Origin of the sequence: Pseudobutyrivibrio sp. OR37, assembly GCF_900113655.1 — a bacterium.
Taxonomy (GTDB): Bacteria; Bacillota; Clostridia; order Lachnospirales; family Lachnospiraceae; genus Pseudobutyrivibrio.
The window spans coordinates 1-57,671 of record NZ_FOQF01000017.1 but is presented as its reverse complement, the minus strand read 5'-3'; the positions used below and the strand labels follow the sequence as shown (position 1 = coordinate 57,671).

Genomic DNA, 57,671 nt, shown 5'->3' with positions numbered 1-57,671 from the left:
TTCCTATTGCAAATGAAAATATTAAAAATATGGGTTTAGAGAATCAAATCACCTTGCTCGAGGGCGATGCGATGGAGATTCTTCCTACCTTAGAAGGGCCTTACGATTTTGTATTCATGGATGCAGCGAAAGGCCAATATATTAATTTTTGGCCAGAGATTAAGCGTCTTACAGCTGATGGCGGAGTTATCGTTACAGATAATGTATTACAGGATGGCGATATCATCGAATCCAGATATGCAATTACAAGACGTAATCGAACCATCCATAAGAGGATGCGTGATTATCTCTACCAGCTAACCCATGATGAAGGCTATACTACTACGATTTTACCATTGGGGGATGGAGTTAGTATTAGTGTGAAAGGAAAGAAATGAGAGAAACAGAATTACTAGTTCCAGCCAGCAGCCTGGAAGTTTTAAAGGTTGCAGTTATTTATGGAGCAGATGCAGTTTATATTGGTGGAGAGGTTTATGGCCTTAGAGCTAAGGCAAAGAATTTCTCTAAGGAAGACATGATCGAGGGTATTAGATTTGCCCATGAGCATGGCGTCAAGGTATATGTTACAGCAAATATCCTTGCTCATAATGGAGATTTAGAGGGCGTTAGGGAGTATTTCGAAGAGCTTAAGGAAATTAAGCCAGATGCTCTTATCATTGCAGACCCTGCAATCTTCATGCTTGCAAAAGAAATATGCCCTGATATTGAAAGACATATCAGTACTCAGGCAAATAACACTAACTTTGGTACATACAAGTTCTGGTATGACCTTGGTGCAAAGCGTGTTGTTTCTGCCAGAGAGCTTTCTCTTGCAGAGATTAAGGAAATCAGAGCAAACATTCCAGATGACCTTGAAATCGAAACATTCATTCATGGTGCTATGTGCATTTCTTATTCTGGTAGATGCCTGTTATCAAACTATTTTACAGGAAGAGATGCTAATCAGGGTGCATGTACTCATCCTTGCAGATGGAAGTATGCTGTTGTTGAGGAGCAGCGTCCTGGAGAATATCTTCCAGTTTATGAAAATGAGCGCGGTACATACATCTTTAACTCAAAGGACCTTTGCATGATAGAGCATATCCCTGATTTACTTTCATCAGGAATCGACAGCTTTAAGATTGAGGGACGTATGAAGACAGCACTTTACGTTGCCACTGTTGCCCGCACCTATCGCAAGGCTATTGATGATTGTATGGAATCCGAGGACAAATATCTTGCTAACTTAGACTGGTATAAGGAGCAGATTGCTGCTTGCACATATCGTCAGTTTACAACAGGATTTTTCTATGGTAAGCCATCTGAGGAATCTCAGATTTATGATAATAATACTTATAATATTGGTTATACCTATTTAGGAATAGCTGGAGCAAAAGATGCCGATGATTTCTTCGAAATTGAGCAGCGTAATAAATTTTCAGTAGGTGAAACTATTGAAATTATGAAGCCAAACGGAGATAATATAGAGGTAGAAGTTCTTGGAATTAAAAATGAAGAGGGAGAGGATATGGATTCTTGTCCACATCCAAAGCAAAAGCTATTTATTAAATTAAGTGTTACACCTGATGAATTTGATATTCTAAGAAGAAAAGAAGCTTAAGATTTAGTTACGAGGAGAATACAAATGGCAGATAGTAAATATGTAGCTTATGTAGGCACTTACACACACGAGACTAGCGTTGGTATTTATGTTTACGACGTTGACCCTAACACAGGAGTAATGACAGAACAGAGCGTAGCGCCTATTAATAACCCATCAGACATTATTAATTCACATGATAACAAATTCCTTTATTCAATCGCCGATGAAGGTGTAGCAGCCTTCAAGATTCTTGAAAATGGTGATTTGGAAAAGATGAATCAGGAATGGGTCGGCGGCATGAGAGGTTGTAACCTTTGCGTTGATTCACAGAATAGATACTTATTCGTTGCAGGCTATCACGATGGTCGTGTAACTATGATGAAGTTAAATGAAGATGGTTCCATCGGAGGAATAGCAGATGGTATTTTCCATCAGGGTATCGGTAAATCAGTTGCTGATAGACCACTTTACCCACACTGTACTTGCGTAGAGCTTACAAAGGATGAAAGATTCCTTTGCGTAGTAGAGAATGGTTTACATCAGATTAAAATCTACGAGGTAGACTATGAATTAGGTAAGCTTAGACTTGTTGATATCGTTAGATGTACAATGGGCTCAGCTCCACTTAAGATGAAGTTCTCTCAGGATGGTAAGTATGCTTACGTTATCACTGAAATGTCTAATGAGATTTTAGTTTACGATTATCATATTATCGAGGATCATCCAGATTTCGAATGTATCCAGACTGTATCTTTACTTGTTGGTGTTGACGAGGAAATCAGTACAGGAACAAATATCAAATTTGGTGATGATGATAAATTCCTCTATGCTAGCGTTGATGGACTTAATGCTATTTGTATGTACGAAAGAGACCCTAGATCAGGAAAGATTAAATATTTCTCACACAGCTTTATTAGCGGTGATTATCCAAAGAGCTTTGCTGTATTGCCAGGTGATAAATACTACCTTTCATTGAATCATGATACTAATGAAATTCGTAGCTTTACTATCGACAAAAAGGCAGGTCATTCATTAATGCAGAATGCACCAATCAGAATTGCTAAGCCTAATAGCATTGTTGTTGTGAAGATTAAATAGCTTGTTGTAAGGGCTGACGACAGGTCAGCCCTTTTTTTATAGGACGTAGGGAGGTAATGATGGCAGGTTCAACTTTCGGAAGTAGAATTACGGTTACTACATGGGGCGAGTCTCACGGTAAGGCTATTGGTGCTGTGATTGATGGAATACCAGCAGGCATGAAATTAGATGAACATGATATTCAGATATATCTTGATCGAAGAAAGCCTGGTCAGTCAAAATTCACCACAGCTCGTGCTGAAGCAGACAAGGTTTCCATTTTATCTGGTGTTTTTGAGGGTGTCACTACAGGAACACCTATATCAGTTATGGTAGAAAATACAGATCAACATTCAAAGGATTATGGAAATATTGCCACTACCTTTAGACCTGGCCATGCTGATTATGGTTTTATCGAAAAATATGGCATTCGCGACTACAGAGGTGGCGGCCGTTCCTCTGGAAGAGAAACCATAGGTCGAGTTGCTGCAGGTGCTATTTGTGCCAAGCTTTTATCTGAGCTTGGAATTACTGTTTGCGCTTATACAAAGTCTATTGGAGATGTTAAGATTTATGATTTTGACCTTTCTGAAAGAGACAACAATCCATTATGTATGCCAGACCCTACAGCTGCCAAAAAGGCTGAGGAATATCTTGAAGCCTGCATGCTAAACAATGATAGCGCTGGCGGAGTAATAGAATGTTTAATCACAGGTGTTCCAGCGGGAGTTGGTGATCCTGTTTTCGATAAATTAGATGCATGTCTTGCAAAGGCGCTAGTATCAATTGGCGCTGTTAAGGGTGTTGAGATTGGAGATGGCTTTGCAGTATCAAAGACTGTAGGCAGTATTAACAATGATAAATTTATCATGGATGGCAACAAGGTAGCTAAGCTCACCAATCATAGCGGTGGTATACTTGGTGGCATATCAGATGGGGATGATATCATTGTTAGATGTGCTATCAAGCCTACTCCATCTATTTCTCAGAAACAAGCTACAGTTAATGAAAAGCATGAAAATACAAAAATAGAAATACATGGAAGACATGATCCTGTAATCGTGCCTAGAGCGGTAGTTGTTGTGGAGGCGATGTGCGCACTTACTATTTGTGACGCATTGTTCTCTCACATGACAGATAGATTAGATTATATTAAGGAGTTTTATAAGAATTGAAGTACGAATTATTAAAGACAGAGGGAAAGGCCAAACGAGGTCGCTTCCATACTGTTCACGGTGTAATCGAAACGCCTGTATTCATGAATGTTGGTACAGTAGCTGCTATCAAGGGCGCTGTATCCACAGATGATTTAAGACAAATCAAGACACAGGTTGAGCTTTCAAACACTTATCATCTTCATGTTAGAACTGGTGATAAGCTTATAAAGGAGCTTGGTGGCTTGCATAAATTTATGGCATGGGACAAGCCAATCCTTACAGATTCAGGCGGATTCCAGGTATTTTCTCTTGCTGGCATTAGAAAAATCAAGGAAGAGGGAGTTACATTTAATTCTCACATAGATGGTCGTAAGATTTTCATGGGTCCAGAGGAATCTATGCAGATTCAGTCAAATCTTGGTTCTACTATCGCCATGGCATTTGATGAATGTCCACCAGCTCTTGCAGAACGCAAATACGTAGAGGATTCCGTGGCTCGTACTACAAGATGGCTTAATAGATGTAAGGCAGAAATGGCTCGCCTTAATTCTTTGGATGATACCATCAACAAGGAACAGCTTTTATTCGGTATTAATCAGGGCGCTGTTTATAATGATATCCGAATCGAACATGCCAAGATTATTTCAGAGCTTGATTTGCCAGGCTATGCAGTAGGTGGTCTTGCAGTTGGTGAGAGTCATGAGCAGATGTATGATGTTCTTGATCATGTAGTGCCATATCTTCCACAGAACAAGCCTACATATCTTATGGGTGTAGGTACTCCAGCAAATATTTTGGAGTCTGTTGAGCGAGGAATCGATTTCTTTGATTGCGTTTACCCAAGCCGAAACGGCCGTCACGGTCATGTATATACAAACCATGGTAAGCTCAATCTTTTTAATCAGAAGTTCGAAAAGGATATGCGCCCAATCGAGGAGGGATGTGGATGCCCTGCATGTCGCACATATTCTAGAGCATATATCCGTCATCTCCTTAAAGCTAAAGAAATGCTTGGAATGAGACTTTGTGTTCTTCACAATCTATATTTCTACAATACAATGATGGAAGAGATTAGAGACGCACTTGATGCTGGCATGTTTGCTACCTACAAGAAAAACAAGCTTGCCTCAATGGAAGCAGGAGAAGAATAATATTAAAATATTATTAAATATCGCTTTTTGGTTGCGTATATCAACTAATTTTTGTAAAATGTTTTATAGTGATTTGGCGTGAGCCGTACGAGTAGGAGGATAATTTAATGTTAAACAATGGAATGTTATTAGCTGCAACTGGTATGAATAGTTCAATCAGCTTAATTATTTGGGTAGTAGTACTTTTCGTATTCATGTATTTCTTCATGATTCGTCCACAGCAGAAGGAGCAGAAGGAAAAGACAGCTATGATGTCTGCACTTGCAATTGGTGATACAGTACTTACTACAAGTGGTTTCTATGGCGTAGTTATCGCTATTCCTGATGACACAACTGTTATCGTAGAATTTGGTAGCAACAAGAACTGCCGTATTCCAATGCAGAAGGCTGCAATTTCTCAGATCGAAAAGCCTGAGGATGCTGTTAAGGCTACAGAAGAAAAAGCTAAATAAATAATGAACTATCGGGACTGGCTAATGCCAGTCCTTTTTTTTTCATTTATCGCAAGAAAACAGAGTTATGCGGGGTGCGGGATTTTTTGTGATAGAAATTTGGGTACTTTGAAGGTGATTCTATCGCAAGTTGACGAAAGATTAAGGATTGGAAGATGTGTTGTGATAAAAATCAAAGACATTTCACAAGAAATGAGGTTTTATGTTGCTTTAATTATCACAAGACCTGCGGTAAAGCCTATAACTTTGTTGGTTTGCGATAATGGAAATGATTGTTGATTAGTGAATTTAATATGAATAGTTATAATTATATTGACAATTTGCGAGCGGTGGGAATACAATAACGATATTAAATGATAGTTAGACATCTCTGGCGAGGAATGAAAGGTAGGTAACAATTTTATGAAAAAGTTTTTATCAAAAGTATTAACACTTACTCTTGTATGTGCAATTGTTGTGACAGGTACATCAATCACATCTGAAGCAAAGGGTAAGAAGTCTTCAAAGAAGGCTGTAGCTACAACTTATAGTAGCAACACTGTAGTAAATGATTTTGTAGCAACAGGTATTAAGTCTAACGGCTTAGTTATTGGTGGAAAGTCTTATAATTCACAGGAATTAATAACTTTAGGTTTTGCTGCAAATCCAGCTGTAACAGTATCACCTATGTATTGGCAGACTGATGGAACATTCACTCATTCAGATGGTTATGTTGAAACCATAGGCACTGGTCGTTGTTGTGGTTTTTATTTACTATCTAACGGCGTGGGTGGTTTTAATCAATATGCTGACCATTCAGGTGCAGAACTGATTTATGATTCAGATATTACTGAATTTGAATTGAACGAAATGAAAGCTTATGGTTATACTAATTATGGCGAGAATGCAATACTTAACACCAATGGCGCGTGGTATACAAACGCATTTATAGCAAATGGCATTAATGCTCAGTATATTTGTTCTTGGATGCAGTCACGAGGACTTAATACAGCATCTGACGTTTATAATTATCTTGTTGCTAACGGCGCTACATTTACAGCCGACACAAGTCTTGTTGGCGATGATGTTACTGAACAGAGCTTTGTTTGCGTTCAGTGTCCACGTTTAGGTTATCGAATCGATACTGTAAGTGGTGATACACACATCTTCTATGCTCCTGATTTATCAGGCTCAGGTGTCGGGTTTGATATTTTATCTGGAACAGATGACGGCTGTGTTGTAACTAAATGGGCTAGTGGACTTCAGCACTAATAACAAAACTAGACAGACCAGTTACCAAGTTGATATGTACCCAGAATCCTGGACACATATTTATGAACTAGGCTGAACACATGGATGCTATCCTGTATTGTTGTACAGGTGGCATCCATTTTGTTTTTGCCTGAATTCTTTTGTTATTGTAGTAATCTATATGCCAGCCTTGATCGGAATGAAAAATAAGTCCTTTAACCGAAGAAAATTTTATTTTGTTAGCTACTTTTTTTATTTCGCAAGAACTCTGATCCCTTATCAAGCAGAGCTTTTGTAGAAGCCACAGGGTGGGTGAACTTTGCAATGTGTCTAAACTGGCCACGCTGAGTCTCGGTTGCATTGAGTATCCATTGCTTAACTGCTTCGGTAGAAATCTGTTCTTTTATTTCTGCAATCTTTTCAGCTGTCAGCTCTCGTTTTACAAAGGCAGCTTCCTTTCGGCCGGTGGCTTTCTCAATTTTGGCGAGTTTGGCTTCAACGCGGTTTGCCTGCCAGGTCTCTATTCGCTCGGCCATCTGGTTGTTGATTTGTTCATTAATTCTCTCAAATTCCTTGGCGAAGGTAGTAAGAGCAGAAACTGTAAGAGCCATATCCATTCCAAATAGAAACATAAATATTAACGCTAAAAGCTCTATGAAGGTTTGTGGGATATGTCCTAGCATGTTAATAATAGGTGGTATAATAAGCTGTGTAACAATGATACCTGCAACTCCAAAACACAGGGTAAATGGAAGACAGACACGACCGTTAATATTTAAAGGTAAATCCGAGTAATCCCACCATCTTGCGTTGAACTTTTTCTCTAAAACATAGGAGGTAAAATACTCCAAAAATATGGAACCTATAGAACACACCAAAAAGATGGTTACATATGATGCATTTTGTAGAATGCGAAAGGGGGAATCAATAAATATAATCTGAGCAAGTGTGGCTCCAACCCCATATAAAGGAATACAGGGACCATACAAAAAACCACGATTTTCCCATTCTTTTTCATGAATAGTGCAGTAGCAGGTCTCATAAATCCACCCAAGAAAACTATATATTATAAAGTACACAAAATATCTACTTAGCATAATATTCTCCTCTTTGTATTTAATCTATAGTATAGAAGAATTTGTGGTAGAAATAAAGCAAATGTTTCCAAATTCACTTGAAAAGATAGTATTGCTATGATATACTTCAACTGTTGCGGAATACGTGACGGTTATACAAAATTTAGCCTATAATGGGAGGCAATTATGCAGGCATTAAAGATAGTTCTTATTTTTTTATTAATCGCTATATGTGTGGCACTCACAGTAATTATTCTTTTCCAGGAAGGAAAGCAGAACGGACTTGGTTCTTTATCAGGTCAGCAGTTTGATTCATACTGGGGCCGTAACAAGGGTCGCTCTCGCGAGGGCTTACTTGTAAAGCTTACAACAGTATGTGTTATTCTTTTCTTTGTACTTTCAGCAGTACTTAATATTGGAAGTTTTTAAGAATGAATTGATTTAGGCCACCCTTAGGGGTGGCAATTTTTTTATAGGAGGCATATGAAAGAATTCGATAAACAGAAACATTTTTTGATGGATGTTTTTAAAAGTCCAGCGTATATTCCAATGAAGAAGAAGGAACTTGAGATTCTTCTTGATGTGGAAAAAGATAAGCGCAGGGAATTTGCAGAGGTTTTACAGGAATTGGTGGATGATGGTATGGTTGAAATCACCAAGCGTGGTAAGTATCAAATTCCTGAAAACAGACCAAAGTTCGTCAAGCTTAAGGACCATAAAACAAAAAAGCCATCAAAGGCAGAAGTAGCCAGAGGGAAGCAATCCCTTAATCAGGTTGCTAAAAATGCAAACAGACCAAAAAATGAAAATATTGAACCTGATATTATTGGTAGGTTCATTTCACATAAGGATGGCTACGGCTTTATAGAAGTAGAGGGTAGCGAGGAAGATTATTTTGTTAGCAGAGACAATACAGGCTTTGCTATGCAGGATGATACTGTTGCGGCAGTTCTTACCTTTGGTGCCCCTGGTAAGCGTCAGGAGGCAAGGGTTATAAGGATAATTGCCCATGGCTTTTCAGATGTGGTTGGAACCTACGAGAAAAGTGCAGGCTTTGGCTTTGTGGTGGCTGATAGCAATAAGCTTGACAGGGATATATTTATTCCTGCAGGTAAGGATATGGGAGCTGTCACAGGACATAAGGTAGTATGCCATATTGAAGATTACGGTGATGATAATCATAAGCCAGAGGGCGTTATTACAGAGATACTTGGTCATAAGAACGATCCTGGTGTAGATATCTTATCTATAGTTAGAGGCTTTGGGATTGAACCGGAATTTCCATCAAAGGTACTTAAGCAGGCTACAACCGTGGCAAAGCCGGTATCAGAGGCTGATATGGCAGGAAGGTCTGATTTAAGAGAACTTACTGTTATTACTATTGATGGAGAGGATACAAAGGATATTGATGATGGCGTTTCCCTTCAGATGGATGGGGACAACTTCATTCTTGGTGTACATATTGCAGACGTAACTAATTATGTGCAGGAATCCTCAGCTCTTGATGTGGAGGCTTTAAAGCGTGGCACATCGGTATATCTTGCAGATAGAGTAATTCCAATGCTTCCTCACACATTATCTAATGGAATGTGTTCACTTAATGAGGGAGAGGACAGGCTCGCGCTATCTTGCATTATGACTTTTAATCCTAAGGGTGAGCTTGTAGACCATGAGATATGTGAATCTGTTATTCACAGCAAACATCGCATGACATATACTGCAGTGTACGCAATGATGACAGGTGATGAAGCTGTTAGAAATCAGTATGCTGATATAGCTGATATGGTAGATAATATGTACAAGCTATCTCAGATTCTTAGAGCTAAGCGAAAGAAGAGAGGCTCTATTGATTTTGATTTTCCAGAGACACATATTATTATCGATGAAAATGGTAAGGTAGTAGGCCTGGCACCATACGAAAGAAATGATGCCCATAAGCTTATAGAGGATTTTATGCTTGCAGCTAATGAAACAGTTGCTGAGCATTTTTCACTGATGGAATCACCATTTGTATACCGTGTGCATGGAGCACCAGACCCAGAAAAGATGCAGACACTTGCAAGATTCCTTGGAGCCTGTGGCTACAGCCTTAAGGGCAATAAGGACAGCATTCATCCTAAGGAAATTCAAAAGATGCTTGAGTCATTAGCTGGACATGAGGATGAAGCAGTCATTACTAAAATGACACTTCGCAGCATGCAACAGGCTAGATATGATACAGAATGCAAAGGACACTTTGGGCTTGCAGCGCAGTACTACTGTCACTTTACATCACCAATCAGAAGATATCCTGATTTACAGATTCACCGTATTATAAAGGATCATCTTCGTGGTAGAATGAATGAACGTAAGATTTCTCACTACGAATCAATTCTTCCTCAGGTGGCTCTTGAAACCAGCAAGCTTGAGCGCCGTGCAGAGGAATGTGAGCGAGAGGTAGACAAGCTGAAGATGGTACAATACATGAAGGAATTCATCGGACAGCAGTTTGAGGGCAATATTTCCTCTGTTACAGGATGGGGAATGTATGTAGAGCTTGAAAACACTGTAGAAGGCCTTGTACATGTGTCCACTCTTTACGATGATCACTACGATTTCATCGAAGAGAATCTCACACTTGTAGGAGAACGCACAGGACGTACCTTCAAGCTAGGCCAGCCTGTAACCGTAATCCTGGATTCCGTAGACGAAAACGCCCGAACCATAGATTTCATATTAGAGGAGTTCCAACGTTTTTAGAAAAGATTGAGCCAAAACCTAGGAGAATAGAAACATGAATAAAGAAGGTAGAAAGTTAATTGCCAATAATAAGAAGGCTTACCACGAATATTTCATGGAAGAAGAATACGAAGCAGGTATTGAGCTGCATGGTACAGAAGTGAAGTCCATGAGAATGGGCCAGTGCTCCATCAAGGAGGCCTTTGTGCGTATAGATAATGGAGAAATGTTTATCTATCAGATGCACGTAAATCCTTATGAGAAGGGAAATATCTTCAACCGTGATCCACTTCGCCCAAGAAAGCTTCTTTTACATAAGTCAGAGATTAATCGTCTGCTTAGCAAGATTAAGGAAAGCGGTTATACCATAGTTCCATTGGAGGTTTATCTGAACAATGGTCTTGTAAAGGTAAAGATTGCTCTTGCAAAAGGTAAAAAGCTTTATGATAAGCGTGCTGATATTCAAAAGAAGGATATGAAGCGCGAGGCAGAAAGAGACTTTAAGGTAAGGAATTTAAGATAATGAAGATTATACTTGCATCTAATTCACCACGTAGAAAAGAATTACTTACACAGGCAGATGTAGATTTCGAGGTTAAATCTGCAGATGTTGAAGAGGTAACTGATAAGACAAAGCCAGAGGAGGTTGTAATGGATTTAAGCCAGCTTAAGGCTAATGCCATTGCAAAGGAAAATCCAGGTAGAAAGATAATTGCAGCTGACACAGTTGTAGCCTATAACGGCCAGATTCTTGGAAAGCCAAAGGATGAGGCTGATGCCTTCAGAATGCTTAAAGAGCTTTCAGGTCAGACTCATCATGTGTACACAGGTGTTACTATTATTAGTGAGGATGGAAAGGTTAATACCTTCTTTGAGTGTACTGCAGTTACTATGTATGAAAATTCAGATGAGCTAATCAAAAGATACATTGCAACAGGCGAGCCTATGGATAAAGCTGGTGCTTATGGCATTCAGGGAAAGGGCGCTGTACTTGTAAAGGAAATCAGTGGAGATTACAACAATGTAGTTGGACTTCCACTTGCAAAGGTTTATCGCAATTTATAATAGAAGTTTATTGATTTTTGCGCTAAAACCTATATAATAAAATATGCTGTAAAGACGCATAAGGGCTAGTAATGGTTTCGACAGGGGTCATGCAGCGGAAGAAGCGAGTCCCACGGTAATGGGTTAAATGGCCAAACTTAAAATTAAACGCTGAAGATAATTTAGCATACGCAGCCTAGTTGCTGCAGTCTGACTTAGAGCACCTACACTTTAAGACCCAGACTTCGACTCTGTAGGAAACGACGTTGCCAAAGCTTTGAGGTAACGGGCGTATCATGAAGCTACTAAAGCATGTATCTTGTTTGTAAGAGCCATGTGGCGGGAATGTCAAATTACAAACTACACTCGTAGAAGGGCCGGGAATTGGCTTTTGGACACGGGTTCGACTCCCGTCTAGTCCATTATAAAACTCTCAAGTTTATAAACTTGGGAGTTTTTTTTCACTGTTTTTTCATTAAATAGTTGTATAGTTATCTTATTCATAGAGTAAGGTGGTGAAGATTGGAGGGCTTACAATGGGCGAGGATAAGAAAAAGAAACCAAAAGCAATTAGTAAAAAGCTAACCTTGTTTTTTGCATTACTCTTGGTGGTGAGTACACTTTTGGCAGAGGGAATTGCTACTGGTTTTGGCTACAGCATGATTATCGATTTGATTAATTCTTCATTAAAGAATGAAGTTACTGCTGATGCAGGTGCAGTAAATAAACAATTAAATTCGACCTTCTATTATTTGAACGGTATTGCTGATTCGGTAGAAAACTTAAATTTCAATGATGATGCTGAAATTATGCAATATCTAACTCAGACAGTAGGTAGATACGATATGATTCCAACAGGTGCATATCTTGCATTGAATGATGGTTCATTTTTTTATCCTTCTGATCCAACACTGAAATTTGATGGAATTACGGAAAAACCATGGTATATACAAGCAATGGGATACGATAATACCTGGTTCTATTATTACGACGTTCCATACTTTGATACAGTAACAGGAGAGCTTTGCGCTACAGTAATCCGTCATGTACATCTAAAGGATGGTAGAGAAGGATGCTTCGCAGCAGATTTATTTATGGGAGACATTCAAAACACTCTTGGCGATGTAAAGCTATACAAATCTGGTGGTGCTATGATGATAACATCACAGGGGCTCATTCTTACATATAAGAACGGAGAACTTTGTGGTACATCTATCGCTGATAATCCTGATGATAAATTCTTGGCAGGAACAGTAGATTTTCTTAAGGAAGAAGATGGAGTTGTAAAGACAGTTCATACAGCAGGAACCCGTTATTATATGGTATCATCAACAGTAAATGGTACTGACTGGCAGGTTATTACTTACGCAAAGGTTACAGAAGTACTGGCAACATTATATAAAATCTTACTTGCTTTGGGTGTATTTACAGTAGCAGCAGTTTTAGTAGTTGTTATTGTGATGATTCGTATTTTATCAACAATGATAAAGAAGCCAGTTACTCTGTTGACGGAAAATATTGAAAAGATTGCTAATGGTGACTTTACTATTGATATTTCTTCCAACGGTAATGATGAAATTGCCTTTATGAACAATGCTATGGGCGATTTCGTAAGTGGAATGCGAGATAGCCTGATAGAAATTAAAACAGTTTCGCAGAATCTATTAGGAGATGCCCAGACATCTAAGGATACAGCTGAGGATTTGGAGGCTGCTGCAAATAATCAATCTGCTTCCATGAATCAGATTCGAGAGAACATTGACAATATGGCTGATGCAGTAACAGAGGTTGCAGAAAATGCAACTACACTTGCTCAGACTATAGCTGATGTTACCACTGAAGAAGAAGAGATAGAAAACACAATGAAGGATTTGGTAAAGAAAGCAGATGTTGGTCAGCAGGATATGAAGTCTGTTGCTGAAGGAATGGATAATATTGTTGCTTCAATGAGCGATATGGCAGATGCTGTTGCAAGTGTAGATGATGCTGCTCAGAAGATTACTCAGATTGTTGATTTGATTAACTCAATTTCTTCTCAAACAAATCTTCTTTCATTAAATGCCAGTATTGAAGCTGCAAGAGCTGGTGAAGCAGGAAAAGGCTTTGCAGTTGTTGCTACAGAGATTGGAGCACTTGCAAATAATTCGGCAGATGCTACAAACCAAATTGCTGATATTATTAAAGAGATGTCTGATAGAGTAAAAGACCTTTCTAATAAATCTGAGGCGAATACAGAATTGATAAATAGTAGTGCAGCCTCAATTAATTCCGCTGCAGATACTTTCCTTGAGATTACAACGGAGCTTGGTTCTGCATCCACTACATTAAATGATATGGCTGAACAGATGAGACAGGTTAATGATGTTGCTACAAATATGGCATCAGTTTCAGAAGAGCAGTCAGCGTCAACCCAGGAAATTGCATCTAACGTTGAAAAGGTTACAGAGGCTTCCAGAGATGTTGCAAATTCAAGTGAAAAGGTTGCGCAGGCGGCCACTTCAGTATCAAATGCTGTTGATACAATTAACGACAACCTTCTTCGATTTACAATCGATGCAGCCAGCAGAATTAAAGGCGGCATAGAGGATGAAGATATTTAAATAAGCGAAGGGCGATAGATAATTCTATCGCCCTTTCGTTATATTTAACAGAAATTCTGTTCCTAATTGTATGGACAGATATGAAATGCTAAAATAATTCTAAGTTTTTTATAGGGGAGTGGAGAGAATAATATTATGGCAAGAAATGTTAGAAATATGTCTGATGAGGAGCGCAAAGCTTATAGAAGGCGCAAAAGACTCATTCGTAAAATACAGGTTTATAGTGAAATAGCAATCATATCTTTAGCGATTATCGTATCGACTGGTTTAATAATCACACATTTTAAGAGCGACAAGGAATCACTATCTGTTGCCGCTGAAGAAACTAAAGAAAATAAGGCTCAAAGGCAACAGCAAGAGCAAGAAACTGGACTTAAGGTGGCAGCAAAGGCAGATAATCCACCCAAGGAGGCTGTAGAGGTAGAAGAAGTTGCTGCTCCAAAGGCTACTGCTTATTCTGCCAAAGAGCTGGATTCTACTGTAGCTATTGAAGGTGATGTGGTTAGTTCAAATGCAGTACTCATTAACAATAAGACTAAAGAGATTGTAGCAACCAGAAATGCCCACGATAAAATCGTTCCAGCATCCATGACAAAGGTTTTAACTGTGCTTACAGCTGCTAATCATTTGAAGGAAGAGCAGTTAAATGAAGTAGTTACAATGTCTCATGAAGCTATTGATTATTCCTATGCAGGCGGAGGCTCTACCTCTGGATTTGTTGAGGACGAGGAGGTTACTGTTAAGGATTTATTCTACGGAACAATTCTTCCTTCTGGTGGTGACGCTGCGGCTCAGCTTGCTATGTATGTGGCAGGTGATATAGATAGCTTTGTTGGTATGATGAATGAAGAAGCAGCTTCACTTGGGCTTACAGATTCGCATTTTACCAATCCTGTTGGTTTTCATAACGAGAATCATTACAGTTCACCTTATGATATTGCGATTATTATGATGGCTGCTTTGGATAATGATTTGTGCAAAGAGGTTTTAAGCACAAAGGTTTATAATTCTACTGCAACCAATGTGAATCCAGAAGGAATTACTATTTCAAACTGGTTTTTACGTAGAATAGAAGATAAGGATATTGGCGGTGAAATCGAGGGCGCCAAAACTGGATTTGTTAATGAATCTGGAAACTGTGCTGTAAGCTCTATGATTTCTGCTTCTGGAACAGAATACATTTGCTGCACCACTAATTCCACATCTTCATGGCGTTGCATTAATGATCACGTATCAATATATAAGACCTATGCAAAATAAAAATATCTAGTCACCCTAACAAGCATAATAAATTCTTTTCTTAAGAATTATTATAGCTTGTTAGGTGCTAGATATATTTTAATATACAATATTTAATAATTTGCGAATGTCATCAATGTAGGCTACAGGATTGAATTTTGAAAGCACATCCATATCGCGGAAGCCGTAAGTGCAAAGCACATAATCCAGACCAGAGTTTTCGCCTACAGCAGCATCTACTTCAGAATCACCTACATAAAGGACCTTGGATTTATCTGTAACACCTAGAGCAGATAGTGCCATCTCGATAGGAGCAGGATCAGGCTTTCTAGGATGCTTACCGTCATCTCCAATTACAATATTAATATTAGGCTTAAAGAAATCCTCTAGTAAGGACTCGCTGGCTGTTTGCCCTTTATTAGTTACGATGGCCATTTTTACACCTATTCGCGCAAGCTCGTTTGTGGTTTCCATTATGCCATCATAAGGCTTTGTTTTGATAAGATTGTGGGTGTTGTAGTATTCAACGAACTCCTGAAAGAATTCTTCAAAGTGTTCGTAGTTTTCACCCATAGGAAGGGCACGAACTACAAGCATTCTTAAACCATTTCCAACAAACCTTCTTACGTCATCTATTGAATGAGTCTCAAACCCATATTTTTCTAACATATAGTTGATAGAATCTGTTAAGTCTTCTAGTGTGTAAAGCAGGGTACCGTCTAAATCAAATAGAATTGTGTCGTATTTCATCTTTTACATCCTTTATTTTTTAATTTATGTTATAAAGGTATTATAGTTTTTTGTAAAGGAAATTATTGAATAATAAACACTGCTTTGTTATCATCTTTTTATGTAGATTTTACGCTAGGAGGATAAAATGATTTACAAGATTAGAGAGGCTGTGACCTCCGATGCTAAGGCTATACACGATATTTATGGTTACTATGTTGCCAACACTTACGTTACTTTTTCGGAGATTAATCCTACTGTGCAGGGTTATGCCGATAGTATCGTAAATACGAAGCAGGATTATCCATATATCGTTGCAGTAGACGAAGAAGATAAGGTTGTAGGAATGGCTTATGGTGGCAGATTACGTCATCATGATGCATACAAATATGCCGTTGAAACTACTATTTATTTAGCCCCAGAGGTTCCTAAGAAATCTGGTATAGGAAAGCTTTTGTATACAGAGCTTGAAGCAAGGCTTAAGACTATGGGCTATAAATTCATGTACGGCGTTATTACAGATGACAATGAGGCAAGTATCGCTTTTCACAAGGCCCTTGGCTTTGAAGAGGTTGGTCATTTTACGGATATTGGTTACAAATTTGGTAATTGGAAAGGAATAGTGTGGTATAGAAAGCAGATAGGTTCTCTATCTGATATGCCTGAATAATATTATGAAAAGAGCATTTAGATATTTTTTAATTTCCATACTTTCAATCATTTTCACATTGATTGCAGTTGGAATTATTTATATAGTTGCTGATACACACAGCAGAATCAAGCTTCAGGATAATAAGGAAACCTACTCTACCGAGGAGGTTAAGGAGCTTATGAGTGAGGCAAAGGCAGAGGGCCGCAAAGGCGTTTTGGATTCTATAAAGGAATCTTTAGAAAACGGAAATACGGTTATTTCTGTGCTGAAATCTTTATATCCTGAATACATAATTGTTGCAGCTAATTCTAAATATAATTTCGTGGAAATTAATGAGGATTTGACTAAAAATAATTTTAATATAGACAATCTTTCAGAGGATGAAAATGGACGCTATGTATACACAAAGGATGGAGAGCAGGCATCGCGTTTTGGAATAGATGTAAGCTCACATCAGGGAGATATTGACTGGCAGGCAGTTAAGGCAGAAGGTGTAGAATTTGCATTCGTAAGAGCTGTTTACAGAGGCTACGGTACAGGAAAGCTTGTAATCGATGAAAAATGCATTCAAAACATTGAAGGTGCCCAAGCTGCTGGAATTGATGTTGGAGTATATGTTTTCTCCCAGGCTATCAATCAGGCCGAGGTACTTGAAGAAGCCTCTACAGTTATAGGCTTACTTAACGGATATTCACTTCAGCTTCCTATCGTATTTGATGTTGAAAAGGTGGCAGACCAAAGCGCTAGAACCAATGCTCTTTCTGTGCAGGAGCGTACTGATCTTACCAAGACATTCTTAGAAGCTGTTAAAAATGCTGGATATCAGCCAATGTTTTATCACAATACAGAAATGGGAGCAATGCTTCTTGATTTAACACAGCTCACCGAATATCCAAAATGGTTTGCTGGCTATAACAAAGAATTCTACTGGCCATACGAATACGAAATTTGGCAGTACTCTGAAACAGGTCGTGTTGAAGGAATTAACGGAAACGTTGATTTAGATATTTGGCTACAATAAAAAACACCCCATAGGTAACAATCTATAATAATTCTTAAGCAAAGCTTTCTATGCTGAGCGTAGAATTATTATGATTGTTACCGTAATGGGGCGTTTTTTATTGCAATAATGTCTCAACAAGTTTGTCGTTATCGGATGGATTCATGAAGCAGAATCGGATGTAGTTTTCGCCAAGATAAGGGAAGGTAGAACAATCGCGAATCATGAGTCCTTTTTTGATGCATCGGTCAAATAGTTCGCCACTGGTTAAGCCATCCTCTAATATCTTCAGCAGCATAAAGTTGCCTTCTGGCTTATATGGTTTAAAGCGAGAGCTTTCTTCAAATATTTTATACAGGCGGTCACGCTCTGATGAAATAAGCTTTCTGGTTTTATTAATGTATTCCTCATCTGTAAACATTAATGTGCCGGCAACTACAGCAATGGAGTTGATAGTCCATGGGTCCTTACGCTTGTTGATTTCTGAAATCAAATCCTCGTTGGAACAGATGGCATAGCCTAAGCGAAGGCCAGGGGCAGCAAAGAATTTTGAGGTGCCACGTAAAATGGCAATATTGTTGTAGGTTCTTGTAAGACCTACAGCAGAAATCTTTGAAACATCCTCGGCAAATTCTACATAGGTTTCATCTACCATAACGAATATATGGAAGGCCATGCAGGCATCAAGAATCTTACGCATATCTGATGTATTGATGGCTGTTCCTGTAGGATTGTTTGGATTGCAAATGATAACCATATCAATGTCTTCTGATAATTTGCTAACAAAATCATTGGTATCAAGTAAAAATGAGTTTTCTTCCTTGAGTGGGTAGTAGATTGTTTTGCCACCAACCAATGAAATTTCTCTTTCGTATTCTGAATAAGTAGGTCCAAGGATAAGGGCCTTTTTAGGATTTTCGATTTTTACGAATAGAGAAATGAGCTCTGTTGAACCGTTTCCAACGATTACGTTTTCGGATTCGCAACCACAGTAAATAGCGATGCATTGACGAAGCGCAGAGTATTCTCTATCTGGGTATGTGGTGATGCAATCAATATGATCCTTGATGCCATCCCTCAGCTTTGAAGAAATCCCAAGTGGATTAACATTAGCAGAGAAGCTAATAATGTCCTCTTTTTTTATTCCATAAATCTTTTCGATTTTCTCTAAATCACTTCCGTGAAAATGGTCTTTATGTTTAATCATTGTAATCACCTCGCTTATATCATAGTAGCATCACTGGGAATAAATATCCATCTTTTTTGATGCTTATTCGTTTGAAAACACTACATGTTGTGCTATAATTTGATATGAATATGCTAGGAGTAGTGGGCAATGCCCGCAATCCTGGAGTAAACGAGGGAAATGTTTTGAGAAAAAGGATCTATCGTATATCCGAAGATAAATTCGATGATGTTAAACCAAATATAGAATTCGAACATGAGCAGATTGATGTAACCTGCTTTGTTTCTGATACCTTCAAGGGTGATATATATTTCAAGAGCTCTAATGATGTAAAGATTCGCGGTGTTATTTACTGTGATAATCCATACATTCAGATTGATGAGCCACTGTTTGACAGGGCTAATGTGCACATTACCTATAAAGTTGATGATTACAACTTTAAGGTGGGGGAGAAGCTAACAGGTAATTTCATTATTGTCGCAGTAGGAATCGAAAAGCGTATCCCATTTACCATTACTTATATTCAAAAGCCACTTACATCTTCATTAGGCCCTATTAACAGCCTTAATGATTATTTGGAGCTTGCACAGAATCACTTTACAGAAGCTGTTTCTATCTTTTATTCAGATAGATTTTCAGATTTTATTCGTACTCTAGACAAGAGAACCAGGCTTTTGTACCGCGGCTTCAAGGCTGCACCTATTGCTGCCTGCAATGTAGATGAGTTTTTGGTATCATGTGGCTTAAAGCCTAAAATGACCTTCGAGGTTGAAGAAAGAGTTGATAAATATTTCGAGGTTAAAGAAAACATTCGTGGTGAAATCGAAATAGTTCGCTCCACCTGGGGCTTTATAGATGTTGAGGTTAGCTGTGATGCTGATTTTGTTTCTATCGAAAAGGAACATATAACAGCTGATTTCTTCCTTGGTTCTATATTCAACATGAACTATTACATCCACAAGGATAAAATGCATGCCGGATTAAACCTTGCCAAAATCACTTTTGATTACAGAGATGTTCACAAGGAGATTACTATTATCGCCTCATCTCTTAAAGAGGGGGTAACCCTTGATTCCAAGGAGCACGATAAAAATATCGAAATCCTAAAGGCATGCCGATTTTACGAGGAGTTCAGACTTAGACGTATAACCACTCAAGTTTGGTGTCAGGAGACACGCGCTATTGTAGAAAAGCTTATAGATGAGTCTGAAGGAAATGATAATTTCTTGCTTCTTACAAAAGCATTTTTATATGTGACTAATAATCAAAAGCAGGAAGCTCTTTGGATTATCCAGGATTTAAAGCGTGAGATAGAAGATAAATCCAGCGCTGAATGGGCATTCTTGCTATATATCTGCACTCTTATTGAAAGAGAGGAAGAATACGTAGATAGATTGACCGATAATATCGAATCAATCTTTAGAGAGCATCCGGATGATGTAAGGATTTTCTGGTTCTTGCTATTCCTCAGAAAGGAATATATCAGGAATGCAACCGCAAAGCTTAGAGATATTGCAGGATGGGTTAATAGTGGGATTGATTCTCCACTTTTATACATCGAGGCCTATTATATTTACGTTCAAGACCCTTATCTTATCTCAGGGCTTGATGAATTCACCATCAAAATTTTAAATTGGGCCAGAAAAAAGAAGGCCATTTCTAAGGATATTGCAATCCAGATGATTCATATCCTTGAAAACGAGCGAAGCTTTAATCCAAAAATGCTTCCAATAATCGATAGCTGTTATGAAATCTATCCTGATTTGCAGCTATTATTGGCAATCGTCACCTATATTTTGAAGGCTAATTATGTTGAACCAAAGTTTTTAAAGTGGTTCAAGCTGGCCATTGAAGCCAATCTTCATGTATCAGGTATTTTTGAAGCCTACATGGATGCTATGCCTAATTATTCTGTAGATAAATTTCCGCAGTTGATTACCATGTTTTTCAAATACAACAACGATTTATCCTACGACAAAAAGGCTTTGCTTTACGCTAATATCATCCTGCACAGGGAGGATGATAACAAAACTTACGAGCACTATGAGGAGGCCATTGAAACCTTCGCTTTAGAGCAGCTTAAGCTAGGCAGATTGGATGAAAATCTTGCTGTCTGCTATCAGCGTTTGATGGAGCTTGGAATCTTCGATTCTGAGGTTGCTCGTTTGGTTTCAGATTTGGCTTTTAAGAAAAAGATTGCTGTAATAGATCCAAAGGTTAGACGAGTTTTCTTGTATCAGGAAGAGTTCAAGGCTCCAAGCATTGCAAATGTTTCGGACCACAAGGCATATCTTAATTATGTTGGCAGCAAGGGCGTGATATTCCTTGAGGACAACGAGGGAAATCTTTTTGTAGATGACGAATCTTACCTTGTAGAGGATGTTATTGATGCTACAGGTTATCTTGATAATCTTAAGGGTCTTACTCCTTTAAACATGGCTTATGTATTGATGGATTTTGAGAAGGGCTTTGATTTTAGCGCTCCTAACAAATCTACTGTGGATGCTGTAAAGCTTTTACTAGAGTCTAAACAGATTTCAAATGATTATATTGGCCATTTGTATCCAAAAATTATTGAGCTTTTCAGATTCAATGAGGAAGAGGCTTATGTTGAACGTTACTTTATGGAAGAGGCTGATTTAAAGGCGCTTAGTGCAGAAGTAATTGCCGATATTATTGACGTATTCGTGTCGCGAAGCAAATATGAGGAAGCCTACTACATGCTAAAGCACACCAATGGCACAAAGGTTAAGCCTGAGGTTATTTCAAAGCTTTGCAGGTATTTGATAAACGAAAAGCCAGATCAGTCTGATGATTTCTTGATTTTGCTTAGTGCATATTTGATTAATAAAGGCATTATACATGGTGAGGTGATTCACTACCTTATCAGATTCTACGTAGGACCTACAGACACGATGCTTCGTATATACGATAATGGCTTTGAAAAAGGCGAGGATGTGGTGGAATTTTCCGAGCGAATTCTTACACAGGTTCTCTATAGAGATTTCCTTTGTCCAGATATTATGAAGGTATTCGAGGCCTATGTCTCAAGAAGAAATAATAAAATGATTGTGGAAGCCTTCCTTACTTATCAGGCTCACAGCTATTTATCACAAGGTACAGTTGTACCAGAGGAGATTTTCGCTTTCATTTTCAATCGCTTCAAGAAGGGACTTAGTGTAAATGAAAGCATGAGAATTGCCTTGCTTAAATTCCTTTGTGAGCAAAAGGAGCTTGAGGAGGAAGAGCTTAATATGCTGGATATGCTTTTAGGTGACGCCATCCTTAAGAATCAATATTTTGGATTTTTCGTAAAGTGCAATGAAAAGCTTAAGATTAAATATCATCTCTATGACAAGCATTTTATAGAGATTAATACCGATAAACATAAATCTGTCGTAATCACCTATTCAATCAACGGAAGTACTCCTAAAGAGGATGATATGATTGAAATGTACGATGGCTTGTATGTAAAACAGTTTATTTTATTCTACGGCGATGAACTTCGTTATGAAATTTATTGCGATGATATTTCTGATGAGCCACTTAAGAGCGAGACAATCGTTATGAGTGATGAGCCAGATGTTAAAAATGGTCGTTTTGCCATTATGAATAATATCAGCAGATTCAATATGTATGGCGAGAATACAGAGCTTGCAGCTGCTTTAAAGCAGTATCAGGGCTTGGACGCTGTTACAAAAGATTTATTTACTATTATATAAGGCAGGATAAGTTATGAGTAATTCCCAGGGTGCTTATGTTGGAATAGATATTAATTCCAGAAACACAGTACTTAGCATTTACAAATCGAATATGGATGAGCCTACTACTGTGAGCACAGTTTTGGGAGAGGAAAACTATTCAATTCCTACAGTGCTTGCCAAGCGTAATGGAATGGGCCAATGGTTCTTTGGTGAGGAAGCAATCCTTAAAAGCAGAGTCAAGGAAGCTGTTATGGTGGAGGATTTATTTAACCTTGCACTTAGAGGCCAGCAGGTATTTTTAGATTCTGAAACTTACCAGGCCAAGGATCTTCTTGTAATCTACTTTAACAAGCTTTTTTCCATTCCAGGTCCAATGGCTGCCATGGGAGAAATAGAGAAGCTGATTATTTGTGTTGAGCAGGTAAATCTTGAGGTTATGGAGCTGATGAATTATGTGGCTTCAATGCTTAAGATTGATTCTAAAAGAATTATGCTTATAGACAGAAATGAGTGCTTTTATTATTACGCTCTTTCTGGCAAGCCAGAGCTGTTTCTGTATAGTGTGGCTCTATTTGATTACAGCGGCTCAAATATGGTTTCTGTAGTAATGAACAGAAATCAAACCACCCGCCCTCAGCTTATCACTTTGGATGTAGTTAATCATGGTGATATCAATGAAAACAAGGATGAAATGTTTGACGAAATCATTGCAGATACATTTGGCAGCAAATTGTTTTCTTCAGTATATCTAGTTGGAGATGGATTTGACGGAGACTGGATGAAGGTTAGTCTTTCCAGATTATGTAAGGGCCGTAAGGTTTTTCTTGGAAAGAATCTTTATTCAAAGGGTGCATGCTACGCAGGCTATGTAAAGGACGGTAAACGTGACTGGCCATTTATCTTCATTGGCGATAATGATTTAAAGCTAAATCTTTCTATAAAAATATTAGAAAACAATGTAATGAAATTTTTCACACTGATTGATGCAGGTCAAAGCTGGTATGATGCCAAGGGTGAATGTGAAGTGATTCTTGATGGAGAGCCTGAAATAGAGTTTTATCTTCAGCGCCCCGAGTCAAGAGAGGTTCACACGGATTTACTGGAATTATCCGATTTGCCAAAGCGTGAAAATCGTACTACAAGGCTTCGTATAGAGGCAAGACCTGTTTCAGATGTGGCGATTTCTATCGTAATTACGGATTTAGGATTTGGTGAAATCACTCCTGCATCAGGCAAGAGCTGGACACATACTATTTCCTTGAAGGGAGAGTAATGAGTACTTTAATTTATTGCAAAAATTCCATAGCAGCTTCTCCTTACTATATTGAGGAAGTATCCTTGAATGTTTATTCCTTAGAGGAGCTTAGCTATTACATAATAAATAATGTTTATTTGCTTTCTAGTAAGCTGATGAATACAGAACTATGTAACTGGATTGGTCGTGAGCTTAAAATGCCAAATTTGGCAAAGGAATTACACACCATGGTTCAGAACAATTCACCTTTACATATTTTCGTAGGTCATATACTTAGTGCAAATGGCTATGCTTCTAATAAAGAGATTAAGGATGCCTTGACCATCATAGCTACCTTCGAAAATAAATCCGAAGCTGAACGCAGAAAGCTTAGAGCAGATAGATTGATGGCATCGGGAAAGCTTGTAGATGCTATTTATGAATATGAAATATTGCTTTCAGAGGATATTGCAAGAACCATGCCACGTGTTGTAGAAGGGGATGTTTATCACAATCTTGGCTGCGCTTTTGCAAAGCTGTTTTTCTTCGAGGAGGCCATCAGATGCTTTGATGAAGGCTACAAACGTAATCTGAAAAAGCAGACACTATATCAACTATTATATTCTGCCAGATGTGCCAAGGATAAGGCAGCATTTGATGATTACGTTTTAAAATATCAGGTTCCGAGAACCGATGTTGAGGAAGTTCTGCAGGTAGTTAGCAGGGCTACTTCAAAGGAAGATATTATTGGTTTTGATAATACGATAAATGACATGCTAAACGGAAACAACACTGAAGAGACATCAGAAACCATTAATAATGTTATTCAAAACTGGAAAAATGAATACATAAAATTATGTAGAATTTAATTGTATTTGGGGAGAAGTATATGGGATTCTTTTTTAACAACAAAAAGAAAAAAGAAGAAAGAGCAGCAAGAATTGACGACGCTTTTAACAGGGTTTACACCCAAATCGAAGGTTTGGGCAGTGTAGATGATCCTAAAAAGCTGGAACGTTATATTCTTGATTCCTGCGAGCAAATCATAGCTAGCACAAAGGCAATGGAACGTCAAAAGCTGGAGTATCGTATTGTTACCAGATATCTTAATGATATTAAGACAATCGAAAATCTTCCAAAGGATAAGGCGAAGGATTTGCGTTCCACTGCATCTAAAATAGTTGAGCTGGAGGAGAATCTTGTAAATGCAAGAGCTATCCAGCGAAATATATCTGATGAACAATTTGAAGTGATTTCTGAAGAAGAGGATAATATGCCAGAAATCATCAATCGTTTCACATCTGATGAAATATATCAGGCTAAATTGAAAAGAAATCTGTCTTATTTGGAAGGGGAAAAAAGCAGATGGGAGATAGAGCGGGAGGAGCTTCAATATCAGGTGAAGCTTTTTAGAAGGATGGCTGTGGCAATCATGGTTTCCTTTATGACTCTTATCATCCTTTTGGTAACCATGAATACTGCTACAGATGTAGATATTTCTATTTGGGTTTTTGCGGTTTTATTTATCTGCGCTGTAAGCGGTTTTATAGTTTTCCTAAGACAAAACAAAATAGCCAGGGAAAAGAAATTCGCAATAATCCATTTAAATCAATCCATAAGTATGCTAAACGTAGAACGCATGAAATATGTGAATGTAACAAACAGCGTTGAGTATTCTAAGGATAAATACTATGTAAATAATGCAGCCGAGCTTCAATATGTTTGGGAGCAGTATCAGGACAAGGTTCGTGATCAAATCAGGTACTTAGAAAACAATGAGGATTTAGAGTTCTACAGTAACAAGCTTGCTTCAATATTAGCAAGCCTTGGACTTGCAGACGACAAGATTTGGATAAACCAGATTAACGCACTTATAGATAGACAGGAGATGGCTGATTGCAGGCATAGACTTGTTACTCGTCGTAAAAAGATAAGGGAGAGATTAGAAGATCATCGCAGAATCGTCCAGGAAGAACGTGATGAAATAGATAGGCTCATGATAAGCCATGAGCACTATCTACCTGAAATTCAGGAAATCATCAAGTCTGTTGATAAGCTTTGTGGAACAAGCTCAAGCAACAAATTAGACGCATAATTATTTAAGAATGAAATCCATGTAAACTGGATTATGATCTGAATATTTAAAGCCTGTGTCTAAAACATTTGCCTTAAGCACCTCTACATTCGAAGATACGATAAAGCCATCAATTGTAAGTACAAAGGAATCCTTTGTATATGGTGAATCGGCATTACGGCAGGATGGAACAGGATTTGATTCATCAATTGGACCAACAAGTGTGAATACATCGTCTAATAATCCATCAGGGATTGGCTGAGCCCAGTTTTCGGTACTTGTAGTTCCGAAATAGGCTGATGAATCACCTAATACATCCTTATTCATATCGCCACCGGCGATAATGTAATTGCCCTTGTTGTATTCCTCCAGCATATCTTCATTTAAAATAACCACCTGGTTTGTTGCTGTAGATGGGTCTGTAGTATATGCAGAAAGATGTACATTATAAAGCACTAGCTGCTTGCCGTTTTCAAGTTCGATGTAGTTTTTGCAATAGCATCTATCAAGGTCGATAAGCTTTGAAAGTCCTTCCTCAATTGGAAGAGATTTACGATAAGAATCAGTGATAGTTGCTGGTGAAACTGTAAGTAATCCAGCCTTTGATTTACCATGAGGCTGAGTAAATGGATAAAGTAAAAATGGGCTGTCATAATTGATTGCAAAAGTATAATTTACATCACCAGTGCCAGCCTCCTTTAGGGCATCAACAATTAGAGCTTCCTCATCTACATGATAGCTTCGGGTGGAATCGAGGTCTACCTCCTGGAAGAGCATCAGGTTTGGAGAAAGGCTAAGAATGCTATCCATGGAACCAGCGATGTTTTCATGTACAGCTTCCTTTGAATAAGCCCAGGATTCAGTTCCGCCATCCATAAAGAAGGAGTAATCATCGGAATAAGCACCAAAGCCTAAGTTGGCAGATGTGATTCGATAAAGCTCCTCAGTTTTAAGGGTAGCTTCAGCTGCATCGCCATTTACATCAAGCTTCAAATTATCTTCAATACGATGATAAGATAAAAGAACATAAGCCACGTATGCGGCTAAGAAAATAATAATTGCCAAGATTACAATTAATATTGATTTAATGATTTTTTTTAACATATTTGTTTCCTTTCTTATTTATTAAAGGTATGATTAATATATCATAAAAATATGTAGAATTATGTTTTTTCATAATATATTAAAGAAAAATTCAAGGAGATGTTATGATTTACAAGATTAAAGAGTCACTAGAATTAAGATTAAATCTATCCTACATCACCATTCAGGGATTGTACTGGATGATTGTGTGTTGCACCATCAGCTTAGGCTCTGCGTATCTGTCAAACAGGGGCTATAGCACAGTGGGAATAGGAGCGTTGTTTGCCATTGCCTATCTTTTGGCAAGTGTATTGCAACAGCTAATTTCAGTTGAGACAGATAAAAGCACTCGCTTTAATGTGATTGATGTTTTAGCTGTTTTAGGTGTATTACTTGTAATTGATTTGTTATTTGGTGTTGGTACAGATGAAAAGGGCTTTGCCACAGGTTTTACCTTCTTAATAGCAGCAATGATTGCTACAATTATGCAACCATTTTTGAATGCATTGAATTTTCATATTGAAAAATATGATATTCACATGAATTATGGAGTTGCCCGTGCTAGTGGTTCATTTTTCTTTTTTATAATGAGTTTGATTGCAGGTAATCTTATGAAGGTGGCTTCAGAAAAGGCAGCAACAGTTCTAGGTCTTATTGTTACTGTTTTATTTGTAGCTAATGTTATCTGGATTTATTTTGAGCTTAAAAATACAGGCAAGGATCCTAAAAAAGAGTATGATCCATTTGAGACCACTACAACCACCTCAGATTCTTTTGATATAAATTCTATTAAGAATTTCATTGAAAAATATAGAATATTCTTCTTGTTCTTGGTCGGTGTTATGGGATTTTATTTTGGTCATGTGCTTATCAATAATTTCCTTTTCCAAATCACTGTAAATGTAGGTGGAGATGAGGCAGATACTGGTGGACTTTTAGCGCTTCAGGCTATTGTAGAGCTACCAGCTATGATTTTCTTTACTAAGCTTAAAGATTGGTTTGGCTCGAAAAAACTACTTTCAATTTCAGCCGTGTTTTATCTTGTAAAGATATTCGCTACTACAGTTGCAACCTCTGTTGGAATGTTGTATTTCAGTATGATTTTTCAGGCGCTGGCTTTTGCTATTTTTATTCCAGCATCAGTTCACTTTGTGGACGAAATCATGTCAAAGAAGGATGCAGTAAAGGGCCAGGCTTTTGTTACAGTAGCGATGACTTTAAGCAATCTTTTATCAAGTATTATCGGTGGAATTTTAATTAGATTGTGTGGCGTTACATTTTCATTATGGTTTGGAACAATAGTAACTTTAGGTGGTGTTGCCTTATCAATTTATGGACTTGTAAAAATAAAACAAAATTAATTAATATAAAGATAGATTTTTATAATGTAAATTGCTAAAATAACTATATAAGAATTGTAAAAAAGGATTAACATGGCTAAGTACAATATTGGTGGGTACATTTTCGACGATGAGAATAAAGCAAAAAAAGCCGCCAAAGAGCTTAAGCAAGTAGAGTATATCCTGGCACAAATCAAAGACTTAGATGAAAATGGTGTACTTACTGTTTACAAAAAGCTCTTGAAGCAAAGGCTTTTTTCCACTGAGATAGGTATGAGTTTCTTATCTCAACTTAGGCAAAATCTTGTTGGTTCAGGGGTTTTTACGGAAGAGGAAGTGCCAGAAGTTTATACTATCGAACAGTCTGAGCCTTCAAAGCCAACGCAGGTTCCTAAGGAGGAAAAAACTTCAACGGAAGAGGTCACTCCTAAAGAAAAACCAGATAAAAAGCCTAAAGCGAAGAAAGAAAAAGCCGATAAATCTATTGTGAGTTCTTCAGACCAGGCGATCATCAAAAGGCTGAAGCTCATTAATAGGATTTTATTAGTCCTTTGCATAACTTTATTGTTATGTGTAATAGGAATGTTTTTCGTAAACTCTACGATTAACAGTCCAACGATACTTGACTATGAAGATAAAATCTTAGACGAGTATTCATCGTGGGAACAGGAACTTTCTCAACGAGAGCAGGATCTTAATGAGAGAGAGAAGGCTCTCACGGAGAAGGAACTACAACGACAATAATTTTCAAGGATGGGGTTGTGTTATGTCAAAAAACAAAAATCTTGTGGCTGATGATGAAAGCCGAATGAGGAAGTTAATCAAAGATTATTTAGTAAGGGAAGATTACGAAGTAATCGAAGCAGAGAACGGGGAGCAGGCTCTTGATATGTTCTATATGGATAGCGAAATCGCTCTTATCATTTTAGATGTCATGATGCCTAAAGTAGATGGCTTTGCAGTACTGAAAGAAATCCGCGAAACTTCTTCCATCCCAGTTCTAATGCTTACAGCTAAGGGTGAAGAAAATGATGTGCTAAATGGTTTTGAGCTTGGTGCAGATGAATACATTAATAAACCATTTTCACCAAAAATTCTTATGGCTAGAGTTAATGCCGTTCTTCGTAGAAGTACAGATGATTCTATAGGTAAGAAGGTTGTTGAAGCAGGTGGCATCCAGTTAGATGTTGATGCTCATGTGGCAACAAACGATGGAAATCCTGTAGAGCTTTCTGTCAAGGAATTCGAACTTCTTTATTACTTCATTAACAATGAAGGAATTGCACTTTCAAGAGAAAAAATCCTTAATCATGTATGGGATTATGATTATTTTGGAGACGCGAGAACAATTGATACTCACGTTAAAAAGCTTCGTAGTAAGTTAGACGATAAAGGAAATTACATCAAAACTATTTGGGGCATGGGGTATAAATTTGAAGTCGACGCAAAAGTCTAGAAAAATTAATCGCCAAATTGTAGGATTGATAGTTGCAACCATTTTTGTATCATTGGTACTGGTTAGCGTACTGTCATCCTGCTTTTTAGGCGATTATTATATTTATGAAAAAAGAAAAGATATGAAGGCTATTTATGAAATCCTTTCTGAAAGGATTGATAATGGCCAGTTGTACGGGGAAGAAAATCTTTCTGAGACGGCAGCATTATTTGAAATGTATTCAGTTGCCTGCATTATTACAGGTGCTGACGGGGAGCCACTTGTCTCATCCAATACGGATTCTACTATTTTATTAAATCAGCTTAACTATGCAATGTTTTCAAATCATGAATCAGTAGATGTGATTAAGAGGACAGATTCTTACGCCATATTCACACAGCAATTTCCTGATTTAAAAGAAGAGTATCTTGTTATGCTAGGCGTTTTGCCAGATGGAAATATTTTGTTTGTGAGCGCTACTGAATCTTCTATGAATCATGTGACAGGCATTACAAATAAGTTTTTCTTTCACATGGCTATGGTTGCTATTGTATTTACAGCTATCATAGGTCATATTGTGATGGCTAGATTTACAAGTCCACTTATTAATCTTATTGATATTACAAAGCGTATTTCTAATTTTGATTTTGAAGCAAAATATGTTCCACAACGTATTTACAATGAAATAGATGATTTAGGTGAGCATATCAACGAAATGTCCACCACCTTAAAGCGTGCAATTACCCAACTTAAGGCTGCTAACGATAGCTTGAAGCATGATTTGGAGGTGAAGGAAGAGACGGAGAACATGAGAAAGGAATTTGTTTCAAATGTTTCTCATGAGCTTAAAACACCTATTGCTCTTATTCAAGGTTATGCAGAGGGCTTACAAGAGGGCATCATGGATGATGAAAACAGTAGGCAGATATATCTGGATATTATCATCGATGAAGCCAATAAAATGAATCGACTTGTACGTGAAATGCTTATTTTAAATCAGCTTGAAGCTGGCCAGATGAATATGGATTTGGTTGATTTCGATGTGACAGAAATGATAGATAGCATTGTAGATAGCAACAGAATTAATTTTGAGGCGCAAAATATAAAATACTCCTTTATTAACAAGACTGAGTGCTATGTTCATGCTGATGAATTTTTGGTAGAGCAGGTTATTACCAATTTTATTAGTAATGCTATCCATTATGTTATGAACGAGAACATAATTAATGTTAGGTATGATTTTGTAAAAAAAGGAAAAGTTCGAATTAGTGTATTCAATTCAGGTAATAATATCTCCAAGAAGGATATAAAGCGCATTTGGGAAAAATTCTATAAGGCCGATAAAGCTAGAAGTCGTGAATATGGCGGCAGCGGTATAGGTTTGTCGGTTGTTAAGGCTACAATGGAGCTTTTACATGAGAAGTTTGGAGTGGAAAATATGCCAGACGGAGTTGAATTTTGGTGCGAGTTAACTTTAGCAAAAGACACAAAAATCAACAAAAATTCATAGAATTTTCTGATTTTTCACATTGAAGTATACACATATTAATGCTAATATACCATTAATGATTAGTTTATTCTTCTAGGAGTAAGTATGAAATTTAAAAGATTTTACTTTTTTATTTCGATAGTGTGTATAGCTTTAATTTTCACAGGTTGTGGTGAGCCATTATATGCTATGACCGAAGAGGAAGAGGCTATTATTGCTGCTTATGCTTCAAAAACAGTTTCTAAATTTAATCAAAATCAGACAATCGGCATAGCAAATGCCAGAGTTCGTACTGGGGAGCTGGAGGAGGATTATACTCCAGGTGTTCCAGAGGAGGAGGCTACTGAAGAGCCTGTAGAGGACACAGAACAAGAGGTTAAGCTTGATCCTGAGACTGGCGAGCCAATAGAAGGTGAGGAAGCAGAAGAAGGCGCAGAAGATAGTAGCTTGGATGAAGGAGGCTATTCATTTACAAGTGCAGTAGATATTCCTGGTGTAGAATTCACATGTTCAGAATTTGATGTTTCACCAGAATACAAAACAAAGAGTTTTTTGCTTGAAAAAGTTTCTGGAAAGAAGTATATAGTTTTATCTATTTCAGCAGAAAATACTTCTAATTCATCTGTAGATTTTTCAAAGTATTCAGATAGAAGTTATAGCCTATCCCTTAACGGCGGTGAGAAAACCAATAATCTATTCACTCCATTGGGAAATGACTTGGCAAATTTTGATGGTTTACTGGCAGCTGGTGATACAAAATCATTTGTTTTAGTATTTTTATACAGCGATTCGTCAGTAGAAAATATAACTTCCTTGGAGCTATTCGTTACAAGTGAAGGCACCACTAGAGGGACAACCATATAAATCATTATTGATTTAAGTGAGAGGAGATTTGCATGGATACTAATATTTTATTGGAATCGGGCACTAACGAACTTGAGGTACTTGAGTTCAAGGTTGGCAAAAATTTCTATGGAATTAACGTTGCCAAGATCAGGGAGATTTTGTTGTATCAACCAGTTACACCATTGCCAAACGCTCATCCTTGTATCGAAGGAATCTTTATGCCAAGAGATATTATGATTTCCGTTATTTCTCTACGCAAGTGTTTGAATATCACTGATGAAGCTCCTAATGATGGTCTTTTTATTATTACAAACTTCAACAGTTTGAATACAGCTTTCCATGTTGATGAGGTTCTTGGAATTCATCGTGTATCTTGGGAAGATATTATTAAACCAGATGCTACCATTAGTTCAGATGAATCCGGCGTATCTACCGGTGTAATCAAACTGGAAGATAGACTTGTTGTTATCCTTGACTTCGAGAAAATCGTTACAGATATCAATCCTGAGACTGGTCTTAAGGTATCAGAAATGGATGATTATGAGTCTAGAGATAGAAGCAAATCACCAATCCTTCTTTGTGAGGATTCACCACTTCTTTCAAAGCTTATTGTTGAGTGCTTAAAGAAGGCAGGTTATACAAATCTTATTGTCAATATGAACGGCCAAGAGGGCTGGGACAAGCTGGTTGAATTACATAAAAAGGGAACAGTGCTTAATGACGTTCATCTTATCATTACTGATATTGAGATGCCTCTTATGGATGGCCACAGATTATGTAAGCTTGTTAAAGAGAATGAAACAATGAAGAATATTCCGCTTATCATTTTCTCATCTCTGATTAATGATGAAATTAGACGTAAGGGCGAGAGCTTAGGAGCTGATGCACAGCTTACAAAACCAGAGATTGGAAAACTTATAGCCGTTGTTGATGATTTGGTGGCTAAATATGAGGGTGCTCGAAAGGCTAATTCATAATTAAATATTAGGGGTATGCAAGGCATGCCCCTTTTTTAGTATAGGGAGGAAAAATGAATGTCTCAGTCGGAGGACTACTTAGATGGACTACTTAATTCAATAAATAAGGCTAAGACTGATGCTATACAGGTTCAAGAAAAAGCTGAGAAAAAACAACAGGAGGCCACAGAAAGCAGAAAAGCTGTAGCCTACAACGAGGATTTTTTCGAAGCTACTGGAATCAATGTAGATGAAATTCAGACGAAAAGCTCACATCCTTACCTCAGACAGGTTCTATCTGAGGAGGATTTTTTGCGCAAATTTGAGGAAGAGCTGGAGTCTGATGATGTCGATTTATTTATAAGTAATTTTGAACAGGAAATTGATGATGATGAGCGTCATTTCCAGGAGACAGGTGAGGTGCCTGAATCCGATGGAATTGTTGATGCTCTTTTGAATAATAAGCCTATTGTAAAGCAGGACGTGCAAAAAACGCAGGAAGCTGCTGAGGAAATGCCTATTTCTTTGGATGATGAGATACATGAAGAGGTGGAGGAGCCTGTAGAAGAAATAGAAGAGTCAGTTTCCCAGGAAAGTAGTGAGGGACCAGTATTAGAAGATGACGATGCTCCTTTAGAGCTTCCTGACGATGACGATATTGATTTGTCTGCATTTATGGAAGAAAGCGATGAGGATGAAGTAGAAGCTTCTTTAGAGGAGACTGCTGAAGCCAAAGAGGATGCTGGGGAGTCGTCTGAAGAGGATGATGATTTAGGCTTCTCACTGGACGACATGGTGGAGGATACCGAAGAGGAGCCTCTTGATGAATCCTTGAAGGAATTTATGCCTGATGAAATGGACGCTTTGGACGAGGCAGAATTTGGAGAAGGGGAAGAGCCAGACCTTTCCGGAGACGGAGATTTGGATTTAGATAATCTGTTAGAAGGAGATGAAGATTTATTAGATATTCAATCTCTTTTAAACGGTGATGAAGAAGGGGCTGCCGAGGGCGCCGATATAGACGATAGTGCGGAAGGCACCGAAGGGGAATCAGAAGCTGAAGAGGCTGATGATGGAGGCAAGAAGAAGAAGGGCAAAAAAGAAAAGAAGGAAAAGAAGAAAAAGGAAAAAGGCGAAAAAAAGCCAAATCCTATAGTGCAAAAGCTTTTATTAATTCTTTTTGGACCGCCTGATGAGGATGAAATAGCAGAGGCGGAGGAAGCAGCAAGAAAGGCTGCCGAGGTTACCTATGACGAAGATGGAAATCCTGTGGTTCCAGAGGATCCAAAGGAAAAGAAAAAACGTCTAAAGGAAGAAAAGAAGGCCGCAAAGGAAGCAGCCAAGAAGGAAAAAGAAGCGGCTAAAAAGGAGAAGGAGGCAGCTAAAAAAGATAAGCCACCAAAACCTCCAAAGCCTAAAAAGGAGAAAAAACCAAAAGAACCAGATAATTCTCCTAAAATTCCTATTTCCATTATTGCTACATTTCTGTTATTATCTATATCAATAATTGGTGTAGTAATGGTGGGCATGACCTTTACGGGACTGAAACGTCACATGGAACAGGCCAACGAGCTGTTTGAAGCTGGTGATTATATTGCAGCTTACGAAAAGCTTAACGGTTTTGATTTCAAGAGTGATGAAAAGGTTGAACTATTAAGGAATCAAGCTAGAACCTTAGCTGATTTGCAGACTTGTCAGCAACAGTACGAGGCATTCATTGCATATGAGCAGTATCCATACGCACTAGATGCTTTAATTATCGGTGTAGGCCGATATGAAAAGTACAAAGACGAGGCCGCGGAATACGGAATTGCAGATCAATATGACGCATATCATACTCAGATTGTTCAAGAATTAAATGATCAGTTTAAACTTTCTGAAGAGGACGCTTTGGCCATTTATAAGCAACCTAACCGACATTACTATACTATAGAACTTAGAAAGGTGCTGAGAGGCTTAGGGTTACCGGATTTATGATAGCGATACTTGATTACGATGCAGGAAATATTAAAAGTGTAGAAAAAGCATTCAAAATCCTTGGTGAGGAAACTGTCCTCACCAGGGATTTTAGTGTTATTAAAAAAGCCGACCGTTTGGTATTACCAGGAGTCGGCTCTTTTGCTGCCGCCATGGAAAATCTTAAGAAATATGAGCTTGATAAGGCAATTCATGAATTTGTTGTCACAGGCAAGCCGTTTCTTGGAATATGTTTAGGCTTACAGCTTTTGTTTGAATCATCCGAGGAATCACCTGGTGTAGAGGGCTTACATGTTCTTGACGGAATTGTAAAGAGGATTCCTGACAGTGAAGGAATCAAGGTTCCTCATATTGGTTGGAACTCTTTAGATTTTCCTAATGAAGGCCACTTATTTAATGGAATAGATGAGGGGGCTTTTGTTTATTTTGTACATTCATATTATCTACAGGCTAAAGATTCATCCATTGTTACCGCCACCACAGAATATGGCTGTCACATCCATGCCTCTGTAGAAAAGGGTAACATATTTGCCTGTCAGTTCCATCCAGAAAAATCCTCTAATGTAGGATTAAAAATTCTTAAAAACTTTGCTACCCAATAGCCTTCCCCCTCTGGGGTTGCTAGGCTCCAGTGGAGCCTGTTTAGCAACGACCGAGCCGGGAGGCGAGACAAGGTGGCTCGAAGAGCCGGATGAGGGTACTCAATACTATAGGAGAATAATATGTTCACAAAACGCATAATTCCCTGCCTGGACGTAAAAGATGGCAGAGTAGTAAAAGGTGTTAATTTCGTAGATTTAAAAGACGCAGGTGACCCAGTAGAAATAGCCGCAGCCTACGATAAAGCTGGTGCAGATGAGGTGGTATTTTTGGATATCACAGCATCATCTGATGGTAGAAACACTGTTGTAGATATGGTGAGGCGTGTAGCAGAACAGGTATTTATCCCATTCACTGTAGGAGGTGGTATCCGTACAGTAGATGATTTTAAGGCCTTGCTTAGAGAAGGTGCAGATAAAATATCTGTTAACTCAGCCGCAATCGACAATCCAAGATTAATAGCAGACGCAGCAGATAAATTTGGAAGTCAGTGTGTAGTGGTAGCTATTGATGCAAAAAAGCGTTCTGATGGAGGCTTCAATATCTATAAACATGGCGGTCGATTAGATTGTGGAATCGATGCTGTGGAGTGGGCCCTTCAGGCAGAAAAGCTTGGAGCTGGAGAAATACTTCTTACATCCATGGATTGCGATGGCACCAAGGCTGGCTTTGATATAGAGCTTACTCGTGCTATTTCTAGTGCTGTATCAATACCTGTTATAGCATCTGGTGGAGCTGGTACTATGGAGCATTTTAAAGATGCTCTTACAATCGGCGGCGCCGATGCAGCCTTAGCCGCGTCCTTGTTCCACTATAAAGAGCTTGAAATAAAGGATTTAAAGGAATATTTGAAAAGGCAGGGAATACCAGTAAGATTATAAAATCCCTGTTCACAGAATAAACAAAAGAATTTAGTATTATATCTATAAGTATAAGTATGTAATGACATAATGAACAAGGATGTTCAGGTTTTATAATCAAAGGAGTGATGTTTATGTCTTTAACTATTAATTCTTTTGGCAATAATTCTATCTATTCATTGTTTGGTGGAAATAATTCATCAGGCGTGAATTCCATGTTTGGAGGACTTGAAGGTTCTCTTACAAACTTAACCCAAATTAAATCAGGTTCATACGGAAAGCTTGTGAAAGCATATTATTCAAAATATGATGATGAAGGCAATTTGAAATCAGATACAGGTAAGAAGTCTAAAAAAGTAGATACAAATCTTAGCGAAATCCGAAATGACACCAGCGCTTTGAGTAAGGCTACGGATAAGCTGTTAGCAAAGGGCAAAAATTCTATTTGGGAAGAAGTGGAAACCACTGATGAAGAGGGCAAGACCACCAAGGATTACGACAAGGAAGCAATTTACAAGGCTGTAAAGGATTTTGCGGATAAGTATAATTCATTAGTTGATAGCGGTCAAAAGTCCGATAATACAGGCGTTTTAACACAGGTTGCAGCAATGGTTACAACCTCTGCTAAATCTGCTCAAACACTTGGCAAGGCTGGAATTACGATTGATAAGGATAACCATTTACAGGTAGATGAAGATTTCCTTAAGAATAAGGCAAATATGACCTACGTAAAGGATTTATTCAACGGAACCGGAAGCTATGCTTACCAGGTAGCCACAAAATCCTCAATGGCTAATTCCTATGCAGGAAATGAATTGGCAAGCATCACAGGCCGTAAATCCTACACCAACACCGGCGACTATTCCTTATCCGCCGACGACATGTTAAGTAAATTCAACACCCAAACGTAGCCCTAATATGGGATTCATAAAAGAAAGTATAAATAGCTTGTAGCTAACAATGAAAAGTATTACTCAAGGAGCAATCTCGCGACGGAGTAATACTTTTTATTGTTAGCGTAACAAGCGAGCTAAAAAAAGTTGAAAATAGCTGGTAGGTAACAAGGATAATATTTCCTAAGGAAGACATTCTTAGTCGACTGAGGAAATATTATACTTGTGACCGTAACCAGCGAGCCAAATAACTTAATTATTTGATGTATTTTAGGGTAGACACAGACTGTGGGTTCAGTTATAATTTGTGGCGGAAAATGTATTAAAGGAGGAACCCATGGTAGTAAAATCTTTAGCTAGAGAATTATCAGAGACCACGTATCCAGGCAGAGGCATTGTCATTGGCCGTTCAGAAGACGGAACCAAGGCTGTCTCTGCTTATTTTATTATGGGGCGTTCTGAGAATTCAAGAAACAGAGTTTTTGTAGAGGACGGAAAGGGCATTCGTACAGAGGCATTCGACCCATCAAAGCTTACAGACCCATCACTTATCATTTATGCACCTGTCAGAGTGCTAGGAAATGACACAATCGTTACAAACGGTGATCAGACTGATACTATTTATGAGTACATGCAAAAGGGAGAGACTTTCGAGCAGACACTTCGCAGACGCGAATTTGAGCCAGACGGTCCTAATTTTACACCTCGTATTTCAGGTCTACTTCACATCGAAAACGGCGAGTTTTCTTATTTAATGTCAATTCTTAAGTCCAACATGGGCGACAGCGATTCATGTAATAGATACACATTTGATTATTCCAATCCAAAGCCAGGTACCGGCAGATTTATTCACACCTATATGAACGATGGCAATCCACTTCCATCATACGAAGGAGAGCCAACACCAATTGAAATTTCAGGCAACATCGATGAGTTTACCGATATGATTTGGTCAAACCTTAATATGGATAATAAGGTTTCACTTTTCGTACGTTACATCGACATCGCAACCGGCACTGTCGACACCCGAATCATAAATAAAAACGTAAGGGCGTAAGGAATAGTTTAATTGGATTATTAGATGAGCAAGTAGCTATCAAGCTTTAAGTGTTGCCGAAGGAAACATCAGTGACCGAAGGCAATATCTTAGGCTTGAGAGCGTAACTTGCGGATTTAAAGGAGAGAAAAGATGAAAGAATTGGAATTAAAGTATGGATGCAACCCTAATCAGAAGCCTTCAAGGATTTATATGGAAGAAGGCGACCTTCCAATTGAAGTTTTAAGCGGAAAGCCAGGTTACATCAATTTCTTGGATGCATTTAATGGCTGGCAGCTTGTTTCAGAGCTTAAGAAGGCTACAGGCCTTGCAGCTGCAACTTCATTCAAACACGTTTCACCAGCAGGTGCTGCTGTGGGACTTCCTCTTTCAGAAGTTGAGCGTAAGATTTATTGGTGCGATGATTTAGATATGGAATTCACTCCACTTGCTAATGCCTATGCTAGAGCAAGAGGTGCAGATAGAATGTCTTCATTTGGTGATTTCATTTCGCTTTCTGATGTATGCGATGTTGCAACAGCAAAGCTTATCAAGCGCGAGGTATCAGATGGTGTTATTGCTCCAGGATATGAACCAGAGGCACTTGAAATTCTTAAGGCTAAGAAAAATGGAAACTATGCTGTAATCAAGATTGATCCAAATTATGTTCCAAAGAAATTAGAACGCAAGGAAGTATTCGGTATCACCTTCGAGCAGGGCAGAAATGAGCTTGTAATTGATGATGATTTCTTTGCAAACATTGTTACAGATAATAAAGAGCTTACAGAACAGGCTAAGATTGACCTTGCAATTGCTATGATTACTCTTAAGTATACACAGTCAAATTCAGTTTGTTATGTAAAGGACGGACAGGCAATCGGTATCGGTGCAGGACAGCAGTCACGTATTCACTGTACTCGTCTTGCTGGTCAGAAGGCAGATAACTGGTGGCTCCGCCAGTCTCCAAAGGTTCTCAACCTTGATTTTGTTGATGGTATCAAGAGAGCAGATAGAGACAATGCAATCGATCTTTATATCGGCGAGGAGTTTGAGGATGTAATTGGTGATGATGTATGGCAGAAGACATTCAAAACTCGTCCTTCAGAATTTACAAAGGCTGAAAAGCGTGCATGGCTTGATAGAATGACAGATGTTTCACTTGGAAGTGATGCATTCTTCCCATTCGGTGATAATATCGAACGTGCCCACAAGTCTGGTGTAAAATATGTAGCACAGCCAGGCGGCTCAGTACGTGATGACAATGTTATCGAGACATGTAATAAGTATGGAATGGTAATGTCATTTACAGGACTCCGCTTGTTCCATCACTAATTAAAATGCTAAAAAGCCTTGAAAATTCAAATAATTCTGTTATAATTATCAGTGTTATTGAAGAGAGCGACTTAAGAGAGAGCAATATTTGCTCTCTCTTTGTTTATGCTTTTTAACATTTACAACTGAATAAGGAGGACATTTATGTCAAAACACACCGATTACGAAAAACGTACGGAAGAATTGATAACTCCTATTCTTGATGAGATGGGCTTTGAGCTTTACGACGTAGAATACGTTAAAGAAGGCGCAGATTATTATCTAAGAGCCTACATCGACAAGGAAGGTGGTATCACAATCGATGATTGCGTAGCTGTAAGTCGTCGCATGAACGATTTGCTTGACGCAGAGCCACAGATTGGTGGAGATGATGGATACATTTTTGAAGTTAGCTCACCAGGTCTTGGCAGAGTATTAAAGAAAGATAAGCATTTTGAAAAGGCACTAGGTCAGGATGTGGATATCAAAACTTACAAGCCAGTTAATGGAGCTAAGGAATTCACAGGAACACTTAAGGCTTTTGATAAGGATACAATTACCATCGAATTCGAAGATGGAACAGAAGTTTTTTCAAGAGCAGATGTTGCTCAGGTTAGATTAACAATAGACTTTTAATATTTAGGAGGAAATATGGCAGCTAATACAAATGATTTTTGGGATGCTCTTACAGATCTTGCAAAAGAGAAAAATATCAGCATGGACGTGTTAATCGAGACAATCGAGAATTCACTTCTTATTGCATGTAAGAACAATTATGGAAAGGCAGAAAACGCATCTGTTGAAATCGACAAGGCAACAGGTGAGTATCATGTTTACCTTTCTAAGACAGTAGTTGACGAAGTGTTAGATCCAGTTGAGGAGATTTCACTTTCTGAGGCACAGAACATCAATGGTAAGCACCAGGTAGGCGATGTAGTTCGCGTAGAAGTTAAGTCTAAGGACTTTGGTCGTATCGCAGCTACAGCAGCAAAAAATACAATCACACAGAAGATTCGTGAAGAAGAGCGAAAGGTACTTTACGAGGAGTACTATGAGCTTCAGCACAAGGTTGTTACTGGTGTTGTTACACGTTTCTCAGGAAACAATATCCATGTTAACCTTGGTAAGCTTGAAGGCTTCCTTTCAGAGTCTGAGCAGGTTAAGGGCGAATACTACAAGCCACAGGACCGTATCAAGGTTTACATCGTAGAGGTTAAGACATCTAACAAGGGACCACGTATCCTTGTTTCTCGTACACATCCAGAGCTTGTTAAGAAGCTTTTCGAAGAGGAAGTTTCAGAGGTTCGTGATGGTATCGTTGAAATCAAGTCAATCTCTCGTGAGGCTGGTAGTCGTACAAAGATTGCTGTTTGGTCAAACGATGAGGATGTAGATCCAGTAGGTGCATGCGTAGGTCAGAACGGTACTCGTGTTAATGCAATCGTTAATGAGCTTCGCGGCGAGAAAATCGATATCGTTGAGTGGGATGAGAACCCAGCTTACCTTATTGAAAATGCACTTTCACCAGCAAAGGTTGTTGCAGTTGTTGCTGATGCAGATGAAAAGAGCGCTCGTGTTGTTGTTCCTGATTATCAGCTTTCACTTGCAATTGGTAAGGAAGGACAGAACGCTCGTCTTGCTGCTCGTCTTACAGGCTTCAAGATCGATATCAAGAGTGAGACACAGGCTAAAGAAGCCGGTGACTTCCTTGATTATGAAGAAGAGTACGACGATGATGATGAGTACTATGATGAGGAAGAATATTACGAAGAGGATGGCGAATACACAGAGGAAGAATATTCTGATGAAGAATATGATGAGTCTGCAGATGTTGAAGAGTCATCTGAGGAAGAGTAATGGTTACTAAGCAATTACCTCTTAGAAAATGTGTTGCCTGCAACAATATGTTTGAAAAAGATAAGCTTTTTAGACTTGTTAAAATCAATGAAATGGTTTGTCTTGATAAAACTTATAAGGCACAGGGCAGAGGCGCCTATGTTTGTAAGAACAAGGCATGTCTGGATATAGCTTTAAAGAAAAAGAGCTTTAATCGTTCCTTTAGACAGGCAGTTCCTACAGAGGTTATTGATAATTTATATATGGAGTTGGAGAATGACAGATAAAGCACTTAATATGATAAGCATCGCTATGAAGGCTGGTAAGCTTGTGAGCGGTGAATTCGCATGTGAACAGGCAATCAAAGATGGTAGCGGAATGCTTTGCATTGTAGCAACTGATGCATCTGATAATACAAAAAAATCATTCTCTAATTCATGCAGTTTCTATGAAGTAACTTACATAGAATACGGTACTAAAGAATCTTTAGGTCATGCAATTGGAAAAGAATATCGGGCATCAATTGTAGTGTGCGATGAAAATCTATCCTTAAGCATTCAAGATAAGATACGTTAGGCTTTACAAGGAGGATATTAGATGGCAAAAATTAAAGTACATGAATTAGCTAAAGAGCTTGGAAAAGAGAGTAAGGACGTTATTACTTTTCTTGGCTCAAACGGAATAGAGGCAAAGGCGCAGTCAGGCGTCGAGGATGATATGGCAGAAAAGGTCCGCAAGCATTTTGCTAAGCCTTCTGCAGCAAAGGCAGATAAAGCAGATCCTAAGAAGGCTCGTCCAGTTGATAAGGATGGCAATCCAATCAAAAAGAAGAAGAACGTTTTCGTTGTTACAAGAGGAAACGATGACAGACGTAACAGAAGAAACGGTGAATCATCTAACAGAGGAGAGCGTTCTGAGAATCAGCAGAATCGTGAGAGAAAGCCACAGCAGCAACAGCAGGCTCCAAGAGGCCCAATCAGACCTCGTACTTTCTCTGATGGACTTCGTCCATCACAGCGTGCATCTGCTCAGTCTACTGATACAGAATTCGTTTCAAAGAAGAAGCCAGTAGATGGTGAAGAAAACAGAGCACCAAAGCAGGATAAGAGAAATGATCGTCCTGAAAGAAACGAGCGCCCAGCTAGAAATGACAGACCAGAGCGTGGCGAACGTTCAGAGAGAAACGACAGAAACGATAGAAATAACAATAGAGGAAATCGTCCAGACAATCGTGATAACAATCGTAACGATAGAGACAACAGAAACAATAAGGGCGATAGACCTTCACAGCGTAACAACAACCGTCCATCACAGCAGGCAGCTCCTGCAGCTGATGTAGCACCATCAAACAATGCTAAGGGCGGACGTCGTGACGACAAGAAAAAGAAGAACAACCGTGATAACAACAACTTAGGTGGTAAGAAGCAGGAAAACTTCATCAACCTTGAGAAGAACGGTGGCAAGAAGAAAAAGAACAATGCTCCTAAGGCTCCAGAGCGTAACATGGACGAGGTTCTTACAATCACTATCCCAGAAAGAATCACTATCAAGGATCTTGCTGACAAGATGAAGGTTCAGTCATCAGCTGTTGTTAAGACATTATTCCTTAAGGGCAAGATGGTTACAGTTAACCAGGAGGTTGATTTTGAAGAAGCTTCTGAAATCGCACTTGAGTTCAACTGCATCTGTGAGGAAGAGGAAAAGGTAGATGTTATAGCTGAGCTTCTTAAGGAAGAGGAAGAGGATACATCAAACTTCCCATCACGTCCACCTGTTGTCTGCGTAATGGGTCACGTTGACCACGGTAAAACATCACTTCTTGATGCTATCCGTGATACAAAGGTTACAGACCGTGAGGCTGGTGGTATCACACAGCACATCGGTGCTTATACAGTTTCAATTAACGGACAGGATATCACATTCCTTGATACACCAGGTCACGAGGCATTTACTGCTATGCGTATGCGTGGTGCTAACTCAACAGATATCGCTATCCTTGTAGTTGCTGCTGATGATGGTGTTATGCCACAGACAATAGAAGCTATTAATCATGCTAAAGCTGCTGGCATTGAAATCATTGTTGCAATCAACAAGATTGATAAGCCAAACGCTAACATCGACAGAGTTAAGCAGGAGCTTTCTGAGTACCAGCTTATCCCAGAGGATTGGGGTGGAAGCACTGTATTCTGTCCAGTTTCAGCACATACTAAGGAAGGTATCGACAACCTTCTTGAAATGATTCTTCTTACAGCTGAGGTTCTTGAGCTTAAGGCTAACCCTAAGCGTAAGGCTCGTGGTCTTGTTATCGAGGCACAGCTTGATAAGGGACGTGGTGCTGTAGCTACTATCCTTGTTCAGAAGGGTACACTTCACGTTGGTGATCCTGTTGCCTGCGGAAGCTGCCACGGCAAGGTTCGTGCTATGATCGATGATACAGGAGCACGTGTTAAGACTGCTGGTCCTTCTGTACCAGTTGAGATTCTTGGCCTTTCAGAGGTTCCAAATGCTGGTGAAGTATTCATGGCATTTGATTCAGAAAAGGAAGCTCATGCATTTGCAGATACATTCGTTGCAGAGCACAAGAATCGTCTTGTTGAACAGACTAAATCTAAGATGTCTCTTGACGCACTCTTCAGCGAGATTGAGTCAGGAAATCTTAAAGAACTTGATATTATTGTTAAGGCCGACGTTCAGGGTTCTGTTGAGGCTGTTAAGCAGTCACTTGAGAAGCTTTCTAACGAAGAGGTTGTTGTTAAGACAATCCACGGTGGTGTTGGTACAATCAATGAATCCGATGTAGTACTTGCATCTGCATCAAACGCTATCATCATTGGCTTCAATGTTCGTGTTGATCCACAGGCTAAGATGACAGCAGATAGAGAAGGCGTTGACCTTCGTCTCTATAAGGTTATCTACGATGCAATCAATGATGTAGAATCTGCTATGAAGGGTATGCTTGATCCTGTATTCGAAGAGAAGGTTATTGGTCATGCAGAGGTTCGTCAGATATTCAAGGCTTCTGGTGTTGGTAACATCGCTGGTTCTTACGTAACAGACGGTTACTTCCAGAGAGATTGTATGGTTCGTGTTACTCGTGAAGGCGAACTCATTCACGAAGGTAAGCTTGGTTCTCTCAAGAGATTCAAGGATGATGTTAAGGAAGTTAAATCAAACTTTGAATGTGGTCTTGTTATTGAAGACTTTAATGATGTTCAGGAAATGGATATTATTGAAGCTTACATTATGGTTGAGGTACCTAGATAATGAGAAAAAATTCAGTAAAAAACACACGTATTAATGAAGAAGTTATGCGTGAGCTTTCAAATATTATTCGTCTTGAGGTTAAGGATCCTCGCATCTCTCCAGTTACATCAGTTGTATCTGTAGAGGTTGCACCAGATCTTAAGACTTGCAAGGCATATATTTCAGTTCTCGGTGATGATGAGGCAGTAGCAAAGACTATCGAAGGTCTTAAGAGCTCTGCTGGCTTCATCCGCCGTGAGCTTGCTCACAGAATCAATCTTAGAAACACACCTGAGATTACATTTGTAAGCGACCAGTCAATTGCTTACGCTGCAAAAATGAGCAAATTAATTGATGAGGTCAATGCACCTCTTCACGCTAGAGAAGAAGACTAATCCTTATGGCTTCCCCCAGGGGGGAAGCTGTCAGCTTTAGCTGACTGATGAGGGGAAAAACAGGAGAAAAATTATGATAGACAACTTTAATGAACTTTTATCAAATTCAAAAGTAGTAGGAATCAGCGGACACATTCGTCCAGACGGAGACTGCGTTGGTTCGTGTATGGCTATGTACAACTATATAGCTACCTACTATCCTCAGATAGAGGTTCATGTCTATCTTGATCCTATCCCTAATATTTTTAAATTCTTTAAGAATGCTGATAAGATAGAAGATATTCATACAGTATCAGCAGATAAAAAATTTGATTTATTCATTGCACTTGATTGCAGTGATGGTGGAAGACTAGGAGATGTCTTCCCATTCTTTGAAAGGGCAAATCATACCATTTGCATCGATCATCATTTTACAAATGGTGGCTTTGCCGAATTTTCTTACATTATCCCAGATGACAGTTCTACTTGTGAGCTTGTGTTTAATCAATTTGGTAAGGATAAAATCACAAAGGATATTGCTGAATGCCTTTATACTGGAATTATCCATGATACTGGTGTATTTCAGTATTCCTGCACAACAGAATCTACAATGGATGCTGCAGGATTTTTAATGACAAAGGGTATAGATTATCCAAAGATTTGCACAGATACATATTTTGCCAAAACCATGGTGCAAAATAGAATGCTTGGAAAGGCGCTATTAGGCTGTAAAACCTTCCATGATGGTAAGATTATTGCTGCTGTTATTACTGCAGAAGATATGGCTGAATATGGTGCTCAGAGCAAACACCTAGAAGGCATTGTTCAGCAGCTTAGAGATACTACGGGAGTAGAAGTTGCTATTTTCCTTTATGAGCTTGAAAATGGAGAATTTAAAGGCAGCACAAGAGCATCTGGAGATGTTGATTTAACAGTTATCACTGGTGTTTACGGTGGTGGTGGTCATAAAAAGGCTGCAGGCTTTTCTGTAAATACACAGGAACCATGGAAAGTAATTGATGAAATTGTGGCCATGGTTGAAAAACAATTTGAAGAGTTAGGAATTTGCTAATGAATAGTGGCATAATTAATGTCTATAAAGAAGCCGGGTATACTTCATTTGATGTGGTTGCCAGGCTTCGTGGCATATTAAAAATAAAAAAGATTGGACACACAGGAACACTTGACCCAGATGCAACTGGTGTACTTCCTGTCTGTGTTGGTAAGGCTACCAAGCTTTGCGATATGCTTACAGATAAGGATAAGGTGTATGAATGTGTAATGATGCTTGGTGTTGAGACAGACACTTACGATTTAAGCGGAAGAGTTCTTTCTCGCAAATCTGTAACATCTTCTGAGGAGGAAATCGTAGCTGCAATCAATTCCTTCGTTGGAGATATCATGCAGGTACCACCAATGTATTCTGCTCTTAAGGTTAATGGCAAAAAGCTTTATGAGCTAGCAAGAGAGGGGAAAGAGGTTGAGCGTAAGCCTAGACCTGTTACAATCTTTAGCATTGATATTTTGAATATTAGCCTGCCAGAGGTTAGCATCAGAATTCATTGCAGTAAGGGTACTTATATCCGTTCACTTTGCCATGATGTAGGAGAGGTGCTTGGATGTGGATGTGCGATGAAATCCTTGATTCGTACAAGAGTCAGCATGTTTGATATAGCTGATGCTAGAACTCTCGATGAAATCGAACGCATCGTCAAGGCAGGAAATCTTGACGGTATTATGCTTCCTATAGATCAGGCCTTTGAGGGAATGGAAACAGTTTTTGTTATTCCATCTGAAGAAGCGATAAAGCATGCTGTCAACGGAGTGCCTATTCCTTCTACTGAGGTTTTTGCGGAATCCATCAGTGGCTTTGAGGAAGGCAAGCGATATAGGATATATCTACCAGATAACAGATTTATCGGTGTATATTCCTATAATGAAGATATATTTACATTGGAGAAAATGTTTTTGGAATAATTATGGAGTATTTACATTCACTTTTTGACACTAAATTAAACTGTGATACAGCTATTACAGTTGGTAAGTTTGATGGGGTCCATCGTGGCCACCATCTGCTTGCTACGGATATCATATCTAAGAAATCAGCAGGACTTGCGTCTTGCATGATTACCTTTACCAATTCTCCTAGACAGGTGATAAACGATGACAATAGTCCAAGCCTTATCACCAATAAAGAGCGTGTGTACATGCTTGAGCAGGGTGGATTGGATTTCTTAATCGAATGCCCATTTGATGAAAGGCTTATGAATACAGAAGCCAAGGATTTCATCAAATTCCTTTGCGACAATCTTAATATGAAATATATGGTATCAGGCTCAGATTTTACCTTTGGCAAATATGGGGCAGGTAATACACAGCTTCTAAAGGAATTATCCGCTGAGCTTGGCTTTGAATATAATGAGATTGCCAAAATTCAAATCAATGATAGAGATATCAGCAGTACTTATATTAGGGAAGAATTAAAAGAGGGACATATCGATATTGTAAATGAGATGCTAGGGTATGAATACTTCGTATGGGGAGAAGTAGTTCACGGTGCGCATCTTGGAACTAAAATTGGTATACCTACAATTAACATTATGCCATCGGCTGCAAAGCTTGTGCCTAAGTTTGGTGTATATGTAACTACTATAGATTTCGACGGAAGAATCTACCACGGTGTTACAAATGTTGGAACAAAGCCTTCTGTTTCAGATAAAAATATAGTAGGAATAGAAACTCATATCTTGGATTATAACGGCGATTTATATGGAAGATATGTAAGGGTTACCTTCCATTCCTTCCTTAGGCCAGAAATGAAATTTGGCTCTGTTGAGGAGCTTAAAGAGCAGATGGCAAAGGACAAAATAGTTGCCAAGAATTACTTTAATAAATGATATATTACGTAATTATTACAAATTCTTGACATAAAACTATAGGATTGCTATAATGGCACTGTTGTTTAAAAATGTAGGATATTGGAGGTTACATGAAAAAGCGTATTGTTTCAGCTTTCTCATTAGTTTGTGCGTCAGCACTTATTTTTGACTTTTGCTTAGATTCAAATAAAAATATACAGTCTGCATCAGATGCTAAAGCTTCACTTACAGCTGGTGCTATCGCAGCAGGTACAGTTAATATTGCTTCTTTAGATGCTATTTCAGTTACAGATTCAGATGCAATTGCTACCGCTAAATCACTTGGTGATATTTACGGTTACAACAATCTTGGTATTTGTAATGTTTCTGAGGGTAATCTTAACATCCGCGAAAGCGCAGCTACTGATGGCAAGCTTGTAGGTAAGTTCCCTGCAAATGCAGGTTGTGAAATCATCCGCGAGGAGGGTGAATGGAGCTACATTAAGTCTGGTGAGGTAGAAGGCTATGTTCTTACAGAATATCTTCTTACAGGCCAGGAAGCATGGGATAAGGCAGTAGAGCTTGCTGAATATGTTGCCACTTCTAAAACAGGTGGTCTTCGTGTTCGTGCAGCGGGCAACACTGAATCAGAGATTATCTATATGCTTGCAGAAGGCGAAGAAATTGCCATCCTTGATAATACTCAGAATCAGGATTGGATTAAGGTAGACGTTGATGGTGATGAAGGTTATGTTTCTGCAGAATATGTAGATGTTGATCTTTCTCTTAGAACAGCTATGACTCTTACTGAAGCCAGATATGGCGAAGGAGTTTCTGACGTTCGCTCAGCTCTTTGTGATTATGCACTTCAGTTTGTAGGTAATAGATACGTTTGGGGCGGTACATCTCTTACAAATGGTGTTGATTGCTCTGGATTTACTATGCAAATCATGGCTAAGTATGGCGTATATCTTTCACATTCTTCACGTGCACAGGCTAATGAAGGAACTAAGGTATCTACATCAGAGCTTAAACCAGGAGATCTTATTTTCTATGGTAAGGGTGGAAGTATTAACCACGTAGCTATCTACATTGGCGGTGGTCAAATTGTTCATGCTTCTAATAAGCGTGATGGTATAAAGATTTCTAATTACATGTATAGAACACCTATTAAATGTGTTAGAGTTCTTTACGATTAATTATTGCTTTTAGAGGCTAGCTTCGGCTAGCCTTTTATATTTCATTGTGTTATAATTTCATACGTGGCTTGCCACATAATTTGAGTAAAAGTTGGAGAGGAATTATTATGAGTTTGTTAGAAAATTGGCAGAAGATTGCCTACAACCAGAACCAGTCACAGGCTGATTTACAGAGATTCTGGCAGAATTATTTTCTTTTAGAGAAAGGAATTTACGAGCAGTTACTTAGCGATCCTGACACAGAAGTAAAGGGTACAGTTAAGGAGCTTGCTGAAAAGTATAAAATAGACGTATTGCCTATGGTAGGCTTCCTTGATGGAATCAATGAATCACTTGTAGAGGCTAATCCAATCGAAACTATGGAAGAGGATACAGTAGTTTCTCTTAAGTTTGATAAGGAAAAGCTTTACAAGAACATGATTGATGCAAAGGCTGATTGGCTCTATGGTCTTCCACAGTGGGAAAACATCTTTGATGAGGACAAGAGAAAGGCCCTTACAAAGGAAGCTAAGAACATGCATACAATCATTCGTGCAGAGAAAAAGGTTGGACGTAATGATCCATGTCCATGTGGTTCTGGAAAGAAATATAAGCACTGCTGCATGAACAAAAAATAATTTAACTATTAAGCACATCTCGATTTGAGATGTGCTTTTTTGCTTAAAATACAGATAATTACTTTAATTAACAGAATAGTCACAGAATATACTCATATTTTAATTATAATCCAATTAGTCGGTTTGCTAGCATTGGGTAGTAATACGGTTCAATCGACCAGGGGAGAGAACACGGAGGTCGAATATGGATGAGAAGAGTAAAAGGTCGTCTTTGAGAGTAATGTTAATCGGACTTGTAGTAGTTTCCTTATCTTGTGTTGGAACTGCAGCCACTATTGTTGGTTGCACCAACTTACGAAGAGGTATGGAATATGAGGTGGAGACGGGTGTAATGGCTACCTGTACCTCGTACGCTCAGATTCTTGACTACACTTATGATGGGACGCAGGTAGATGAGGCTTCTACACTTGAAATGGAAATGCACAATGAAACAGGCTATGATTATACATTTTTCCTTGGCGATACCAGAGTTCGTTCTAGTATTGAGGGTGCTGTAGGAACCAAGGCTAGCGATGGCGTTATTGAGGCAGTATTAAAAGGTAAAAATAGCTATCAGGCTCAAAATGTCATTATAAATGAACAACCTTATTACGTAGCTTATCTACCTCTCACGGATGATAATGGGGAAGTATATGGCATGGCTTTTGTTGGTCTTAAGAAGATTGAGATTACTCATTACATAAGCAAGAGAGTTGCTTGGACTGTTACATTAGCTCTTGCAATAGTTATTTTATTTACTTCACTTTCTGTTGTATTTGCAATTCAGATTATTACGGCTATTGACGAAAATGTTAAAGCTGTTAGACAGATGGCAACTGGAGATTTGAATATTGTGCTATCTGATAAAGTAAAAAATAGAAATGATGAATTAGGAGAGATGTCAAGTGCATTATTTGATATGTGCGCTAGAATAAGGTCTGTTATAGGAAATGCCAGAGTATCTTCTGATGAAGTTGATGCTTCGGCTAGCTATTTATCGAATACTGTTCAGGCGATTACGGAAACAACTGAAAATGTAAGTGTGGCAGTTGGTCAGGTAGCAACAGGAGCGGAAAATCAGGCACAGTCTCTTCAGGATGCTGTAGAATCTGTCAATCATATTAATGATGCTGTCGAAATGATTACAGCTAATGCAGAGGAGATGCAGGAGCTTGCCGATTCCATGCAGACAAATTCAAAGGCAAGTCAGGATAAGCTTACTGAACTTAGAATGTCTACTAGAGAAAGTATTAATGCTATCGACGGCATTGTAGAATTAATTGGAAATACCAACACAGCTGTTACCACCATTAGCGAGGCCGTTTCCATCATCGATGCCATCGCCGCACAGACAAATCTGTTGTCATTAAACGCAAGTATAGAGGCTGCTCGTGCCGGCGAAGCTGGCAAGGGCTTTGCAGTTGTTGCAGATGAAATTAGACAGCTCGCAGATCAATCTGCAGAGGCAGCTCAAAATATCCAGGAAGCTATGAAGGGACTTTCTTCAGATTCTAATAAGACTATGGAAGAAGCTGGTCAAGTACAGGAAACAATGACAAAGCAGCGTCACACTATTCATAGGACTATTGAACAGGTAGACAGTTTAATTGAAGATATCAATAAATCTATTGCACTTACAAAGGATATCGTGGCTAATGTGGATAAGACTGAGGCAGCCAGCAACCTTATTTCAGATACTATTTCATCCCTTTCTTCTATTTCAGAAGAAAATGCTGCAAGCTCTGAGGAGACAAGAGCTTCTATGGCAGATTTAGCTGGTACAATGGAGGCATTAACAGACCGAGCTAATAGTTTAAATGAAGTTGCTCATACTCTTGAAAAAGAGATGGAATTCTTCCAATAGAAAATTTATCATTAACAGTTTTTTTACATATAATAGCCCTCACTTGTGTTACATTATTATTGTAGGCAAGGGAGGGCTTTATTTATGCATTTAAATATTAACATCATATTAGGTATTTTAATTCCATTTATTGGCACCAGCCTTGGTGCTGCTATGGTTTTTATTTTAAAAGACAATATATCTGAACGGCTTCAGAAGATATTAACTGGATTTGCTGCTGGTGTTATGGTGGCTGCTTCTTTTTGGAGCTTATTATCACCAGCATTAGAAAGTAGTGAATATTTAGGTAAACTTTCATTTCTTCCGGCGGCGTTGGGCTTTTTAATTGGAACTGGATTTTTGCTGTTTCTTGATATGGTAACCCCACATATGCACATGGATAAGCAAACAGAAGGGCCAGAAAGCAAACTAAAAAGAACTACTAAATTAATACTTGCAGTTACGCTTCATAATATTCCGGAGGGCATGGCTGTAGGTGTTGTATTTGCAGGTGTTGCCTCAGGACATTCTGGGGTTTCTGCTGCTGGAGCATTGGCTTTAGCTATCGGTATTGCCATTCAAAATTTCCCTGAGGGGGCTATTGTATCTATGCCACTTTTGTCAGAAGGTATGCCAAAGGCTAAGACCTTTTGGTGGGGAGTATTATCAGGAATTGTAGAACCAATAGCTGCATTTATTACAATTCTTGCCGCAGGCTTTGTAGTCCCTTTAATGCCTTATTTTCTTTCGTTTGCAGCTGGCGCCATGATGTATGTAGTTGTAGAAGAATTGATTCCAGAAATGTCCGAGGGAAAGCATTCGAATCTTGGAACAATTGCATTTTCAATAGGCTTTGTTCTGATGATGGTATTAGATGTGGCTTTAGGCTAGCATAATATTGTTACTTATTTACAATTTGCTGTAATACATTAAAAAAGTTTGGGTATGAAATACAGCAACAGCCTTCATTGTCAAATGTGGTTTCACCATCTGCTACAAGGCCAGCTATTGCAAATGCCATAGCAATGCGATGATCCATATACGTATTTACGATAGTGCTGTGAAGCTTACCTCCATTTATTATCATACCATCATCAGTTGGAGTAATATCACAGCCCATGGCTTTTAAGTTTTCAGTGACCGTAGCAATGCGGTCACTTTCTTTTACTTTTAATTCTGCAGCATCTTTAATAATAGTAGTTCCATCTGCACAAGCTGCCATAACAGCAATTACAGGTATCTCATCAATAAGAGTTGGAATGATTTCACCAGAAATTTCACATCCATTAAGCTTGCTTGTAGTTACATGTATATCAGCTACTGGTTCACCACCTATAATTCTTTCATTTAATAATTCAATATTGCCACCCATAGCTTGAGCAACTTTTATGATACCGGCTCTGGTTGGATTCGTATTTACGTTCTTGATTAATAAATCTGCATTTGGACAGATTAATCCAGCAACAATAAAATATGCTGCAGATGAGATATCCCCAGGAACATCAATTTTCTGTCCAACAAGCTTAGGAAAGCCTTCAATAGAAGCAGTAAGGCCCTCAGTTTTGATTTTGGCACCAAATCCAGAAAGCATAAGCTCGGAATGATTACGTGAAATTACAGGTTCTGATACAGATGTAACGCCATCAGCATACAAACCTGCTAAAAGTACACAAGACTTTACCTGAGCTGATGCAACAGGAGAGTTGTAGTGAATGGCTTTTAAAGGCTTTCCACCCATTTCAAGAGGCGCGCAACCATTATCCTTAAGAGAGCGTATATAAGCTCCCATTTCAGAAAGAGGTGTTATGATTCGACCCATTGGCCTTTTTTGGATGGATGCATCACCATTTAGTGCGCTTACAAAAGGCTGACCAGACAAAATACCTGATATAAGTCTTGTTGTAGTTCCACTATTACCTACATCTAGCATATTAGTAGGAGCATTAAGACCGTGAAGTCCTTTTCCATGAATTATTACATGGTCATTTTCCTGAGATATATCAATGCCCATTGCACGAAAACATGAAATTGTACTTCTGCAATCGGCTCCATCTAAAAATCCGGTAAGTTCTGTTATGCCTTCGGAAATTGCACCAAACATAACGCCACGATGGCTGATAGATTTATCCCCTGGAACTGTAATTTCGCCTTTTAAACTTTTTACTTTGGTAATAGCCATTAATTTGTCCTCTGTCTTGTGTAATAATTGTTGTGAGTAAGTACTGTGCGAGCCTTGTCAAGTGAATCCTGATTATAAAATTCTATACGAAGCACACCAGGTTCAAACTCGCGATTATGAATAATATCTATATTTTTAACACTTATTTCAGCATTTGCCAAAAGCTGTAGCACTCCTACAAGAGTACCAGGCTTATCATCAATATCACAGTAAAGCTCGAAAAATTTATATGAGCCGTTTCCTGGAATAGTGATAGAATCACGATAATCTTTGGCTTTCGTCCATAAATCTATGATGGCATCAGCATCGGCATTAGCAATAGCATCTTCAAACAAAGCCAGCTCGTCTTTGAAATCTGATATAAGCTTAAGCACAGCTTTCTTGTTACTTAAGAAAATGTGTTGCCACATTGTAGGTGAGCCTGATGCAATACGGGTTATATCTTTAAACCCACCTGCTGCAATTGTCTTACAGGTCTTCCTACTATCATCATTATCATTAACCAGATTCACTAGAGCAGCCGCTATCACGTGTGGTAAGTGAGATACAGTGGCGGTGGCTTCATCGTGTTCCTCAGGTGAAAGCTGAATAGGAATAGCTCCAAGGCTCTTTATGTAATCTGAAAATTGACTATATGTTTCAGGATTCATTTCAGGGTCTGCGGTAAGAATATAGTAAGCGTTTTCAAGCAACGATTCTGAAGAATATTCAAGACCTGCTAATTCAGAGCCTGTCATTGGATGTCCGCCTATGAATTGATTAGTCATACCAAGACGTCTGGCAACAGCAGTAATATCTCCTTTAACGCTTCCAACATCAGTGATAATACAATCTGGCTTTACCACATCTTTTAGCTTTTCAAGATATTCGCAATTTACCTTTACAGGAGAGCAAAGAAAGATTATATCGCACTGACCAAACTGATGAATCTTTAAAAGTCCATTGTTATCGATTAATCGTTCTTCAAATGCTGTCTCTATAGTAGATTCTCTTGATGCAGTGGCAAGTATTCTGGTATTAGGATAGATTTTTAATATCGCTTTTGCGATACTTCCCCCGATTAATCCTAGACCTACAAAGCCGATTGTTTTTGTTTTCATAAGATTGCCCCTTTTGTGTATTTTGCTTTAATACTTTAAAGCGATTATTTTATTTAATAATATCATATTTATGCATTGTAAATAGTCTGAATATTAGATAGAATATAAGTAGGTTTCAGAAAGCTATAAATTATATAGCTGGGAAATCTGACTAGAATGGGGATTCTAGCTAGACAACATGGTGCGGCGGGGTATAGGCACCAAATAATTTATTGGGAGGTACGACACATGAAGGTTTTTACTACGGACAAGATTAGAAATGTTGTGTTACTTGGTCATAGCGGGGCGGGCAAAACCAGTCTCATAGAATCAATGGCTTACCTGGCAGGTCAAATTTCGAAGCCTGGTACCATCGAGGCTGGTAATACTATCAGCGACTATGACAAGCTTGAACAGAAAAACAAATTTTCTATCTACACATCTTTAGCACCAATCGTTTGGGGCGACACTAAGATTAATTTCCTAGATACACCAGGCTATTTTGATTTCGTCGGAGAGGTTGAGGAAGCTGTTAGTGCAGCTGACGCAGCTATTATTGTTATTTCAGGTAAAAGCGGAATTGAGGTTGGTACAAAGAAAGCTTGGGAGTTATGCGATAAATTCAATCTTCCAAGAATGGTTTTTGTAACTGACATGGATATAGATGATGCCAGCTATAGAGAAATCGTTGAAGAACTTCAAAGTCTTTACGGAAAGAAGATTGCTCCTTTCCATCTTCCAATAAGAGAAAATGGAGAGTTTGTTGGTTATGTAAATGTTATTCAGCAGATTGGTAAGCGTTGGAAGGGTGAGGGCGCTCCAGAACACTGTGATGTTCCAGATTATAACAAAGAATATCTTGAGAAGTATCGTGAGGCTTTGATGGAATCTGTTGCAGAAACATCAGAGGAATTCATGGATAGATACTTTGGCGGAGAGGAATTTTCAGAGGATGAGATTCGTCAGGCACTTCGTGCAAATGTTGGTACAGGGGACATCGTTCCTGTAATGATGGGTAGCAATACCTTAAATCGTGGTCAGTACACAATGCTTGTAGATATCGTAAAATATCTTCCAAGTCCAGAAGATAGAAAGGTTTCTGGAATAAACGCAAATACCAACGAGGTTTATGAGGCTGATTATGATTTCTCTAAACCAAAATCAGCTTATGTATTTAAGACAATCGTAGATCCTTTCGTAGGAAAGTATTCTCTAATTAAAGTAAATTCAGGTGTATTAAAGACTGATGATTTACTTTACAACAAGCATAAGGAGACAGAAGAAAAGATTGGAAAGCTGTATATACTTACAGGAAGTAAGGCAGAGGAAGTTCCTGAGCTTCATGCTGGTGATATCGGCGCACTTTCAAAGCTTCAAAAGGTCGCTACAACAGATTCACTTTCTACTAAGGCAAATCCAATCCTTTACATCAGAACACCACTTTCGACACCTTATACCTACAAGCGCTATAAGGCAAAGAATAAGGGTGATGAGGATAAGATTGCTCAGGCTTTAGCAAAGCTTTGTGCTGAGGACCTTACTCTTAAGGTAGTAAATGACGGGGAAAACAGTCAGTCGCTGATTTATGGAATTGGTGATCGTCACATTGATATGCTTGTTCAGAAATTAAATGAGAAGTATAAGGTAGATATAGAGCTTAGCCAACCAAAGATTGCCTTTAAGGAGACTATCCGTGGTAAGGCTGATGTGGAATATAAGTATAAGAAGCAGACAGGTGGTCATGGTCAGTACGGACATGTAAAGATGACCTTTGAGCCATCAGGAAATATGGAGGAGCATTACAACTTTACAGAATCAGTGGTTGGTGGTGCCGTTCCAAAGAATTACTTCCCTGCTGTTGAAAAGGGCTTGCAGGAAGCTGTTTTGGCTGGTCCACTGGCAGCTTATCCGGTTGTAGGCATCCACGCTAATCTATATGATGGAAGCTATCATCCTGTAGATTCTTCCGAAATGGCATTTAAGGTTGCTGCAAAGGGCGCATTTAAGGATGGTATTCTAAAGGCAAATCCAATCCTTCTTGAGCCTATCGAAACACTTAAGGTTTTAGTTCCTGATGCATACACTGGTGATGTAATGGGCGACCTTAACAAGAGACGTGGCCGTGTACTTGGTATGAATCCTGTAGATGCAGGTGGAAAGACAGAGGTTTTGGCCGAGGTTCCAATGGCTGAATTATATGGATACGATACAACACTTCGCTCAATGACAGGTGGTTATGGTACCTTCTCTTATGAACTGGCTAGATACGAACAGGTTCCATCTGACGTTCAGGCTAAGGAGGTTGAAAGACGCGCTAATAAGATTAAGGATGTAGATGAGGAATAACATCTAAACACTAACTATAAAACTGACGGGGCTTATGCTCAATGTCATTAAGTTAACATTGCGGTGGAGGCTACGATGAAGAAAACGAGATTGAAGTGATATGCTTCAATCTCGTTTTTTCCTTTTTTAGACATTAAAAGAAGACAGATTGTATATCTGCCTAAATAACATTTTTAACTTTTCATTTTTATGCTACTCTATATAAGAAACCTCTAAAGATTCTTGCTGACTGGTATCTTTCACGATGTCGGTCTGGTCTAATGGGTACAAGATTTCTTGATATGATGGTTTCTAAATCAGGTGGAGATGTAATACCGCGGTAAAACTTTTTGCACATGTGAGCAGCAACTGAAAAGTTGGCTTTATATGTATATTTTCTTTGTTTTT

At 38.6% G+C, this 57,671-nt stretch carries 51 protein-coding genes, 1 other RNA gene and 1 pseudogene (1 of these 53 running past the window's edge); 46 read left to right on the top strand and 7 right to left on the bottom strand.

The features are described from left to right. The 7 genes from BM097_RS09365 to BM097_RS09330 form a co-directional block, all read left to right on the top strand. On the top strand, window positions 1–377 hold the 3' portion of the coding sequence (locus BM097_RS09365; RefSeq protein WP_090548480.1) for an O-methyltransferase. 271 nt of this gene lie to the left of the window's left edge; only the last 377 of its 648 coding nucleotides appear in the window; its start codon lies beyond the left edge, outside the window; its stop codon occupies window positions 375–377. Continuing rightward, window positions 374–1,600, top strand: a complete 1,227-nt coding sequence (locus BM097_RS09360) for a peptidase U32 family protein (protein ID WP_090548479.1) — start codon at window positions 374–376, stop codon at window positions 1,598–1,600. Before BM097_RS09365 ends, BM097_RS09360 begins: the two co-directional genes overlap by 4 nt. 24 nt (window positions 1,601–1,624) lie before the next feature. Next, on the top strand, window positions 1,625–2,680 hold the full coding sequence (locus tag BM097_RS09355; RefSeq protein ID WP_090548478.1) for a lactonase family protein: 1,056 nt from the start codon (window positions 1,625–1,627) through the stop codon (window positions 2,678–2,680). A 59-nt stretch (window positions 2,681–2,739) separates the two neighbouring features. Continuing rightward, complete coding sequence (gene aroC, locus BM097_RS09350; protein WP_090548477.1) at window positions 2,740–3,834, top strand: chorismate synthase; 1,095 nt, start codon at window positions 2,740–2,742, stop codon at window positions 3,832–3,834. Then, entirely contained in the window at window positions 3,831–4,967 is a 1,137-nt protein-coding gene (tgt, locus tag BM097_RS09345) for a tRNA guanosine(34) transglycosylase Tgt (RefSeq protein ID WP_090548474.1), read from the top strand. Before aroC ends, tgt begins: the two co-directional genes overlap by 4 nt. Window positions 4,968–5,074: 107 nt before the next feature. Then, window positions 5,075–5,419 (top strand): preprotein translocase subunit YajC, encoded by a 345-nt coding sequence (gene yajC / locus BM097_RS09340; RefSeq protein ID WP_242944688.1) that lies wholly within the window; start codon window positions 5,075–5,077, stop codon window positions 5,417–5,419. 402 nt (window positions 5,420–5,821) lie between these two features. Then, a complete protein-coding gene (locus tag BM097_RS09330; protein WP_090548463.1) occupies window positions 5,822–6,670 on the top strand; it encodes a hypothetical protein in 849 nt (282 codons plus the stop codon). 218 nt (window positions 6,671–6,888) lie between these two features. Here the strand turns inward: BM097_RS09330 and BM097_RS09325 are convergent, their stop codons facing one another. After that, a complete protein-coding gene (locus BM097_RS09325; protein WP_090548462.1) occupies window positions 6,889–7,746 on the bottom strand; it encodes a putative ABC transporter permease in 858 nt (285 codons plus the stop codon). 165 nt (window positions 7,747–7,911) lie between these two features. On the opposite strand from BM097_RS09325, the gene secG reads away from it, so the two are divergent. The 7 genes from secG (at window position 7,912) to BM097_RS09290 (ending at window position 15,347) form a co-directional block, all read left to right on the top strand. Further along, on the top strand, window positions 7,912–8,154 hold the full coding sequence (secG, locus tag BM097_RS09320) for a preprotein translocase subunit SecG (RefSeq protein WP_090548461.1): 243 nt from the start codon (window positions 7,912–7,914) through the stop codon (window positions 8,152–8,154). A gap of 54 nt (window positions 8,155–8,208) precedes the next feature. Further along, complete coding sequence (gene rnr / locus BM097_RS09315; RefSeq protein WP_090548460.1) at window positions 8,209–10,464, top strand: ribonuclease R; 2,256 nt, start codon at window positions 8,209–8,211, stop codon at window positions 10,462–10,464. 34 nt (window positions 10,465–10,498) lie between these two features. Continuing rightward, window positions 10,499–10,966 (top strand): SsrA-binding protein SmpB, encoded by a 468-nt coding sequence (gene smpB, locus BM097_RS09310; RefSeq protein ID WP_090548458.1) that lies wholly within the window; start codon window positions 10,499–10,501, stop codon window positions 10,964–10,966. Beyond that, a complete protein-coding gene (locus tag BM097_RS09305) occupies window positions 10,963–11,508 on the top strand; it encodes a Maf family protein (RefSeq protein WP_090548456.1) in 546 nt (181 codons plus the stop codon). Before smpB ends, BM097_RS09305 begins: the two co-directional genes overlap by 4 nt. A 62-nt stretch (window positions 11,509–11,570) precedes the next feature. After that, window positions 11,571–11,912: a transfer-messenger RNA gene (ssrA, locus tag BM097_RS09300) on the top strand. A gap of 111 nt (window positions 11,913–12,023) precedes the next feature. Further along, window positions 12,024–14,087 carry a methyl-accepting chemotaxis protein gene (locus BM097_RS09295; RefSeq protein WP_090548452.1) on the top strand — a complete coding sequence of 688 codons (2,064 nt, stop codon included), beginning with the start codon at window positions 12,024–12,026 and terminating at the stop codon, window positions 14,085–14,087. A 135-nt stretch (window positions 14,088–14,222) separates the two neighbouring features. Next, window positions 14,223–15,347, top strand: coding sequence for a D-alanyl-D-alanine carboxypeptidase family protein (locus tag BM097_RS09290; RefSeq protein WP_090548449.1), 1,125 nt, complete (start codon window positions 14,223–14,225; stop codon window positions 15,345–15,347). 78 nt (window positions 15,348–15,425) lie between these two features. Here BM097_RS09290 and BM097_RS09285 read toward each other — a convergent pair whose 3' ends face one another. Then, entirely contained in the window at window positions 15,426–16,076 is a 651-nt protein-coding gene (locus tag BM097_RS09285; RefSeq protein ID WP_090548446.1) for an HAD family hydrolase, read from the bottom strand. Between the two features lie 127 nt (window positions 16,077–16,203). Here BM097_RS09285 and BM097_RS09280 point away from each other — a divergent pair, with 127 nt between their 5' ends. Then, window positions 16,204–16,725 carry a GNAT family N-acetyltransferase gene (locus BM097_RS09280; protein WP_090548437.1) on the top strand — a complete coding sequence of 174 codons (522 nt, stop codon included), beginning with the start codon at window positions 16,204–16,206 and terminating at the stop codon, window positions 16,723–16,725. 4 nt (window positions 16,726–16,729) lie between these two features. Further along, window positions 16,730–17,728: a glycoside hydrolase family 25 protein gene (locus BM097_RS09275; RefSeq protein WP_090548433.1), complete on the top strand. Its 999-nt coding sequence runs from the start codon at window positions 16,730–16,732 to the stop codon at window positions 17,726–17,728. Between the two features lie 97 nt (window positions 17,729–17,825). On the opposite strand, the gene BM097_RS09270 is transcribed toward BM097_RS09275, so the two are convergent. After that, the gene (locus tag BM097_RS09270) at window positions 17,826–18,914 is read right to left on the bottom strand and encodes a pyridoxal phosphate-dependent aminotransferase (RefSeq protein WP_090548432.1); all 1,089 of its coding nucleotides are present in this window, start codon (window positions 18,912–18,914) and stop codon (window positions 17,826–17,828) included. Between the two features lie 164 nt (window positions 18,915–19,078). Between BM097_RS09270 and BM097_RS09265 the strand changes: the two genes are divergently transcribed. Genes BM097_RS09265 through BM097_RS09250 form a run of 4 tightly spaced genes read left to right on the top strand, consistent with a single transcriptional unit; the run spans window position 19,079 to window position 25,926 of the window. Then, window positions 19,079–22,615: a DUF5717 family protein gene (locus BM097_RS09265; protein ID WP_143084975.1), complete on the top strand. Its 3,537-nt coding sequence runs from the start codon at window positions 19,079–19,081 to the stop codon at window positions 22,613–22,615. Window positions 22,616–22,628: 13 nt separating this feature from the next. Continuing rightward, on the top strand, window positions 22,629–23,870 hold the full coding sequence (locus tag BM097_RS09260) for a DUF5716 family protein (RefSeq protein ID WP_090548430.1): 1,242 nt from the start codon (window positions 22,629–22,631) through the stop codon (window positions 23,868–23,870). After that, a complete protein-coding gene (locus BM097_RS09255; protein WP_090548429.1) occupies window positions 23,870–24,700 on the top strand; it encodes a hypothetical protein in 831 nt (276 codons plus the stop codon). Before BM097_RS09260 ends, BM097_RS09255 begins: the two co-directional genes overlap by 1 nt. Window positions 24,701–24,720: 20 nt before the next feature. After that, window positions 24,721–25,926 carry a hypothetical protein gene (locus BM097_RS09250; protein WP_090548427.1) on the top strand — a complete coding sequence of 402 codons (1,206 nt, stop codon included), beginning with the start codon at window positions 24,721–24,723 and terminating at the stop codon, window positions 25,924–25,926. Here the strand turns inward: BM097_RS09250 and BM097_RS09245 are convergent, their stop codons facing one another. Beyond that, a complete protein-coding gene (locus BM097_RS09245) occupies window positions 25,927–27,009 on the bottom strand; it encodes an exonuclease/endonuclease/phosphatase family protein (RefSeq protein WP_090548425.1) in 1,083 nt (360 codons plus the stop codon). A 104-nt stretch (window positions 27,010–27,113) separates the two neighbouring features. Between BM097_RS09245 and BM097_RS09240 the strand changes: the two genes are divergently transcribed. The 25 genes from BM097_RS09240 to BM097_RS09120 all read left to right on the top strand — a co-directional run bounded on the left by BM097_RS09240 (window position 27,114) and on the right by BM097_RS09120 (window position 52,571). Then, on the top strand, window positions 27,114–28,349 hold the full coding sequence (locus tag BM097_RS09240) for an MFS transporter (protein ID WP_090548422.1): 1,236 nt from the start codon (window positions 27,114–27,116) through the stop codon (window positions 28,347–28,349). Window positions 28,350–28,421: 72 nt separating this feature from the next. After that, entirely contained in the window at window positions 28,422–29,072 is a 651-nt protein-coding gene (locus BM097_RS09235; protein ID WP_090548417.1) for a hypothetical protein, read from the top strand. A 22-nt stretch (window positions 29,073–29,094) separates the two neighbouring features. Beyond that, window positions 29,095–29,784 (top strand): response regulator transcription factor, encoded by a 690-nt coding sequence (locus tag BM097_RS09230; RefSeq protein ID WP_090548415.1) that lies wholly within the window; start codon window positions 29,095–29,097, stop codon window positions 29,782–29,784. Then, window positions 29,762–31,273 (top strand): sensor histidine kinase, encoded by a 1,512-nt coding sequence (locus tag BM097_RS09225; RefSeq protein ID WP_090548413.1) that lies wholly within the window; start codon window positions 29,762–29,764, stop codon window positions 31,271–31,273. The genes BM097_RS09230 and BM097_RS09225 overlap by 23 nt, the downstream gene beginning before the upstream one ends. 84 nt (window positions 31,274–31,357) lie before the next feature. After that, window positions 31,358–32,116, top strand: coding sequence for a hypothetical protein (locus tag BM097_RS09220; protein ID WP_090548408.1), 759 nt, complete (start codon window positions 31,358–31,360; stop codon window positions 32,114–32,116). A gap of 32 nt (window positions 32,117–32,148) precedes the next feature. After that, on the top strand, window positions 32,149–33,075 hold the full coding sequence (locus tag BM097_RS09215; RefSeq protein WP_090548405.1) for a chemotaxis protein: 927 nt from the start codon (window positions 32,149–32,151) through the stop codon (window positions 33,073–33,075). Between the two features lie 57 nt (window positions 33,076–33,132). Continuing rightward, window positions 33,133–35,031, top strand: coding sequence for a hypothetical protein (locus BM097_RS09210; protein ID WP_090548402.1), 1,899 nt, complete (start codon window positions 33,133–33,135; stop codon window positions 35,029–35,031). Continuing rightward, window positions 35,028–35,633: an imidazole glycerol phosphate synthase subunit HisH gene (gene hisH, locus BM097_RS09205; protein ID WP_090548384.1), complete on the top strand. Its 606-nt coding sequence runs from the start codon at window positions 35,028–35,030 to the stop codon at window positions 35,631–35,633. The genes BM097_RS09210 and hisH overlap by 4 nt, the downstream gene beginning before the upstream one ends. A 120-nt stretch (window positions 35,634–35,753) precedes the next feature. Further along, complete coding sequence (gene hisF, locus BM097_RS09200) at window positions 35,754–36,512, top strand: imidazole glycerol phosphate synthase subunit HisF (RefSeq protein WP_090548381.1); 759 nt, start codon at window positions 35,754–35,756, stop codon at window positions 36,510–36,512. A 113-nt stretch (window positions 36,513–36,625) separates the two neighbouring features. After that, a complete protein-coding gene (locus tag BM097_RS09195; protein ID WP_090548378.1) occupies window positions 36,626–37,402 on the top strand; it encodes a hypothetical protein in 777 nt (258 codons plus the stop codon). Window positions 37,403–37,721: 319 nt separating this feature from the next. Beyond that, window positions 37,722–38,441 carry an IMP cyclohydrolase gene (locus tag BM097_RS09190; protein ID WP_090548377.1) on the top strand — a complete coding sequence of 240 codons (720 nt, stop codon included), beginning with the start codon at window positions 37,722–37,724 and terminating at the stop codon, window positions 38,439–38,441. A 132-nt stretch (window positions 38,442–38,573) separates the two neighbouring features. Beyond that, window positions 38,574–39,752, top strand: coding sequence for a phosphoribosylaminoimidazolecarboxamide formyltransferase (locus BM097_RS09185; protein ID WP_090548376.1), 1,179 nt, complete (start codon window positions 38,574–38,576; stop codon window positions 39,750–39,752). A 144-nt stretch (window positions 39,753–39,896) separates the two neighbouring features. Beyond that, window positions 39,897–40,367: a ribosome maturation factor RimP gene (rimP, locus tag BM097_RS09180; RefSeq protein ID WP_090548374.1), complete on the top strand. Its 471-nt coding sequence runs from the start codon at window positions 39,897–39,899 to the stop codon at window positions 40,365–40,367. A 15-nt stretch (window positions 40,368–40,382) separates the two neighbouring features. Beyond that, window positions 40,383–41,588 carry a transcription termination factor NusA gene (gene nusA, locus BM097_RS09175; protein WP_090548371.1) on the top strand — a complete coding sequence of 402 codons (1,206 nt, stop codon included), beginning with the start codon at window positions 40,383–40,385 and terminating at the stop codon, window positions 41,586–41,588. Next, complete coding sequence (rnpM, locus tag BM097_RS09170) at window positions 41,588–41,854, top strand: RNase P modulator RnpM (RefSeq protein WP_090548369.1); 267 nt, start codon at window positions 41,588–41,590, stop codon at window positions 41,852–41,854. Before nusA ends, rnpM begins: the two co-directional genes overlap by 1 nt. Then, window positions 41,844–42,143, top strand: a complete 300-nt coding sequence (locus tag BM097_RS09165) for a L7Ae/L30e/S12e/Gadd45 family ribosomal protein (protein WP_090548366.1) — start codon at window positions 41,844–41,846, stop codon at window positions 42,141–42,143. Before rnpM ends, BM097_RS09165 begins: the two co-directional genes overlap by 11 nt. 21 nt (window positions 42,144–42,164) lie before the next feature. After that, a complete protein-coding gene (infB, locus tag BM097_RS09160) occupies window positions 42,165–44,831 on the top strand; it encodes a translation initiation factor IF-2 (RefSeq protein WP_090548363.1) in 2,667 nt (888 codons plus the stop codon). Continuing rightward, the gene (gene rbfA, locus BM097_RS09155) at window positions 44,831–45,205 is read left to right on the top strand and encodes a 30S ribosome-binding factor RbfA (protein WP_015549616.1); all 375 of its coding nucleotides are present in this window, start codon (window positions 44,831–44,833) and stop codon (window positions 45,203–45,205) included. The genes infB and rbfA overlap by 1 nt, the downstream gene beginning before the upstream one ends. Before the next feature lie 73 nt (window positions 45,206–45,278). Continuing rightward, the gene (locus BM097_RS09150) at window positions 45,279–46,256 is read left to right on the top strand and encodes a DHH family phosphoesterase (RefSeq protein ID WP_090548361.1); all 978 of its coding nucleotides are present in this window, start codon (window positions 45,279–45,281) and stop codon (window positions 46,254–46,256) included. Next, window positions 46,256–47,161: a tRNA pseudouridine(55) synthase TruB gene (gene truB / locus BM097_RS09145; RefSeq protein WP_090548357.1), complete on the top strand. Its 906-nt coding sequence runs from the start codon at window positions 46,256–46,258 to the stop codon at window positions 47,159–47,161. The genes BM097_RS09150 and truB overlap by 1 nt, the downstream gene beginning before the upstream one ends. A 2-nt stretch (window positions 47,162–47,163) precedes the next feature. Further along, a complete protein-coding gene (locus BM097_RS09140) occupies window positions 47,164–48,081 on the top strand; it encodes a bifunctional riboflavin kinase/FAD synthetase (RefSeq protein ID WP_090548354.1) in 918 nt (305 codons plus the stop codon). A 92-nt stretch (window positions 48,082–48,173) separates the two neighbouring features. Next, window positions 48,174–49,241, top strand: coding sequence for a C40 family peptidase (locus tag BM097_RS09135; protein WP_090548352.1), 1,068 nt, complete (start codon window positions 48,174–48,176; stop codon window positions 49,239–49,241). A 107-nt stretch (window positions 49,242–49,348) separates the two neighbouring features. Next, window positions 49,349–49,858, top strand: coding sequence for an SEC-C metal-binding domain-containing protein (locus tag BM097_RS09130; RefSeq protein ID WP_090548349.1), 510 nt, complete (start codon window positions 49,349–49,351; stop codon window positions 49,856–49,858). Window positions 49,859–50,042: 184 nt separating this feature from the next. Next, a complete protein-coding gene (locus BM097_RS09125; protein ID WP_090548346.1) occupies window positions 50,043–51,701 on the top strand; it encodes a methyl-accepting chemotaxis protein in 1,659 nt (552 codons plus the stop codon). 84 nt (window positions 51,702–51,785) lie between these two features. Continuing rightward, window positions 51,786–52,571 (top strand): ZIP family metal transporter, encoded by a 786-nt coding sequence (locus BM097_RS09120; RefSeq protein ID WP_242944686.1) that lies wholly within the window; start codon window positions 51,786–51,788, stop codon window positions 52,569–52,571. Between the two features lie 10 nt (window positions 52,572–52,581). On the opposite strand, the gene aroA is transcribed toward BM097_RS09120, so the two are convergent. Continuing rightward, on the bottom strand, window positions 52,582–53,859 hold the full coding sequence (gene aroA / locus BM097_RS09115; RefSeq protein WP_090548343.1) for a 3-phosphoshikimate 1-carboxyvinyltransferase: 1,278 nt from the start codon (window positions 53,857–53,859) through the stop codon (window positions 52,582–52,584). After that, on the bottom strand, window positions 53,859–54,959 hold the full coding sequence (locus tag BM097_RS09110; RefSeq protein ID WP_090548340.1) for a prephenate dehydrogenase: 1,101 nt from the start codon (window positions 54,957–54,959) through the stop codon (window positions 53,859–53,861). The genes aroA and BM097_RS09110 overlap by 1 nt, the downstream gene beginning before the upstream one ends. Window positions 54,960–55,187: 228 nt before the next feature. Between BM097_RS09110 and BM097_RS09105 the strand changes: the two genes are divergently transcribed. Continuing rightward, on the top strand, window positions 55,188–57,284 hold the full coding sequence (locus BM097_RS09105; protein WP_090548338.1) for an elongation factor G: 2,097 nt from the start codon (window positions 55,188–55,190) through the stop codon (window positions 57,282–57,284). Window positions 57,285–57,471: 187 nt separating this feature from the next. Here the strand turns inward: BM097_RS09105 and BM097_RS16370 are convergent. Then, window positions 57,472–57,671: pseudogene (locus BM097_RS16370) on the bottom strand (IS4 family transposase); the annotation flags it as partial.

What these genes read in the sequence shown, in the direction of transcription:
- rimP (WP_090548374.1), top strand. Translation starts at nt 39,897, where the DNA reads ATGTCAAAACACACCGATTACGAAAAACGTACGGAAGAATTGATAACT.
- BM097_RS09110 (WP_090548340.1), bottom strand. Translation starts at nt 54,959, where the DNA reads ATGAAAACAAAAACAATCGGCTTTGTAGGTCTAGGATTAATCGGGGGA.
- rnpM (WP_090548369.1), top strand. Translation starts at nt 41,588, where the DNA reads ATGGTTACTAAGCAATTACCTCTTAGAAAATGTGTTGCCTGCAACAAT.
- BM097_RS09235 (WP_090548417.1), top strand. Translation starts at nt 28,422, where the DNA reads ATGGCTAAGTACAATATTGGTGGGTACATTTTCGACGATGAGAATAAA.
- BM097_RS09140 (WP_090548354.1), top strand. Translation starts at nt 47,164, where the DNA reads ATGGAGTATTTACATTCACTTTTTGACACTAAATTAAACTGTGATACA.
- BM097_RS09185 (WP_090548376.1), top strand. Translation starts at nt 38,574, where the DNA reads ATGAAAGAATTGGAATTAAAGTATGGATGCAACCCTAATCAGAAGCCT.
- BM097_RS09285 (WP_090548446.1), bottom strand. Translation starts at nt 16,076, where the DNA reads ATGAAATACGACACAATTCTATTTGATTTAGACGGTACCCTGCTTTAC.
- infB (WP_090548363.1), top strand. Translation starts at nt 42,165, where the DNA reads ATGGCAAAAATTAAAGTACATGAATTAGCTAAAGAGCTTGGAAAAGAG.
- BM097_RS09270 (WP_090548432.1), bottom strand. Translation starts at nt 18,914, where the DNA reads ATGATTAAACATAAAGACCATTTTCACGGAAGTGATTTAGAGAAAATC.
- BM097_RS09150 (WP_090548361.1), top strand. Translation starts at nt 45,279, where the DNA reads ATGATAGACAACTTTAATGAACTTTTATCAAATTCAAAAGTAGTAGGA.
- BM097_RS09255 (WP_090548429.1), top strand. Translation starts at nt 23,870, where the DNA reads ATGAGTACTTTAATTTATTGCAAAAATTCCATAGCAGCTTCTCCTTAC.
- smpB (WP_090548458.1), top strand. Translation starts at nt 10,499, where the DNA reads ATGAATAAAGAAGGTAGAAAGTTAATTGCCAATAATAAGAAGGCTTAC.
- BM097_RS09250 (WP_090548427.1), top strand. Translation starts at nt 24,721, where the DNA reads ATGGGATTCTTTTTTAACAACAAAAAGAAAAAAGAAGAAAGAGCAGCA.
- aroA (WP_090548343.1), bottom strand. Translation starts at nt 53,859, where the DNA reads ATGGCTATTACCAAAGTAAAAAGTTTAAAAGGCGAAATTACAGTTCCA.
- truB (WP_090548357.1), top strand. Translation starts at nt 46,256, where the DNA reads ATGAATAGTGGCATAATTAATGTCTATAAAGAAGCCGGGTATACTTCA.
- yajC (WP_242944688.1), top strand. Translation starts at nt 5,075, where the DNA reads ATGTTAAACAATGGAATGTTATTAGCTGCAACTGGTATGAATAGTTCA.
- hisH (WP_090548384.1), top strand. Translation starts at nt 35,028, where the DNA reads ATGATAGCGATACTTGATTACGATGCAGGAAATATTAAAAGTGTAGAA.
- BM097_RS09280 (WP_090548437.1), top strand. Translation starts at nt 16,204, where the DNA reads ATGATTTACAAGATTAGAGAGGCTGTGACCTCCGATGCTAAGGCTATA.
- hisF (WP_090548381.1), top strand. Translation starts at nt 35,754, where the DNA reads ATGTTCACAAAACGCATAATTCCCTGCCTGGACGTAAAAGATGGCAGA.
- BM097_RS09355 (WP_090548478.1), top strand. Translation starts at nt 1,625, where the DNA reads ATGGCAGATAGTAAATATGTAGCTTATGTAGGCACTTACACACACGAG.
- BM097_RS09165 (WP_090548366.1), top strand. Translation starts at nt 41,844, where the DNA reads ATGACAGATAAAGCACTTAATATGATAAGCATCGCTATGAAGGCTGGT.
- BM097_RS09275 (WP_090548433.1), top strand. Translation starts at nt 16,730, where the DNA reads ATGAAAAGAGCATTTAGATATTTTTTAATTTCCATACTTTCAATCATT.
- BM097_RS09120 (WP_242944686.1), top strand. Translation starts at nt 51,786, where the DNA reads ATGCATTTAAATATTAACATCATATTAGGTATTTTAATTCCATTTATT.
- aroC (WP_090548477.1), top strand. Translation starts at nt 2,740, where the DNA reads ATGGCAGGTTCAACTTTCGGAAGTAGAATTACGGTTACTACATGGGGC.
- rbfA (WP_015549616.1), top strand. Translation starts at nt 44,831, where the DNA reads ATGAGAAAAAATTCAGTAAAAAACACACGTATTAATGAAGAAGTTATG.
- BM097_RS09125 (WP_090548346.1), top strand. Translation starts at nt 50,043, where the DNA reads ATGGATGAGAAGAGTAAAAGGTCGTCTTTGAGAGTAATGTTAATCGGA.
- BM097_RS09215 (WP_090548405.1), top strand. Translation starts at nt 32,149, where the DNA reads ATGGATACTAATATTTTATTGGAATCGGGCACTAACGAACTTGAGGTA.
- BM097_RS09240 (WP_090548422.1), top strand. Translation starts at nt 27,114, where the DNA reads ATGATTTACAAGATTAAAGAGTCACTAGAATTAAGATTAAATCTATCC.
- BM097_RS09290 (WP_090548449.1), top strand. Translation starts at nt 14,223, where the DNA reads ATGGCAAGAAATGTTAGAAATATGTCTGATGAGGAGCGCAAAGCTTAT.
- BM097_RS09295 (WP_090548452.1), top strand. Translation starts at nt 12,024, where the DNA reads ATGGGCGAGGATAAGAAAAAGAAACCAAAAGCAATTAGTAAAAAGCTA.
- secG (WP_090548461.1), top strand. Translation starts at nt 7,912, where the DNA reads ATGCAGGCATTAAAGATAGTTCTTATTTTTTTATTAATCGCTATATGT.
- BM097_RS09325 (WP_090548462.1), bottom strand. Translation starts at nt 7,746, where the DNA reads ATGCTAAGTAGATATTTTGTGTACTTTATAATATATAGTTTTCTTGGG.
- rnr (WP_090548460.1), top strand. Translation starts at nt 8,209, where the DNA reads ATGAAAGAATTCGATAAACAGAAACATTTTTTGATGGATGTTTTTAAA.
- BM097_RS09190 (WP_090548377.1), top strand. Translation starts at nt 37,722, where the DNA reads ATGGTAGTAAAATCTTTAGCTAGAGAATTATCAGAGACCACGTATCCA.
- BM097_RS09230 (WP_090548415.1), top strand. Translation starts at nt 29,095, where the DNA reads ATGTCAAAAAACAAAAATCTTGTGGCTGATGATGAAAGCCGAATGAGG.
- BM097_RS09195 (WP_090548378.1), top strand. Translation starts at nt 36,626, where the DNA reads ATGTCTTTAACTATTAATTCTTTTGGCAATAATTCTATCTATTCATTG.
- BM097_RS09245 (WP_090548425.1), bottom strand. Translation starts at nt 27,009, where the DNA reads ATGTTAAAAAAAATCATTAAATCAATATTAATTGTAATCTTGGCAATT.
- BM097_RS09105 (WP_090548338.1), top strand. Translation starts at nt 55,188, where the DNA reads ATGAAGGTTTTTACTACGGACAAGATTAGAAATGTTGTGTTACTTGGT.
- nusA (WP_090548371.1), top strand. Translation starts at nt 40,383, where the DNA reads ATGGCAGCTAATACAAATGATTTTTGGGATGCTCTTACAGATCTTGCA.
- BM097_RS09260 (WP_090548430.1), top strand. Translation starts at nt 22,629, where the DNA reads ATGAGTAATTCCCAGGGTGCTTATGTTGGAATAGATATTAATTCCAGA.
- BM097_RS09135 (WP_090548352.1), top strand. Translation starts at nt 48,174, where the DNA reads ATGAAAAAGCGTATTGTTTCAGCTTTCTCATTAGTTTGTGCGTCAGCA.
- BM097_RS09210 (WP_090548402.1), top strand. Translation starts at nt 33,133, where the DNA reads ATGTCTCAGTCGGAGGACTACTTAGATGGACTACTTAATTCAATAAAT.
- BM097_RS09130 (WP_090548349.1), top strand. Translation starts at nt 49,349, where the DNA reads ATGAGTTTGTTAGAAAATTGGCAGAAGATTGCCTACAACCAGAACCAG.
- BM097_RS09330 (WP_090548463.1), top strand. Translation starts at nt 5,822, where the DNA reads ATGAAAAAGTTTTTATCAAAAGTATTAACACTTACTCTTGTATGTGCA.
- BM097_RS09220 (WP_090548408.1), top strand. Translation starts at nt 31,358, where the DNA reads ATGAAATTTAAAAGATTTTACTTTTTTATTTCGATAGTGTGTATAGCT.
- BM097_RS09360 (WP_090548479.1), top strand. Translation starts at nt 374, where the DNA reads ATGAGAGAAACAGAATTACTAGTTCCAGCCAGCAGCCTGGAAGTTTTA.